This window comes from Pseudomonas sp. NPDC098740 (assembly GCF_044760065.1).
GTDB lineage: Bacteria > Pseudomonadota > Gammaproteobacteria > Pseudomonadales > Pseudomonadaceae > Aquipseudomonas > Aquipseudomonas rossensis.
This window is the reverse complement of record NZ_JBIWAM010000012.1, coordinates 121,776-176,315: the sequence shown is the minus strand read 5'-3', so window position 1 is coordinate 176,315 and position 54,540 is coordinate 121,776. Positions and strand designations below refer to the sequence as shown.

The 54,540-nt window shown below is 59.9% G+C and carries 57 protein-coding genes (2 of these 57 running past the window's edge); 21 read left to right on the top strand and 36 right to left on the bottom strand.

The window, feature by feature from the left end; all coding sequences use genetic code 11:
* The 3 genes from ACIQU2_RS17040 to ACIQU2_RS17030 all read right to left on the bottom strand — a co-directional run.
* Window positions 1-85, bottom strand: the start of a protein-coding gene (locus ACIQU2_RS17040; RefSeq protein WP_403142720.1) for a LysE family translocator. It extends 554 nt beyond the left edge of the window; 85 of the gene's 639 nt are visible here — the first part of the coding sequence; it begins with the start codon at window positions 83-85; its stop codon lies beyond the left edge, outside the window.
* Window positions 86-147: 62 nt separating this feature from the next.
* Complete coding sequence (gene fos / locus ACIQU2_RS17035) at window positions 148-564, bottom strand: fosfomycin resistance glutathione transferase (RefSeq protein WP_403142718.1); 417 nt, start codon at window positions 562-564, stop codon at window positions 148-150.
* Between the two features lie 10 nt (window positions 565-574).
* Window positions 575-1,516 carry a LysR substrate-binding domain-containing protein gene (locus tag ACIQU2_RS17030; protein WP_403142716.1) on the bottom strand — a complete coding sequence of 314 codons (942 nt, stop codon included), beginning with the start codon at window positions 1,514-1,516 and terminating at the stop codon, window positions 575-577.
* A 77-nt stretch (window positions 1,517-1,593) separates the two neighbouring features.
* On the opposite strand from ACIQU2_RS17030, the gene ACIQU2_RS17025 reads away from it, so the two are divergent.
* Window positions 1,594-2,082, top strand: coding sequence for a DMT family transporter (locus ACIQU2_RS17025; protein WP_403142714.1), 489 nt, complete (start codon window positions 1,594-1,596; stop codon window positions 2,080-2,082).
* Window positions 2,083-2,158: 76 nt separating this feature from the next.
* Here ACIQU2_RS17025 and ACIQU2_RS17020 read toward each other — a convergent pair whose 3' ends face one another.
* The 4 genes from ACIQU2_RS17020 to ACIQU2_RS17005 form a co-directional block, all read right to left on the bottom strand.
* The gene (locus ACIQU2_RS17020) at window positions 2,159-3,490 is read right to left on the bottom strand and encodes an MFS transporter (protein WP_403142712.1); all 1,332 of its coding nucleotides are present in this window, start codon (window positions 3,488-3,490) and stop codon (window positions 2,159-2,161) included.
* Window positions 3,491-3,691: 201 nt separating this feature from the next.
* A complete protein-coding gene (locus tag ACIQU2_RS17015) occupies window positions 3,692-4,618 on the bottom strand; it encodes a hydroxymethylglutaryl-CoA lyase (protein WP_347805820.1) in 927 nt (308 codons plus the stop codon).
* The gene (locus ACIQU2_RS17010) at window positions 4,615-5,808 is read right to left on the bottom strand and encodes a CaiB/BaiF CoA transferase family protein (RefSeq protein WP_403142711.1); all 1,194 of its coding nucleotides are present in this window, start codon (window positions 5,806-5,808) and stop codon (window positions 4,615-4,617) included. The genes ACIQU2_RS17015 and ACIQU2_RS17010 overlap by 4 nt, the downstream gene beginning before the upstream one ends.
* A gap of 256 nt (window positions 5,809-6,064) precedes the next feature.
* On the bottom strand, window positions 6,065-6,973 hold the full coding sequence (locus ACIQU2_RS17005) for a LysR substrate-binding domain-containing protein (RefSeq protein ID WP_403142709.1): 909 nt from the start codon (window positions 6,971-6,973) through the stop codon (window positions 6,065-6,067).
* 239 nt (window positions 6,974-7,212) lie between these two features.
* Between ACIQU2_RS17005 and ACIQU2_RS17000 the strand changes: the two genes are divergently transcribed.
* Both ACIQU2_RS17000 and ACIQU2_RS16995 read left to right on the top strand, forming a co-directional pair.
* Entirely contained in the window at window positions 7,213-8,448 is a 1,236-nt protein-coding gene (locus ACIQU2_RS17000) for an aminotransferase class I/II-fold pyridoxal phosphate-dependent enzyme (protein WP_403142706.1), read from the top strand.
* A gap of 21 nt (window positions 8,449-8,469) precedes the next feature.
* Window positions 8,470-9,636 (top strand): MFS transporter, encoded by a 1,167-nt coding sequence (locus tag ACIQU2_RS16995; protein ID WP_403142704.1) that lies wholly within the window; start codon window positions 8,470-8,472, stop codon window positions 9,634-9,636.
* Here ACIQU2_RS16995 and yiaY read toward each other — a convergent pair.
* Window positions 9,633-10,781, bottom strand: a complete 1,149-nt coding sequence (yiaY, locus tag ACIQU2_RS16990) for an L-threonine dehydrogenase (RefSeq protein WP_347806005.1) — start codon at window positions 10,779-10,781, stop codon at window positions 9,633-9,635. The genes ACIQU2_RS16995 and yiaY overlap by 4 nt on opposite strands.
* A 156-nt stretch (window positions 10,782-10,937) precedes the next feature.
* On the opposite strand from yiaY, the gene ACIQU2_RS16985 reads away from it, so the two are divergent.
* Entirely contained in the window at window positions 10,938-11,957 is a 1,020-nt protein-coding gene (locus tag ACIQU2_RS16985; protein ID WP_403142703.1) for a DUF4917 family protein, read from the top strand.
* Window positions 11,958-11,978: 21 nt separating this feature from the next.
* On the opposite strand, the gene ACIQU2_RS16980 is transcribed toward ACIQU2_RS16985, so the two are convergent.
* A complete protein-coding gene (locus ACIQU2_RS16980; protein ID WP_347806003.1) occupies window positions 11,979-12,521 on the bottom strand; it encodes an XRE family transcriptional regulator in 543 nt (180 codons plus the stop codon).
* 158 nt (window positions 12,522-12,679) lie between these two features.
* On the opposite strand from ACIQU2_RS16980, the gene ACIQU2_RS16975 reads away from it, so the two are divergent.
* Together ACIQU2_RS16975 and ACIQU2_RS16970 are read left to right on the top strand one after the other, a co-directional pair.
* Entirely contained in the window at window positions 12,680-13,462 is a 783-nt protein-coding gene (locus ACIQU2_RS16975; RefSeq protein ID WP_403142700.1) for an aldolase, read from the top strand.
* A gap of 29 nt (window positions 13,463-13,491) precedes the next feature.
* A complete protein-coding gene (locus ACIQU2_RS16970; protein ID WP_403142697.1) occupies window positions 13,492-14,379 on the top strand; it encodes a dihydrodipicolinate synthase family protein in 888 nt (295 codons plus the stop codon).
* 145 nt (window positions 14,380-14,524) lie between these two features.
* Here ACIQU2_RS16970 and ACIQU2_RS16965 read toward each other — a convergent pair whose 3' ends face one another.
* Genes ACIQU2_RS16965 through ACIQU2_RS16955 form a run of 3 tightly spaced genes read right to left on the bottom strand, consistent with a single transcriptional unit; the run spans window position 14,525 to window position 15,828 of the window.
* On the bottom strand, window positions 14,525-14,869 hold the full coding sequence (locus ACIQU2_RS16965) for a YegP family protein (RefSeq protein ID WP_347806000.1): 345 nt from the start codon (window positions 14,867-14,869) through the stop codon (window positions 14,525-14,527).
* Window positions 14,870-14,926: 57 nt separating this feature from the next.
* Window positions 14,927-15,232, bottom strand: coding sequence for a ribbon-helix-helix domain-containing protein (locus ACIQU2_RS16960; RefSeq protein WP_095127981.1), 306 nt, complete (start codon window positions 15,230-15,232; stop codon window positions 14,927-14,929).
* Window positions 15,233-15,246: 14 nt separating this feature from the next.
* Window positions 15,247-15,828, bottom strand: a complete 582-nt coding sequence (locus ACIQU2_RS16955; protein WP_403142696.1) for a DJ-1/PfpI family protein — start codon at window positions 15,826-15,828, stop codon at window positions 15,247-15,249.
* 215 nt (window positions 15,829-16,043) lie between these two features.
* Between ACIQU2_RS16955 and ACIQU2_RS16950 the strand changes: the two genes are divergently transcribed.
* Complete coding sequence (locus ACIQU2_RS16950) at window positions 16,044-16,976, top strand: DMT family transporter (RefSeq protein ID WP_403142694.1); 933 nt, start codon at window positions 16,044-16,046, stop codon at window positions 16,974-16,976.
* On the opposite strand, the gene ACIQU2_RS16945 is transcribed toward ACIQU2_RS16950, so the two are convergent.
* The 4 genes from ACIQU2_RS16945 to ACIQU2_RS16930 form a co-directional block, all read right to left on the bottom strand.
* Entirely contained in the window at window positions 16,927-18,141 is a 1,215-nt protein-coding gene (locus tag ACIQU2_RS16945) for a class I SAM-dependent methyltransferase (protein ID WP_403142692.1), read from the bottom strand. The two genes, ACIQU2_RS16950 and ACIQU2_RS16945, sit on opposite strands and share 50 nt — an antisense overlap.
* 164 nt (window positions 18,142-18,305) lie before the next feature.
* Window positions 18,306-18,923, bottom strand: coding sequence for a TPM domain-containing protein (locus ACIQU2_RS16940; protein ID WP_403142690.1), 618 nt, complete (start codon window positions 18,921-18,923; stop codon window positions 18,306-18,308).
* A gap of 33 nt (window positions 18,924-18,956) precedes the next feature.
* Entirely contained in the window at window positions 18,957-19,715 is a 759-nt protein-coding gene (locus ACIQU2_RS16935) for a TPM domain-containing protein (RefSeq protein WP_403142687.1), read from the bottom strand.
* 43 nt (window positions 19,716-19,758) lie between these two features.
* Window positions 19,759-20,370, bottom strand: a complete 612-nt coding sequence (locus ACIQU2_RS16930; RefSeq protein WP_149417837.1) for a LemA family protein — start codon at window positions 20,368-20,370, stop codon at window positions 19,759-19,761.
* Window positions 20,371-20,608: 238 nt separating this feature from the next.
* On the opposite strand from ACIQU2_RS16930, the gene bglX reads away from it, so the two are divergent.
* Window positions 20,609-22,900, top strand: coding sequence for a beta-glucosidase BglX (bglX, locus tag ACIQU2_RS16925; RefSeq protein ID WP_403142684.1), 2,292 nt, complete (start codon window positions 20,609-20,611; stop codon window positions 22,898-22,900).
* Between the two features lie 97 nt (window positions 22,901-22,997).
* On the opposite strand, the gene ACIQU2_RS16920 is transcribed toward bglX, so the two are convergent.
* The 5 genes from ACIQU2_RS16920 to ACIQU2_RS16900 form a co-directional block, all read right to left on the bottom strand.
* Window positions 22,998-24,155, bottom strand: coding sequence for a phosphatidylserine/phosphatidylglycerophosphate/cardiolipin synthase family protein (locus tag ACIQU2_RS16920; RefSeq protein ID WP_403142682.1), 1,158 nt, complete (start codon window positions 24,153-24,155; stop codon window positions 22,998-23,000).
* 1 nt (window position 24,156) lies between these two features.
* Window positions 24,157-24,747: a YceI family protein gene (locus ACIQU2_RS16915; protein WP_403142679.1), complete on the bottom strand. Its 591-nt coding sequence runs from the start codon at window positions 24,745-24,747 to the stop codon at window positions 24,157-24,159.
* A gap of 238 nt (window positions 24,748-24,985) precedes the next feature.
* Complete coding sequence (locus ACIQU2_RS16910) at window positions 24,986-25,315, bottom strand: amidase (RefSeq protein WP_403142677.1); 330 nt, start codon at window positions 25,313-25,315, stop codon at window positions 24,986-24,988.
* Window positions 25,312-26,406, bottom strand: coding sequence for a serine hydrolase domain-containing protein (locus tag ACIQU2_RS16905; protein ID WP_403142676.1), 1,095 nt, complete (start codon window positions 26,404-26,406; stop codon window positions 25,312-25,314). Before ACIQU2_RS16905 ends, ACIQU2_RS16910 begins: the two co-directional genes overlap by 4 nt.
* A 182-nt stretch (window positions 26,407-26,588) precedes the next feature.
* Entirely contained in the window at window positions 26,589-27,476 is an 888-nt protein-coding gene (locus ACIQU2_RS16900) for an acyl-CoA dehydrogenase (RefSeq protein ID WP_403142675.1), read from the bottom strand.
* 154 nt (window positions 27,477-27,630) lie between these two features.
* Here ACIQU2_RS16900 and olsB point away from each other — a divergent pair, with 154 nt between their 5' ends.
* Window positions 27,631-28,386 (top strand): L-ornithine N(alpha)-acyltransferase, encoded by a 756-nt coding sequence (olsB, locus tag ACIQU2_RS16895; protein ID WP_008152922.1) that lies wholly within the window; start codon window positions 27,631-27,633, stop codon window positions 28,384-28,386.
* Window positions 28,386-29,177 carry a lysophospholipid acyltransferase family protein gene (locus ACIQU2_RS16890; protein ID WP_403142672.1) on the top strand — a complete coding sequence of 264 codons (792 nt, stop codon included), beginning with the start codon at window positions 28,386-28,388 and terminating at the stop codon, window positions 29,175-29,177. Before olsB ends, ACIQU2_RS16890 begins: the two co-directional genes overlap by 1 nt.
* 108 nt (window positions 29,178-29,285) lie before the next feature.
* On the opposite strand, the gene ACIQU2_RS16885 is transcribed toward ACIQU2_RS16890, so the two are convergent.
* On the bottom strand, window positions 29,286-29,864 hold the full coding sequence (locus ACIQU2_RS16885; protein ID WP_403142670.1) for an ACP phosphodiesterase: 579 nt from the start codon (window positions 29,862-29,864) through the stop codon (window positions 29,286-29,288).
* A gap of 170 nt (window positions 29,865-30,034) precedes the next feature.
* On the opposite strand from ACIQU2_RS16885, the gene ACIQU2_RS16880 reads away from it, so the two are divergent.
* From ACIQU2_RS16880 to ACIQU2_RS16865, 4 genes are all read left to right on the top strand, one after another.
* Complete coding sequence (locus ACIQU2_RS16880) at window positions 30,035-30,355, top strand: helix-turn-helix transcriptional regulator (RefSeq protein WP_347802846.1); 321 nt, start codon at window positions 30,035-30,037, stop codon at window positions 30,353-30,355.
* A gap of 3 nt (window positions 30,356-30,358) precedes the next feature.
* Window positions 30,359-31,525 carry an MFS transporter gene (locus ACIQU2_RS16875; protein ID WP_403142668.1) on the top strand — a complete coding sequence of 389 codons (1,167 nt, stop codon included), beginning with the start codon at window positions 30,359-30,361 and terminating at the stop codon, window positions 31,523-31,525.
* 21 nt (window positions 31,526-31,546) lie between these two features.
* A complete protein-coding gene (locus ACIQU2_RS16870) occupies window positions 31,547-32,596 on the top strand; it encodes an alkene reductase (protein WP_403142666.1) in 1,050 nt (349 codons plus the stop codon).
* Window positions 32,597-32,852: 256 nt separating this feature from the next.
* Entirely contained in the window at window positions 32,853-33,527 is a 675-nt protein-coding gene (locus tag ACIQU2_RS16865; protein ID WP_403142664.1) for a hypothetical protein, read from the top strand.
* Between the two features lie 269 nt (window positions 33,528-33,796).
* Here ACIQU2_RS16865 and emhR read toward each other — a convergent pair whose 3' ends face one another.
* Window positions 33,797-34,432, bottom strand: a complete 636-nt coding sequence (gene emhR / locus ACIQU2_RS16860) for an efflux system transcriptional repressor EmhR (RefSeq protein WP_403142662.1) — start codon at window positions 34,430-34,432, stop codon at window positions 33,797-33,799.
* A gap of 265 nt (window positions 34,433-34,697) precedes the next feature.
* On the opposite strand from emhR, the gene emhA reads away from it, so the two are divergent.
* The 3 genes from emhA to emhC are packed head-to-tail and all read left to right on the top strand — an operon-like array spanning window position 34,698 to window position 40,480.
* On the top strand, window positions 34,698-35,855 hold the full coding sequence (gene emhA / locus ACIQU2_RS16855) for an efflux RND transporter periplasmic adaptor subunit EmhA (protein WP_347802840.1): 1,158 nt from the start codon (window positions 34,698-34,700) through the stop codon (window positions 35,853-35,855).
* A 3-nt stretch (window positions 35,856-35,858) separates the two neighbouring features.
* Window positions 35,859-39,020, top strand: a complete 3,162-nt coding sequence (gene emhB, locus ACIQU2_RS16850) for an efflux RND transporter permease subunit EmhB (protein WP_347802839.1) — start codon at window positions 35,859-35,861, stop codon at window positions 39,018-39,020.
* On the top strand, window positions 39,020-40,480 hold the full coding sequence (emhC, locus tag ACIQU2_RS16845) for an efflux RND transporter outer membrane subunit EmhC (RefSeq protein WP_403142660.1): 1,461 nt from the start codon (window positions 39,020-39,022) through the stop codon (window positions 40,478-40,480). Before emhB ends, emhC begins: the two co-directional genes overlap by 1 nt.
* A 205-nt stretch (window positions 40,481-40,685) precedes the next feature.
* On the opposite strand, the gene pcaC is transcribed toward emhC, so the two are convergent.
* The 10 genes from pcaC to pcaR form a co-directional block, all read right to left on the bottom strand.
* Window positions 40,686-41,078 (bottom strand): 4-carboxymuconolactone decarboxylase, encoded by a 393-nt coding sequence (gene pcaC / locus ACIQU2_RS16840; RefSeq protein WP_033060940.1) that lies wholly within the window; start codon window positions 41,076-41,078, stop codon window positions 40,686-40,688.
* 10 nt (window positions 41,079-41,088) lie between these two features.
* Window positions 41,089-41,895: a 3-oxoadipate enol-lactonase gene (gene pcaD, locus ACIQU2_RS16835; protein ID WP_403142656.1), complete on the bottom strand. Its 807-nt coding sequence runs from the start codon at window positions 41,893-41,895 to the stop codon at window positions 41,089-41,091.
* An 11-nt stretch (window positions 41,896-41,906) separates the two neighbouring features.
* Window positions 41,907-43,271, bottom strand: coding sequence for a 3-carboxy-cis,cis-muconate cycloisomerase (locus tag ACIQU2_RS16830; RefSeq protein ID WP_403142654.1), 1,365 nt, complete (start codon window positions 43,269-43,271; stop codon window positions 41,907-41,909).
* Window positions 43,272-43,416: 145 nt separating this feature from the next.
* Entirely contained in the window at window positions 43,417-43,983 is a 567-nt protein-coding gene (gene pcaG / locus ACIQU2_RS16825) for a protocatechuate 3,4-dioxygenase subunit alpha (RefSeq protein WP_403142652.1), read from the bottom strand.
* A 1-nt stretch (window position 43,984) separates the two neighbouring features.
* Window positions 43,985-44,689, bottom strand: a complete 705-nt coding sequence (pcaH, locus tag ACIQU2_RS16820) for a protocatechuate 3,4-dioxygenase subunit beta (protein WP_403142649.1) — start codon at window positions 44,687-44,689, stop codon at window positions 43,985-43,987.
* Between the two features lie 54 nt (window positions 44,690-44,743).
* Window positions 44,744-45,949, bottom strand: coding sequence for a 3-oxoadipyl-CoA thiolase (gene pcaF / locus ACIQU2_RS16815; protein ID WP_347802852.1), 1,206 nt, complete (start codon window positions 45,947-45,949; stop codon window positions 44,744-44,746).
* Entirely contained in the window at window positions 45,946-46,725 is a 780-nt protein-coding gene (locus ACIQU2_RS16810) for a CoA-transferase subunit beta (RefSeq protein ID WP_403142647.1), read from the bottom strand. The genes pcaF and ACIQU2_RS16810 overlap by 4 nt, the downstream gene beginning before the upstream one ends.
* Window positions 46,725-47,582 (bottom strand): CoA transferase subunit A, encoded by an 858-nt coding sequence (locus tag ACIQU2_RS16805; RefSeq protein WP_403142645.1) that lies wholly within the window; start codon window positions 47,580-47,582, stop codon window positions 46,725-46,727. The genes ACIQU2_RS16810 and ACIQU2_RS16805 overlap by 1 nt, the downstream gene beginning before the upstream one ends.
* 271 nt (window positions 47,583-47,853) lie before the next feature.
* Window positions 47,854-49,200 carry an MFS transporter gene (locus tag ACIQU2_RS16800; protein ID WP_403142644.1) on the bottom strand — a complete coding sequence of 449 codons (1,347 nt, stop codon included), beginning with the start codon at window positions 49,198-49,200 and terminating at the stop codon, window positions 47,854-47,856.
* Between the two features lie 141 nt (window positions 49,201-49,341).
* Window positions 49,342-50,184 (bottom strand): pca regulon transcriptional regulator PcaR, encoded by an 843-nt coding sequence (gene pcaR / locus ACIQU2_RS16795; RefSeq protein WP_008147316.1) that lies wholly within the window; start codon window positions 50,182-50,184, stop codon window positions 49,342-49,344.
* Between the two features lie 493 nt (window positions 50,185-50,677).
* Here pcaR and ACIQU2_RS16790 point away from each other — a divergent pair, with 493 nt between their 5' ends.
* The 3 genes from ACIQU2_RS16790 (at window position 50,678) to ACIQU2_RS16780 (ending at window position 52,899) form a co-directional block, all read left to right on the top strand.
* Complete coding sequence (locus ACIQU2_RS16790) at window positions 50,678-50,806, top strand: hypothetical protein (protein ID WP_259696353.1); 129 nt, start codon at window positions 50,678-50,680, stop codon at window positions 50,804-50,806.
* A 47-nt stretch (window positions 50,807-50,853) separates the two neighbouring features.
* Window positions 50,854-51,054 carry a hypothetical protein gene (locus ACIQU2_RS16785; protein ID WP_007935837.1) on the top strand — a complete coding sequence of 67 codons (201 nt, stop codon included), beginning with the start codon at window positions 50,854-50,856 and terminating at the stop codon, window positions 51,052-51,054.
* 369 nt (window positions 51,055-51,423) lie between these two features.
* Window positions 51,424-52,899, top strand: a complete 1,476-nt coding sequence (locus ACIQU2_RS16780) for an inorganic phosphate transporter (RefSeq protein WP_403142640.1) — start codon at window positions 51,424-51,426, stop codon at window positions 52,897-52,899.
* 174 nt (window positions 52,900-53,073) lie between these two features.
* Here ACIQU2_RS16780 and ccoM read toward each other — a convergent pair whose 3' ends face one another.
* From ccoM to ACIQU2_RS16765, 3 genes are all read right to left on the bottom strand, one after another.
* Entirely contained in the window at window positions 53,074-53,187 is a 114-nt protein-coding gene (gene ccoM, locus ACIQU2_RS16775) for a cytochrome c oxidase subunit CcoM (protein ID WP_010462558.1), read from the bottom strand.
* A gap of 144 nt (window positions 53,188-53,331) precedes the next feature.
* On the bottom strand, window positions 53,332-53,493 hold the full coding sequence (locus ACIQU2_RS16770; RefSeq protein WP_095128014.1) for a hypothetical protein: 162 nt from the start codon (window positions 53,491-53,493) through the stop codon (window positions 53,332-53,334).
* A 100-nt stretch (window positions 53,494-53,593) separates the two neighbouring features.
* On the bottom strand, window positions 53,594-53,935 hold the full coding sequence (locus ACIQU2_RS16765) for an aspartate-semialdehyde dehydrogenase (protein WP_095128015.1): 342 nt from the start codon (window positions 53,933-53,935) through the stop codon (window positions 53,594-53,596).
* 252 nt (window positions 53,936-54,187) lie between these two features.
* On the opposite strand from ACIQU2_RS16765, the gene rapA reads away from it, so the two are divergent.
* A protein-coding gene (gene rapA / locus ACIQU2_RS16760) for an RNA polymerase-associated protein RapA (RefSeq protein WP_403142638.1) crosses the window boundary here: on the top strand, window positions 54,188-54,540 show its beginning. 2,494 nt of this gene lie beyond the right edge of the window; the window shows 353 of its 2,847 coding nt (coding positions 1-353); the start codon lies at window positions 54,188-54,190; the stop codon falls past the right edge of the window.

Below are 54,540 nucleotides of genomic sequence, written 5' to 3'. Positions count from 1 at the left end.
CGAACACCGCCAACACACCCGGCCCCGGCGTGATGCCGTAGATAAAGCCCGAGGCGAGAACAGCCATTAGCAGCGATGGGGTCATTGGAAGTCCTGTTGAGCCGGGGTGAATGCACGCAAGTCTATCTCAGGTTCCCGGAACCCGACTTACAGATCGTCGAAGAACTTCATTCCCGCATAGGGCCGCTCACGACAGGCTGCCAGCCGTGATGCCAGGTCACCGACATGGGCTTCAAGCTTGTGGCCGTCCGGGTCGAGGAAATAGAAGGACGCGCCTTCACTGCGGTTGTCGCGCCATTCCTGCACGTTGGCGGATTGCAGGCGCTCGACGAACAACGGGAAATCCGATGCGCTGATGCCGAAGGCGTAATGGGTGTAGTCGGCGGCGGGTTCGGATTTGCGCAGCGGATCGAGGGAAAGGCATAGCCACAGGCCCGGTAATGAGAGATAGGCACCGGTGTCCCAGATAGCTTCGAGGCGCAGTTGCAGCAGATCTTGATAAAACGCCACGCTGCGGTTGACGTCGGTGACGGCGAGGGTCAGGTGGTTGAGGCCAGTGAGCAATTTTTTTACCTCAATCGTTAATTGATGAGCCAGTGGTTTGGTCGCCGCGCACTATCCCCTCCTCAATCCGCCCATTCAACCAGTTCAACGCCTGATCCCCGCCCCGCCGCTTGTGCCAAACCAACACAAATGTAAACGACGGAATGTGAAACGGCGGCGGGACCACGATCAACGACTGTTCATCGATATTGAGCAACCCTCGGGACGCAACGGTAAGAATCAGATCAGTGCCGCTGATGAACTCCGGAGCGACGCTCCAGTGCGGCAGGCTGATCGCCACGCGACGGCGTTCACGCAGGGAGGTCAGGGCCCGTTCGATTTCCGGGGTGCCGCTGCCGCGCATTTCCAGCAGGACGTGGGGGCGGGCGAGGTAGGTCGGCAGGTCGAGCACGCCATCGGCAGGCAGGCTGTTGCGGTCGACCAGACAGGCGTAGTGCTCTTCGAACAGCGGGCTGCTGCGCAACTCGTTCGGCAACTCTGGAAAGACGCCTGCCGCCACGTCGATGTCGCCGTTGAGCACACCCTCGAGCATGCCTTCGCGGCTGGCATGGCTGATTTGCAGATCGATGCCCGGCGCTTCCCGGCGCAAGGTCCGTATCAACCCCGGCAGGACGATTGCAGCGCCATAGTCAGACATCGCCAGTCGAAACGTGCGCTTGGCAGTGGCCGGATCGAAGGTATTCGGTGCCAGCAGCGATTGCACCTGAGCCAGGGCTTCGGCCAAAGGTGCCATCAACTCCAGGGCTCGCGGGGTTGGCACGAGGCCGGCGCCCGCCCGCACCAGCAAAGGATCGCCGAGCAGATCACGCAACCGCGCCAAGGCATGACTGACGGCCGGCTGACTCAGGTGCAAGCGCTCGGCGGCACGGGTCACGTGTCGCTCGCTGAGCAAGGCGTCGAGGATCACCAGCAAATTGAGGTCGACGCGCCGAAGATCATTCATCTGATGCATGTTCTGGATAGCGATTTGGAGTTTAAATCTGCGCGACGAATACTCTAGAGTCCAGCAAAACCTGCTGGAGAATCTTCATGAGTACGTTGCATTGGGCCGGGCTGTTGCTGCTGGCCGTGATAGCCGGGGCGGTGGTGCCTTTTCAAAGTGCGATCAACGCCAACCTCGGGCGCGGTTTGGGCCATCCGTTGTGGGCCACCCTCGCGTCGTTGCTGGTGAGTATTGTGGTGTTATTGCCGGTTATGTTGGCGCTGCGGTTGCCGTTGCCGTCGCTGGCGTTCATCAGCAAGGCGCCGCTGTGGATGTGGACCGGTGGCGCGTTTGGGGTGTGCTTTATTTCATTGGCGCTGATGTTGCTGCCCAAACTCGGGGCATCGGGGTTTATGGCGTTGGCGCTGGCCGGGCAAGTGGTTGCGTCGCTGGCGCTGGATCACTTCGGAATGTTTGGATTGGTCGAGCGGCAGATGACCGTGTCGCGGGGGGGTGGCGCTTTGATGCTAGTGGCGGGAGTGGTGTTGATTCAGTTCAGCGCTACACCGGCCAAAGCGGTGATTGCAGCCTCTTGAAAATCAAAAGATCGCAGCCTCCGGCAGCTCCAGGGATGCGTGGTCCCAGGTAGGAGCTGCCGAAGGCTGCGATCTTTTAAAACTTGTCGAGCGTGCGCAGCTTCTGCGGCAACCCCCACAGCAGCAGCGCAACGGCGATCAGCGCGCAAACTCCGATGACGTATAGCGCCGGCGTGGTGCTGCCCGTCAGGTCTTTAATCCGCCCCACCATCACCGGGCTGACGATGCCGCCGAACTGGCCGAGGGTGTTGATTACTGCGATCCCGCCCGCAGCCCCTGCGCCAGCACCGGCCAGCAGTTTTGGCGGCAGGGTCCAGAAGCTCGGGATGGAGGCGATGATCCCGGCACCGAGCAAGCCCAGCGCGGCAATCAGGAAGGTCGTGTGGTTAGCGAAGATCCCCGCACAGAAGAACCCTACCGCGCCCACCGCAACCAGACCTGCGACAAACTTGCGCCGCTCGCCAGTCGAGTCGGACAACCGCCCGATCACCACCATGCTGATCGCGCCGCAGATGTAAGGGATGGCGGTCAGCAAACCAATCATCACCGGACTCTCGGTGCCGGCGCTGCGAATCAGTTGCGGGGCCCAGAAGTTCAAGCCGTAGGACGCCACCTGAATCAGGAAGTAGATCAGCCCGAGAGTCAGGAAACCCGGAATCCGCAGTGCGGCGAGCAACGAGCCGCCACTCTTGTGCGGTTCATGGTGAGCGATGCGACTGGCCAGCAGCGTTTTCTCTGACGGCGTCAGCCAATGGGCGTCTTCGATACGGTCCTTGAGCAACGTCAGCACCAGCAAGCCGAGGCCAATGCACGGCACGCCGCCCAACAGAAACAGCCAGTGCCAGCCACGCATATCGAGGAAGCCGTCGAGGTGTTGCAACACCAGCCCGGAGAACGGTGCGCCGACCAGACCGGCAAACGCCGACGCCAGAAACAACATCGACGTGATGCGCCCGCGATAGTGCTGCGGAAACCACAGCGTCAGGTAATACAACACACCCGGCGCAAAACCCGCCTCCATCGCGCCAATCAAAAAGCGCAGGGCGTAGAACTGCCATTCGCTATTGACGAAGACCATGGCCGCGGTGGCGAGGCCCCAGGACATCATGATCCGGGCGATCCAGCGCCGGGCGCCGACCTTGTAGAGCATCATGTTGCTCGGCACTTCGAAGATCACGTAACCGACCACGAACAACCCGGCGCCGAGGCCGTAAGCGGTGTCGCTCAGGCTCAGGTCGGTCTGCAGCTGGAACTTGGCAAAGCTGATGTTAATGCGGTCGAAAAACGCGAACAGGTAGCAGACCATGATCAACGGCATCAGGCGCCAGGCGACTTTGCTGACCAGGGCTTTTTCTTCGTCGTGGCTTACGGACGGGCTCGCGCCCGCCTCCAGTACATTAAGGCTCATGATGGTTCTCCAGGCGGACTGCCCGTGGGTGTCCGATTGTTTTTGTTGTCTGGTTGAGAGGATCGGGTGTGAATGCTTTTACTGTGGGAGCGAGCTTGGTCCGGGCGGCGATCCGACGATGACTGAGTCATATCCGACAGAGCAATTGGCTGACCCACCGCTATCGCGAGCAATCTCGCTCCCACAAGGTTTTGAGTTGGGTCAGGACGGCGTCGGATGCAGATCGCAATTGCGTCCGGCCTTGACCAGCTGACCGGGCACTTCGTGGCCCAGCAGCGCGGGTAATCCTCGCGATAATTGCAGCAACAGCGGCAGATCGATGCCGGTGTGAATGCCGATCTCATCGCACAGGTTAACCAGGTCTTCGGTGCAGATATTGCCCGAGGCACCCGGCGCGAACGGGCAACCGCCGAGCCCGCCCAGTGCCGCGTCGAAGCGACGGGCACCGGCCTCGTAGGCGGCCAGCACGTTGCACAGACCGAGCCCCCGAGTGTTGTGGAAATGCAGGGTCAAATCAGCGGGCGAAACTCGCTGCAAGACCCGCCGCACCAGACGATCAACCTGCCGCGGATTGGCCATGCCGGTGGTGTCGGCCAGGGTAATGCCCTGGATCCCGAGTTCCTGATAAGCCTCGACGATTTGCAGCACACGATCCTCATCGATCTTGCCCTCAAACGGGCAGCCGAAGGTGGTGGCGATGCTGGCGTTGAGTCGCACCGTCGTCCCGCGAACGTATTGCACGATCTCGCCGAACGCGGCCAATGAGGCTTCGCAACGCATGCGCATGTTGGCCAGGTTGTGGGTCTGGCTGGCGGACATCACCAGATTCAACTCGTCAGCCCTGGTCGCCAACGCCCGCTGCGCGCCTTTCAGGTTGGGGATCAACGCGACATAAATCACCCCCGGTTGCCGGGTGATGCCCTTGAACACCAGCTCACCGTCGCGCAGGGCCGGAATCGCCTTGGGGGAAACGAACGAGCCTGCTTCGATGCGGCTGAAACCGGCCAGCGACAGCTGATCGATCAAGGCAATCTTGTCGAAGGTTTCGACCCAGGTCGGCTCGATCTGCAAGCCGTCGCGAGGGGAGACTTCCTGAACAATCAGGGTCTCGGAAAAATCAGTGATCATTGCACCACCCCTTGAGCTTTCAGCCGTTCGATGTCCGAATCTGTAAGGCCCAGTCCCGCGAGGATGCCGTCGGTGTGCTGGCCCAACGTAGGACCGGACCAGTTCACGCCACCGGGCGTCTCGGACATTTTCGGCACAATGCCGGGCATCTTCACCGTGGCACCGCCGGGCAGGTCGGCGTTGAGCAGCATGTCCCGCGCCTGATAGTGCGGATCGGCGACGATGTCGGCGACTGAATAGATACGCCCGGCCGGGACTTCGGCAGCTTCCAGTGCCGACAACACATCGTCGATCGACAGGCTGCTGGTCCAGTGAGTGATCGCCGCATCGAGCACGTTGCTCTTGGCGGCACGCCCGTCGTTATGGGCAAACTCCGGCGCATCGGCCAGATCACGGCGACCGATCACGTCCATCAAGCGCTTGTAGATCGGATCGCTGTTGCCGGCGATCACCACGTAGGCGCCATCGGCCGTCAGATAAGTGTTGGACGGCGCGATGCCCGGCAAGGCCCCGCCGCTGCGCTCACGAACATGGCCGAGCATGTCGTATTCCGGCACCAGGCTTTCCATGACGTTGAACACACTTTCAGCCAGCGACACATCGACGACTTGCCCACCGCCCTGCCCGGTCTTGACCCGCAGCAACGACATCAAGGCACCGATCACCGCGTGCAACGAAGCCAGGGAATCGCCGAGGCTGACGCCCACCCGGGCCGGTGGTGAACCGGGCGTGCCGGTGGTGTAGCGAATCCCGCCCATGGCCTCGCCGATCGCACCAAAACCCGGACGATCACGGTACGGGCCGGTCTGGCCATAACCGGAAATACGCACCAGCGTCAGGTCAGGGTTGAGGGCGTGCAACACGTCCCAGCCCAAGCCGAGTTTCTCCAGAGCGCCGGGACGCAGGTTTTCGATCAACACGTCGGCGCTAGTCGCCAGTTGCTTGACCAGTTCAATGCCTTCGGGTGATTTGAGATTCAGTGCGAGGGACTTCTTGTTTCGCGATTGCAGGTACCACCACAGCGATGTGCCTTCGTGCAGCTTGCGCCATTTGCGCAGCGGGTCACCCTGACCCATGGCTTCGATCTTGATCACGTCGGCGCCGAACTCGGCGAGCATGCGCGCGGCGAACGGCGCGGCGATCAGCGTGCCAATCTCGATCACTTTGATTGCACTCAAGGGGGCAGTCATCGCGGGGTACCTCATGTTGTTCTTGGAATATGAGCCAAGGCTAGAGGACCACGGGGCCTGGAATCCAACCTTCAGTTGGCAACGAACGTTCGCGAAACGCGAACGCCTTGAAGATTACCGCGACCTCAAGTCAGTCTTCGCGGGCAAGCCCGCTCCCACAGGGAATCGCCTGTGTACACAAAAACTTGATTCACTGGAGGTCAACTGTGGGAGCGGGCTTGCCCGCGAAGAGGCCAGCCCATTCAATAGAGATTTATCAGACCGCTCCGCGCAACTGCTCGAACAACATCCGGCTCACCGGCGACAGCGCCGCTTCATCGCGCACCACCAGTACCAACGCGCGATCCGACCAGTCATCCGTCAACGGCACCGCGTGCAAGCCCAGCGCCCGGCCAAACAGTTCATAGGCCTTTTGCGGCAGAATGCCGATGCCCATGTTGGCCTGAACCATCCGGCACATGGCGTCGAAACCCGGTACATGAATCCGTAGCCGCAGCACTTTGCCAGCCTGACGCGCCGCCGCGTGGGTTCGCATATTGATCGAACTGGCGGAGTGCAGACCGACGTAATCGCTGTCCAGCGTATCGGCGAAAGCCAGGTTGGAACGACTCGCCAACGGATGATCGGGCAGCATCAACACCACCAGTTTGTCCTGTCGATAAAGCACGCTGTGCAGGCCTTTGACGTCGCTGTCACTGGAGCAGATCCCAAGGTCGGCCACGCCATCCAGCACACCCTGAATCACCCCGCTGCTGGGGCGCTCTTCGAGGTCGGTCTTGACCTGAGGGTGACGCTCGGAAAAGTCTCGCAAGTCTTCGGGCAGAAACTGAATGATCGCCGACAGGTTGGCGAGCATCCGCACATAGCCGCGGATACCGTGGCTGTGTTCGCCCAGTTCGAGCGACATTTTCTCGACGTTGAACAGCATCTGCCGGGCATGGTGCAACAAGGTTTCACCGGCCGGCGTCAGGGTCATGCCCTTGGCCTGGCGCACGAACAGACTAATGCCCAGCGCTTCTTCCAACTCCATCAGCCGCTTGCTGGCCGCCGACACGGCGATGGCTTCACGCGCGGCGGCACGGGTCAGCGTGCCCTCCTCATGAACGGCGACAAACAGCTGGAGAGTGATCAGGTCGAGGCGGCGGATCAGGCTTTTTTGCAGCATGGAGGGCTCGATGACTTCTGTTCGACTGAGTCGGCAGGATAGCCCGGTTTCTACGCGACTCGGCAAAGCAAATTGCCCACAACATCACGAGGTATCGCCCTACACATAAATCTCTTGTAACACTCAGCCGTACCGGAAACAGCCGATTCAAAGCCTCCGCCGCGCTCTGTAAAGTCTGGAAACACACACGAACTGCAACACACCCATGGATCGTTTCACTCAAGGAAAGTCATTTTCATATGGACCAGACAGCACGGGCGGCAAACCGCTACACCAACTACCGCAAAGTCATCGCGTTGGCCGATCACGATTGGGAGAGCGCTGAAGCCGGGAAAATTTCGGGGCTTAACGTCGAAATCAAAAGTGCCAACCGGATGCTCGATCAGCACGGGCGCGCGTTTCATCATTTCTGCACGACGTCGTACCTGGGCCTGGATCACCATCCCGACATTCTCGACGGCGCCATGAATACACTGTGGGAAACCGGCACCCTGCGCGTCGCCAACTCAAAGAACCGCTGCAAGCTGGCAATTCTGGAACAGTACGAAACCGAACTGTCCGAGTTGTTCGGCGCCAGTTGCCTGAGCACCTTGTCGTGCAGTGCGGCGAGTGCCGGAATCCTGCCGTTGCTGGCCAGCGGCGTGTTCACGGAAAACCGCCCTCCCGTGATGGTCTTCGACCGGTTGGCGCACTACTCGATGAATCACCTCAAAGCCGCCTGCGCCGATGAAACCACGGTCGTGACCTGCCCTCATAACGACATGGATTTTCTCGAGAAGCAGTGTCAGCAACACCGCACCGTCGCGTATGTCGCCGACGGCGCCTACAGCATGGGCGGGGTCGCGGACATGGACAGTCTTTTGTATCTCAAGGACCGCTATGGGTTGTTTCTCTATCTGGACGATTCCCACGCGCTGTCCGCCGTCGGAACATTCGGCGCAGGCCTCGTGCGCCCCAGGTTGCATGCCCTGGAGGATGACTGCCTGATCGTCGCCTCGCTGGCCAAGTCGTTTGGCGCCAGCGGTGGTTTGGTGATGCTGGGCAATGAACGGCAGAAGAAGCTCATTGCGCGTTACGGCGGCCCCAGCAATTGGTCGCAAAGCCTGAACAGTGCAGCCATTGGCGCGGGCAGAGCGTCCATCCTGCTTCATCGCACGCCGGAATTTGCCGCGTTACAGGAAAAACTTCAGGTTAATATCCGGCTGTTCGACAGCCTAATACGTACCGATCAACACAACAGCAACATGGCCATTCGACTGGTCAACTGCGGCGAAGCAGCGTTGGCCAACAGCATCGCCATGGAACTGGCCAATCACGGTTTCTTCACCTCGGCAGTATTTTTTCCGGTGGTCGCACAAGGCAAGGCGGCCATCAGAATCACCCTGCGCGCCGACATGGAGCCGACGCTGATCCGCCACTTTTGTGAACTCATCACCGAGCTTTTACGCACGCGTGGCCGGGACATCGGCTGTTGAACTGAAACCAGGGAAGATTCAATGAAGAGCAGCACCACCCTCCTTGTCACCTGCTGCACGGTTTTCCTCGCCCAATTGGGTATGAGCATTTACCTGCCGGCGTTGCCGGAGATTGCCCGGGATCTGTCCGCCGACGCCTCGCAGGTTTCCTGGGGGCTGGCGGTGTATCTGATCGGCATGGCGCTGCCGATGTTGTTCTGGGGCAGCCTGGGTCAGCGCATCGGTCGCAAACCGGTGCTGCTCGCCGCGCTGGGCATCTACGGGTTGGGCAATCTGGCGCTGCCCCTGGGCCAGACGCTTGAATCGTTCCTGGCGTTTCGACTGGTTCAGGGCATTGGCGCCAGCGGCATTTCGGTCATGGCCCGGGTGCTGATCCGCGACAGTTTCCGCGGCGACCTGCTGGCCAAGGCGTTGTCCTGGATTTCGATTTCCTTTGTGGTGGCGCTGGGGATTGGCCAATACCTGGGGTCGATCATCCAGGTGGCGCTGGGCTGGCCAGCGATTTTCTACCTGTTGGGTGCTGTGAGTCTGATGATGGGGCTGGTCGTGGCTCGGGTTACGTTCCCGGTGCTGGCCGAGGAGAATGCCCCGTCATCCGCCTGGCCGAGTTACTGGCGCATTTTGCGTCATCGAGCCTTTCTGTTGCCGGCCCTCACCGGCGGCCTTGGGTACGGGGTGATTGTGGCGTTCAACACCGCAGCGCCGCTGATTCTGCAAGGACCGTTCAACTGGTCGGCCGTGGAATACGGGTTGTTGGGCTGGCCGATCAGCACGGCCTATTTTCTGGGGGCTTTGGCGGTGAATGGCTTTGTACTTCGCACCGGTCAACGCGGGTTGATGACGGCGGGCGTAGGGCTGGTGCTGGCTGGCAGCGCGGTGATGTTGCTGGGGAGTTTGGCGGGTACTTCAGTGGCGCTGCTGTTCTGGTTGCCCTATTGCGTTGCGGTGTTGGGCCAGTCTTTGACTTATCCGATCAGCCTGTCCCTGGCCAATGACGGTTCGCCGGTCGGCGGTGCGTATGCGATGGCGTTGAGCGGCTTCATTCATCAACTGATGGCCGCGGTTATCGGCGGGATCGCCAGTTTGATCGCGAGCCCGCAAGCATGGCCGTTGTCGCTGTTGTGTACCTTGCTGGCGTTGGGCGCGATGCTTTGCGTAATGCTCGCGCCCGGCCGTAAAACCTCCTAAAAGGCGCTGCGAAAAATTTCCTCGATCTGGCGCTGATCCGCCACGCGAGGATTGGTCAGGCCACACGCATCTTTCAAGGCATTGCTGGCGAGGATCGGGATGTCGTTGAGCTTGGCGCCGAGCTCACGCAAACCGGCGGGAATCTCCACGTCTTTGGACAGGCTGCGGATCGCCACGATGGCCGCCTGGGCACCCGCTTCCGGGGTGAGACCGTGAACATCGACGCCCATCGCAAGGGCGACATCGGTAAGGCGATCGGCGCAAACCAGCGCGTTAAAGCTTTGTACGTGGGGCAGCAGTACCGCGTTGCACACACCATGAGGCAAGTCGTAGAACCCGCCCAACTGGTGAGCCATGGCGTGGACATAACCCAGGGATGCGTTATTGAACGCCATGCCGGCGAGGAACTGTGCGTAGGCCATGTTTTCCCGCGCGGCCATGTCACTGCCGTCGCGGACGGCCAGGCGCAGGTTGTTGCTGATCAACGTGATCGCCTTCAGTGCGCAGGCATCGGTGATCGGATTGGCCGCCGTGGAAACGTAGGCTTCGATGGCGTGGGTCAGTGCGTCCATGCCAGTGGCAGCCGTCAGACCCTTGGGCATGGCGACCATCAACGCCGGGTCGTTGACCGACAGCAGCGGCGTGACGTTGCGATCGACAATGGCCATTTTTACGTGACGGGAGTCGTCGGTGATGATGCAGAAACGCGTCATCTCGCTGGCGGTACCGGCGGTGGTGTTGATGGCGATCAACGGCAGTTGCGGCTGGGTGGATTGATCGACGCCTTCGTAATCGCGAATCTGCCCACCGTTGGTCGCGCATAACGCGATGCCTTTGGCGCAGTCATGGGGCGAACCGCCGCCAAGGGACACCACGAAGTCACAGCGGGTTTCTTTCAGCAGCCCCAGACCGCTCTCGACGTTGGCGATGCTCGGGTTAGGCTTGGCGCCATCGAAAATCACCGAATCGATGTCCTGCATCGCCAGTTTCTCGGCAATCATCTTCGCTACGCCCGCCTTGGCCAGCCCGGCGTCGGTAACGATCAGCGCCTTGCGAAAACCATACTTGCGAATGGCGTTCATGGCTTCGTCGAGGCAACCGATGCCCATGATGTTCACGGAGGGGATGAAAAACGTGCTGCTCATGAGCGAGTCTCCTGGCTGAGGCCGAACCGGCAGCGCCGATCCAGCGGGTACCCACAGGATCGACCTATCGGTCACGCAGTAACTTGATCTGGCTCAAGTCTTGGTCGTGATAAAGTCGCCGCCCATCAGACCTTTTGCTTTGAGACTTTGACCGCAATGACCGATTTCCAGGATGTTGATGCCCAACTTGAAGACTGGAACGCCTTGCGCGCCACCGCCTCGTTCAGTGGCCTGCTGGTGGGCAACGGCGCCAGTCGCGCCGTGTGGGACGACTTCGGCTACGACTCGCTGTTCGAAAACGCCCGTACCGTAGAAGAAAAACCCCTGAGCCAGTCCGAGCTGAGCGTGTTTGACGCCCTGCAGACGCGCAGCTTCGAGCAGGTGCTCAGCGCACTGAAAACCACCAGCCGGGTCAACAAGGCCCTCGCCGTGAGCTCCGCCGCACCACGCAATCGTTACTACGCGATCAAGGAAGCGCTGATCAACACCGTGCACGCGGTGCACATCCCGTGGCGGCTGGTGGTGCCTTCGACGCTGGCGACGATCAATCAGGAACTGGGCCGCTACCGGACCGTGTTCACCACCAACTACGACCTGCTCAATTCCTGGGCGATCCAGCACCAGCCTGATGCGATCAGCGACCTGTTTCAGGGGGCAGAGCCGAGCTTCGATCTGAGCGCCACGGCGACCGATAAAACCCGCCTGCTTTACCTGCATGGCGGGTTGCATCTGGTGCGGAATCAGGACGGCACGGCGCGCAAACTGATGTCGACCGAGGGCACGCTGCTCGGCAGTTTCGCGATCAACAACACGATCAAGACCCTCGACGACGTGCCGCTGTTCGTCAATGAAGGTCCGGCGCAGGACAAGCTCAAAACCATTCGCAGCTCAGACTATCTGTCGTTCTGCTACGACCAGCTACTCGGTCATGGCGACGGGTTGTGCCTGTTCGGTCATGCCCTGGGTGAGCAGGACAGCCACATCATCCACGCCTTGCGCCAGGCGAAACCGCAAAGGGTGGCGATCTCGATTTATCCGCGCAGCAAGGCGTTCATTCAGCACCAGAAGCGGCATTACGCGAAGGTGTTTGACGGGACCGGGAGTGAGTTGCGGTTTTTTGATTCGAAGACGCATGCGTTGGGCAGCCCGAAGCTGACCGTGCCGGTCGAGCTTTAAATCAAGATCAAAACTGGCGGCTCATTCCTCGGCGCTATGCACCACCACCAACAACTGCGCCTGAACCTCGCCCACTGACCGTATTCGGTGAGGTTTCTGCGCATTGAAATGCAACGCATCCCCACGATCGAGCAGCACCCGCTCGTTCATGAAGTCCACTTCCACCTGCCCCTCATGCACGAACAGAAACTCCTCGCCCAAATGTTCCTTGAAGGTCTTGTCGGCAAACTCGGTCGGCGGGTAAATCATGAACGGCAGCAGGCTGCGCTCACTGACCTGATGAGCCAGCACCGCGTAACCCGGGCTTTCATCGTTGGCCGCCAGAGACTGGCGTTCGTCGCTGCGCACCAGGCTGTAACTGTCGAGGCTGACGTTGTCTTCGGAGAACAACTCCTCGACCTTCACGTTCAGTGCCTTGGCCAGTTTCAGCGCGGCAGCAATCGACGGGGTGTTGAGCCCGCGTTCGACTTTCGACAGATAGCTCTTGGTCATGCCGGATTTTTCGGCCAAGGCCTCCAGCGTCACGCCGAGTTTTTTTCTCAGTAATTTCAAACGGATAGACATGTAGAGCGATTAATCCATCAAGGGGGCAACGATTTTTCCTTGTTTATGACACAAAGTGTCATATAGCATCACTTGTGTCATTGCATTCACCCACGACCTTGCGAGCAACGAGTGAACGGCAAATCCGACGTCCATTGAACCACCCAAAGGACACCGATATGGCCAAGACCTTAGCACTACCCAAAGAGCAACTGGTCAAGCAAGCGCTGACCCAGATGCAAAATACCCTGGCGGATAATACGTGGACCGACCGGCAAAAGCTGGCCCTGACCTGCCGAATTCTGTTCGAGAACGGCCACGACTCCGGCCTGGCCGGGCAGATCACCGCCCGCGGCCCGCAACCGGGCACCTACTACACTCAACAACTGGGACTGGGTTTCGACGAAATTACCGCCAGCAATCTGCTGCTGGTCAACGAAGACCTGGACGTGCTTGAAGGCCACGGCATGCCCAACCCGGCCAACCGTTTCCACAGCTGGGTGTACCGCGCGCGGCCGGACGTGAACTGCATCATTCACACTCACCCGACCCACGTTGCCGCACTATCGATGCTCGAAGTGCCGCTGCAGATTTCCCACATGGACCTCTGCCCGCTCTACGACGATTGCGCGTTTCTCGAAGGCTGGCCGGGCGTGCCGGTGGGCAACGAGGAAGGTGAACTGATTGCCGGAGCTCTGGGCGACAAACGGGCGATCCTGCTTTCGCACCACGGCCAATTGTCCACAGGCGCGACCATCGAAGAAGCCTGTGTCATTGCGCAACTGATTGAACGAGCGGCCAAGCTGCAATTGCTGGCCATGAGCGCCGGGACCATCAAGCCGATCCTGCCAGAGCTGGGCCGCGAAGCCCATGACTGGATCGCCAGGCCGAAACGTCACGCCGCCGCTTTCAACTACTACGCTCGGCAGAACCTGCGTCAACACGCCGATTGCCTGAACTGAAACCACTCATTTTCAAGAGGAGAGTCGCCATGTCGACCCCAAACATTCACGGCATCATCGGCTACACCATCACTCCGTTCACCGCCAACGGTGAGGGCGTTGATCTTGAAGCGCTCGGGCGTTCCATCGATCGCCTGATCGACGACGGCGTCCACGCCATCGCACCGCTGGGCAGCACCGGCGAAGGCGCTTACCTGAGCGACGCGGAATGGGATCAGGTCAGCGAATTCAGCATCAAACACGTGGCCAAACGCGTGCCGACCATCGTCAGCGTGTCTGACCTGACCACCGCCAAAGCGGTGCGCCGCGCACGTTTCGCCGAAGCCCACGGCGCCGATGTGGTGATGGTGCTGCCGACGTCCTACTGGAAACTCAGCGAAGCGGAAATCCTCGCCCACTACCGCGCCATCGGCGAGAACATCGGCGTACCGATCATGCTCTACAACAACCCGGAGACCAGCGGCACCGACATGTCGGTGGACCTGGTCCTGCGGATTTTCAATGCCGTGGACAATGTGACGATGGTCAAGGAAAGCACCGGCGACATCCAGCGCATGCACCAGCTGCAACGGCTCGGCGAAGGTCGGGTGCCGTTCTACAACGGCTGCAATCCATTGGCGCTGGAAGCCTTTGCGGCAGGCGCGAAAGGCTGGTGCACGGCGGCACCGAACCTGATTCCGCAGCTCAATCTTGATTTGTATGAAGCGGTATTGGCCAACGACCTGGGCAAGGCACGCGAACTGTTCTACCGCCAGTTGCCGCTGTTGGATTTCATTCTGAAAGGTGGTTTGCCAGCGACGATCAAGGCCGGCTTGCGCGCCACCGGGCTGGAAGCGGGCGATCCACGGTTGCCGGTGTTTCCACTCGGCGAGGCGGGTTGCAGCCAGCTGCAGGAATTGTTGAAAGCATTGCGCTGATCTACCGGCACATACAAAACCAATGTGGGAGCGAGCTTGCTCGCGATGAGGCCATAACATTCAACAGAGATGTTGATCGTCAGTCCGCCATCGCGAGCAAGCTCGCTCCCACAGGGGATTTGCATTCATGCTTCAAACGGTGTGTTTAGAGCACCGGCAAGGTCTTGTCCTTGATCACCGTGGTCGGCCCGTTGGCCTTTACGCTGGCGATGCCTTTCTCCAGCGCGGCAGCGGAGGCGTACGCCTCGCTGCTACCGATGATCTCGTGGTTACCAGCCTTGAGGTTGAAGTAAGGATGGCCATCCTTGGTGGTTTTCTTCTCATAGCGTTCATCCTTCGGGCTGCTGCTCTGAACCGACACGATGCCTTTGTCAGCGGCAGCGCGGGTGGTGTACAGCTCGCTGGTCAGAATGGTTTCCGCGTTAGCGGCCTTCAGTACAAACTTGAACTGACCATTGCTGCTTTTGCTCACTTCATACCATCCAGACATGCTCTTTCTCCTTGGCAATTGAGAGGTTTCGCGCTTCAGAGTAAAGACCAACCTGCCCTACTTCACCACCGCGCGCACTACCGATAATTCCGGTGACTGCACCCGTCGCTGACTAAGGTACCGCGTACAGCTGACCCGTAAAAACGAGGCAAAATTCACCACCTCGCCGCGGTAGTCCATCACCTCTTCATACAGCTTGGCGATCAACTGGTTGGTGGTCATGCCGTCGACCTCGGCGATTTCGCTGAGGATGTCCCAGAACTGATTCTCCAGCCGCAGGGTGGTGACCACCCCGCAGATGCGCAGCGAGCGGGAGCGCGATTCATAGAGAATCGGATCGGCTTTGACATAGAGCTCGCACATGGAAAGGTCCCTCGTTACAGCGTGATTTTGGTGCCCAGCAACCCGAGGAAACCGGCGAGCCAGCTCGGGTGCGCCGGCCAGGCCGGAGCAGTGGCCAGATTGCCCTGAACGTGACCTTCCGTCACCGGGATATCGATGAACGTACCGCCCGCCAGGCGCACTTCCGGAGCACAGGCCGGGTAGGCGCTGCACTCGCGACCTTCGAGAATCCCCGCTGCCGCCAGCAATTGTGCGCCGTGACACACAGCGGCGATCGGTTTGCCGGCATTGTCGAACGCGCGCACCAGTTCCAGGACTTTTTCGTTCAGGCGCAGGTACTCCGGCGCACGACCGCCCGGCACCAGCAGGGCGTCGTAGTCCTCGGACTTGACCTTGGCGAAGTCGAAGTTCAGGGCAAACAGGTGACCGGGTTTTTCGCTGTAGGTCTGCTCGCCTTCGAAGTCATGGATCGCCGTGCGCACGGTCTGACCGGCGGTTTTGTCCGGGCAAACGGCGTGCACCGTGTGACCGACCATCAGCAGCGCCTGAAACGGCACCATCACTTCGTAGTCTTCGACGTAATCGCCGACCAGCATCAGAATTTTTTTAGCCGCCATGGGGAGGACTCCTCTGGGAAATACGTGGGCCTGCAGGAGTATTCAAGGTAGTCCTTAATCAGCATGGCAGGTAATACCCGACTACTACGCAGCTCCTACGTTGCGAGCATTACTCGCAACTGTACGGATAACTCTGCGCCTAGCTGTAACAGCGCCCCCCCGCGGTTTATGGCTAGATGAAGGTCTTCCCGCCACCCTCGATTCTGGTTGCCATCATGTCCTCGCGCGAAAACACCGGCATGGCCCTCGGCCTGCTCGGCGTTGTGATCTTCAGCCTCACCCTGCCCTTCACACGGATCGTCGTGCAGGAACTCCATCCGCTGCTCAACGGCCTGGGCCGTGCGCTGTTCGCGGCGGTTCCGGCGGCGTTGCTGTTGCTGTGGCGCCGGGAAAAATGGCCGACCTGGAAACAGGTCAAAGGCCTGACCCTGGTGATTGCCGGGGTGATCCTAGGCTTCCCGGTGTTGTCGGCCTGGGCCATGCAAACCTTGCCGGCGTCTCACGGTGCGCTGGTCAACGGCTTACAGCCGTTGTGCGTGGCGCTGTACGCCGCGTGGTTGTCCCACGAACGACCGTCGAAAGCCTTCTGGGCCTGCGCTGCGCTGGGCAGCGCGCTGGTGCTGGGTTATGCGCTGATCAGTGGGGCGGGCAGCATTCAGGCCGGTGATTTGCTGATGCTCGGGGCGATTGCCGTGGGCGGTTTGGGGTACGCCGAGGGCGGCCGATTGGCCAAGGAGATGGGCGGTTGGCAGGTGATCTGCTGGGCGCTGGTGCTGTCGACGCCGTTGCTGATCGGGCCGGTGGTGTACCTGGCGCTGCAACATCAAGGCGAGATCTCGGTCAAGACCTGGTGGGCCTTCGGTTACGTCTCGCTGTTCTCGCAGTTCATCGGTTTCTTTGCCTGGTACGCCGGGCTGGCGATGGGGGGGATTGCCCGGGTCAGTCAGATCCAACTGTTGCAGATCTTCTTCACCATCGCTTTTTCGGCGCTGTTCTTCGGCGAACACATCGAGCCGATCACCTGGCTGTTTGCCGCCGGGGTGATCGTGACCGTGATGTTGGGACGCAAGACCGCCGTGAAGCCCGCTCCCACAGGGGTCAGAGGTAGCCGTCAGCCCGCAGCAGGGTTTCGAGGCAATGCTCGCTGATGCGGTAGAAATCCTTCAGTTCCTGAATCTTCACCAACAACTGGGCCGGATCAACCGGCTCGGCACGTTTGACCGCCAGGATCATCTTGTTCTTGTTGGTGTGGTCCAGTGAAATGAACTCGAACACCTTGGTCTCGTAACCACAGGCTTCCAGGAACAACGCACGCAAACTGTCGGTGACCATTTCCGCTTGCTGGCCCAAATGCAGACCGTATTGCAGCATCGGCTTGAGCAGCGCCGGGCTCTGGATTTGCAGGCGGATCTGCTTGTGGCAGCACGGCGAGCACATGATGATCGAGGCGCCGGAGCGAATGCCGGTGTGAATCGCATAGTCAGTGGCGATGTCACAGGCATGCAGCGCGATCATCACGTCCAGCTCGCTCGGCGCCACACTGCGCACATCACCGCACTTGAACACCAGCCCCGGATGCTCGAGCTTTGCGGCCGCGGCATTGCACAAATCCACCATCTCTTCGCGCAACTCGACGCCGGTCACCACGCCTTCGGCCTTCAAGGTGTTGCGCAGGTAGTCATGGATCGCGAACGTCAGGTAACCCTTGCCCGAGCCGAAGTCCGCCACCTGAACCGGTTTGTCCAGCGCCAGTGGTGAGGTGGTCAGCGCATGGCTGAAGACTTCGATGAACTTGTTGATCTGCTTCCACTTGCGCGACATCGCCGGGATCAGCTCGTGCTTGCTGTTCGTCACACCAAGGTCGGCCAGGAACGGCCGGCTCAGGTCGAGAAAGCGGTTCTTCTCGCGGTTATGCTCAGCGGATGGCACTTCACGCAATTGCTGAGGTTTGCTCTTGAACAGCGAAGACTTGCCCTTTTTGCTGTATTCCAGCTGAGCTTCATCAGTCAGCGACAGCAAATGCGCATTTTTGAACGATGCTGGCAAGAGTGCGGCGATGGTCGCTACGCCCTCGGCAATCGGCAAATTCTTGGTGATGTCGCGGGTTTTGTAGCGATAGACGAAGGACAGGCAGGGCTGATCCTTGACCGTCAGTTGCTTGATGATCAGCCGCTGCAAGTCCACTTCAGTGCCGACGTACTTGGCCAGCACCAGTTTGATGAAGGCGTTCTGATCAAGGCTGGATTGCAGCAGATCGATGAACTGGGCGTGATGATCCGGCACGAGGCTGGCGGGAGTGGCGGTGACAGACATGGGAAAAGCGGCCTCGGGCGGTGCGGATCGGGGAATGGCGGGTATTTTAGGGGGGATGGGGATTGAGGGCACGGGTAATTTCCCGAACGGTGCGATCTGTAGCAGCTGGCGCAGCCGAACGCAGGCTTCGCCAGCTGCTACAAGGAATGTGTCGCTGCCTAGACTCAGCCCAACACCACCAACCGATTCGGCAACTCATTCCTCACATGCGTCACCGGCACATGCACCTTGAGCAACTCGCCACACGCCTCGACGCAGGTGACAAACCCCTGCAACGTCTGCCCCTGCTTCACCTGCTGAGTGAACGCCGCAACAATTCCATCCCAGTTCTTGTTGTCCAGCCGTTTCGAAATCCCCTCATCCACCAGAATCTCCACATAGCGCTCAGCCTCGGAGACGAAAATCAGCATGCCAGTGCTGCCCACCGTGTGGTGCAGGTTTTGCTCCAGAAACTGCCGGCGCGCCAGGTTCGAGGCGCGCCAGTGACGCACCGAGCGCGGGATCAGGTGCGTGGTTATTTTCGGAATCCGGAACACCAGGCACAGCACGATGAACGTGATCCATTGCACCAGCAGCAAGCTGTGCATGGTCAGCCAGCCCGACAGGTAATGCACGATACCCGGTACCACTAGCGCCACCAGGCTGGCCCAGAGCAGCGGGATGTACGCGTAGTCGTCGGCGCGGGCCGCGAGCACGGTCACCAGTTCGGCGTCCGTATCGCGCTCGACCCGGGCAATCGCCTCGGCAACTTTGCGTTGTTCGTGTTCAGTCAGTAATGCCATGTTTAAGAATGCCCACTCGCTATTGTTGTGTGATCACCAGCCGCCCGACGAACCGCCGCCCCCGAAACTGCCCCCACCGCCGCTGAAGCCCCCGCCTCCACCGCCGCCAAAACCTCCACCGCCGAACCCGCCGCTCGAACCGCCTCGACCACCGCCACCGCCACCGCTGGGCAGGATCCCGAGCATCTGGCAGACAAACATCGTCAGGATGAACAGCATCACCAGAAACACGAAGATCCCCGGATGCCGTGAGACAAAGTCGCTTTCCTGATTGCCGCCGGAGTCAAACACCGTGGACGGCTCATCCAGCGGATTGCCGCCCAGCACCACGAGCATTGCCGCGACCCCGTCGCTGATGCCCTTGCTGAAGTTGCCGGTCTTGAACGCAGGGGTGATCACCTGATTGATGATCACCGAACTCTGCGCATCGGTCAGCCGATCTTCCAGGCCATAACCGACTTCAATCCGCAGCTTGCGATCGTCACGCGCAACGATCAACAACGCGCCAGTGTTCTTGTCCTTCTGGCCGATGCCCCAGTAGCGCCCCAGTTGATAACCGAAGTCCGCAATGTCGGTGCCCTGCAAATCCGGCAACGTGACCACCACCAGCTGCTCGCCGGTGGCTTTTTCATGGGCCTGAAGCTGTTGCGTCAGCTGCTCACGCACCGCAGGCTCGATCATCTGGGCGTTATCGACCACCCGCCCGGTCAGTTCCGGAAACTTCAACTCGGCCTGGGCCGTCAGGGCAAACACCCACAGCAACAGCACCAGGCCAACTTTCAACACGCGCATTGGCAACCTCATCCGTGGTGACGCTACAAACCCATCTCGATACTTACTTGAACTTCACTTCTGGCGCTTTTTGCGCATCGGGGCTGGTGGCCTCGAAGGTTTCGCGGATCGGCAAATCGCTGTACATCACGGTGTGCCACAGGCGACCGGGGAAGGTACGCAGTTCCGTGTTGTATTTCTGCACGGCGAGGATGAAGTCCCGACGCGCCACGGCGATGCGGTTCTCGGTGCCTTCAAGTTGCGATTGCAACGCCAGGAAGTTCTGGTTGGCCTTGAGGTCCGGGTAACGCTCGGACACCACCATCAAACGGCTCAAGGCACCGGTCAGCTGATCCTGGGCCTGCTGGAACTGCTTGAGCTTTTCTGGATTGTCCAGCGTGCTGGCGTCCACCTGAATGGACGTGGCCTTGGCCCGGGCTTCGATCACCGCAGTCAGGGTTTCCTGCTCATGCTGGGCGTAGCCCTTGACGGTTTCCACCAGGTTGGGGATCAGGTCGGCGCGGCGCTGGTACTGGTTCTGCACCTGGCCCCAGGCGGCCTTGGCCTGTTCGTCGAGGGTCGGGATCGTGTTGATGCCGCAGCCGGCCAGCAGTGTAGTCAGCAACATCAAGGCTGCAACCTGCAGGCTCGACCGATAGTGGTGTCGTACATTCATCTGGTTGATGCTCCCTTGCACATTCCGTTGAAAAACAACCTTCGAACTTTGAACCCGGCTCTTCGGGCATAATCTGCCGCCGCCACTGGATTGCATCGCGCCAATGGGCTAAAAGATGCCCCAGCGCAAAAAACACTGCCGAAGTGTGCTGCATTTACCTGAACAACAATAGTCGCTCCCTAAATTTTGGCTGACCGGCGCGTATTCACTGCCGTTTAGGCTTTTGAGAAAACTATTCATGAAGAAGCTGTGTTTGCTGGGCCTGTTCGTCAGCCTGGCCAGTCATAACGTATTGGCCGCCACGACCCCCGCACCTCTGGAAAACAAGGACGCTTTCATCAGCAATCTGATGAAGCAGATGACCCTCGATGAAAAGATCGGCCAGTTGCGCCTGATCAGCATCGGCCCGGAAATGCCTCGGGAGACGATCCGCCAGGAAATCGCAGCCGGCAACATCGGTGGCACGTTCAACTCGATCACCCGCCCGGAAAACCGTCCAATGCAGGACGCGGCCATGCGCAGCCGGTTGAAGATCCCGATGTTCTTCGCCTATGACGTGATCCACGGCCACCGCACCATTTTCCCGATCCCGATAGCCTTGGCCTCAAGCTGGGACATGGACGCCATCGGCCTGTCCGGGCGCATCGCTGCCAAGGAAGCCGCGGCGGACAGCCTCGACATCACCTTCGCACCGATGGTCGACATCTCCCGCGACCCGCGCTGGGGCCGGACTTCCGAAGGATTCGGCGAAGACACGTATCTGGTGTCGCGCATCGCCGGCGTGATGGTCAAAGCCTTCCAGGGCACGGGCGCGAACGCGGCCGACAGCATCATGGCCAGCGTCAAGCACTTTGCCCTGTACGGCGCGGTCGAGGGCGGTCGCGACTACAACGTCGTCGACATGAGCCCGGTCAAGATGTTCCAGGACTACCTGCCACCGTACCGTGCGGCTATCGACGCCGGTGCTGGCGGGGTGATGGTCGCGCTGAACTCGATCAACGGCGTGCCGGCTACCGCCAACACCTGGCTGATGAACGATCTGTTGCGCAAGCAATGGGGCTTCAAAGGCCTGGCCGTCAGCGACCACGGGGCGATTTTCGAGCTGATCAAACACGGCGTTGCCCGTGACGGTCGCGAAGCCGCGAAGCTGGCGATCAAGGCTGGCATCGACATGAGCATGAACGACACCCTTTACGGCAAAGAGCTGCCGGGGCTGTTGAAGGCGGGTGAGATCCAGCAAAGCGACATCGACAACGCCGTGCGTGAAGTGCTCGCCGCCAAGTACGACATGGGCCTGTTCAAGGACCCGTACCTGCGCATCGGCAAGGCTGAGGATGATCCGGCCGACACTTACGCCGAAAGCCGTCTGCACCGCACCGAGGCCCGTGACGTCGCGCGCCGCAGCATGGTGTTGCTGAAGAACCAGGGCGAAACCCTGCCGCTGAAGAAAACCGCGAAAATCGCCCTGGTCGGCCCGCTGGCCAAGGCACCGATCGACATGATGGGCAGCTGGGCCGCCGCTGGTAAACCCGAGCAATCGGTGACTCTGTTTGATGGCATGACCAACGCACTGGGCGCGCAATCGACGCTGATCTACGCCCGTGGCGCCAACATCACCAGTGACAAGAAGGTGCTGGATTACCTGAACTTCCTCAACTTCGACGCGCCGGAAGTGGTGGACGATCCGCGCTCGGCCCAAGTGCTGATCGACGAAGCTGTGAAAGCCGCCAAGGATGCCGATGTGGTGGTGGCAGCAGTGGGCGAGTCCCGTGGCATGTCCCACGAATCGTCGAGCCGCACCGACCTGAACATTCCGGCCAACCAGCGCGATTTGATCAAGGCCCTAAAGGCCACCGGCAAACCGCTGGTGCTGGTGTTGATGAACGGCCGTCCGCTGTCGATTCTCGAAGAGAAGGAGCAGGCGGACGCGATTCTGGAAACCTGGTTCAGCGGCACCGAAGGCGGCAATGCCATCGCCGACGTACTGTTCGGCGACTACAACCCGTCGGGCAAATTGCCGATCACCTTCCCGCGTTCGGTAGGCCAGATTCCGACCTACTACAACCATCTGAGCATTGGCCGGCCGTTCACGCCGGGCAAACCGGGCAACTACACCTCGCAGTATTTCGATGACACCACAGGTCCCCTGTTCCCGTTTGGTTTCGGCCTGAGCTACACCGATTTCAGCCTGAGCGACATGGCGCTATCGTCGACCACGCTGAACAAAACCGGCAAGCTCGACGCCAGCGTCATGGTGAAAAACACCGGCAAGCGTGACGGCGAAACCGTGGTGCAGTTGTACATCCAGGACGTGACCGGCTCGATGATCCGCCCGATCAAGGAACTGAAGAACTTCCAGAAAGTCATGCTCAAGGCCGGCGAACAGAAAGTCGTGCGCTTTACCATCACCGAGGATGACTTGAAGTTCTTCAACGCCCAGCTCAAGTACGCGGCAGAACCGGGCAAGTTCAACGTGGAGATCGGCCTGGATTCCCAGGACGTGACGCAGCAGAGCTTTGAACTGCTGTAACCCTTAAAGCAAAAGATCGCAGCCTGCGGCAGCTCCTACAAGATGTACATCATCCCAATGTAGGAGCTGCCGCAGGCTGCGATCTTTTGATCTTGCCCTACCCGCGTCGATCCAGCAGATTCACCACCAGCCGATCCACCCATCCCCAAATCCTTTGCTTCACTCGCCGCCACAGCGGCCGGCGTTGCCATGCTTCCAGGCTGACTTCCTGGCTCTGCGCAAAGTCCTTCTCGAAACTTGCCGCCACCGCACGCGTCAGCTCCGGGTCCAGCGCCTCAAGGTTGGCTTCCAGGTTGAAGCGCAAATTCCAGTGATCGAAATTGCACGAGCCGATGCTCACCCAGTCGTCGATCAAGACCATTTTCAAATGCAGGAAACACGGCTGGTATTCGAAGATCTTCACCCCGGTCTTGAGCAATCGCGGGTAGTAGCGATGCCCGGCGTAGCGCACCGACGGGTGATCGGTGCGTGGCCCGGTCAGCAGCAGACGCACGTCAACACCGCGGCCCGCTGCCCGACGCAGTGAGCGGCGGACTTTCCAGGTCGGCAGGAAATACGGCGTCGCCAGCCAGATCCGCTGCTGGCCGCTGTTCAACGCGCGAGTCAACGACTGCAGGATGTCCCGGTGCTGGCGGGCGTCGGCATAGGCGACCCGGCCCATGCCCTCGCCCATGGACGGCACGCGTGGCAGACGCGGCAAGCCGAAATGCGAAGCCGGTTTCCAGGCGCGCCGATGCCGGTTGGCGATCCATTGGCGGTCGAACAGCAACTGCCAGTCGGTGACCAAGGGACCGCTGATTTCCACCATCACTTCGTGCCATTCGCTGGTGTCTTCGCCCGGCGTCCAGAATTCATCGGTCACCCCGGTGCCGCCCACCACGGCCATGCTCTGATCGACCAGCAACAGCTTGCGGTGATCGCGGTAGAAGTTGCCCACCCAACGCCGCCAGCTCAGGCGATTGTAAAAACGCAGCTCCACGCCCGCCGCCATCAATCGCTGGCGCAAGGTCAGGGTGAACGCGAGGCTGCCGTAATCATCGAACAGGCAGCGCACGCGCACCCCACGTTCGGCAGCCTGGACCAACGCCTGAACCATCGCTTCGGCACAGGCACCCGCCTCCACCAGGTACAACTCCAGCTCGACCTGCTCTTCGGCGCGGGCAATCGCGACCAACATCCGTGGAAAAAACTGCGGACCGTCAATCAGCAGTTCAAAACGGTTGCCTTCACGCCAGGGGAATATCGCGCCGGCCATGTCAGCGCGCCGTGAAAATCAGTACCGCACCCACCGGCACCGACAGACTGATGGCCGACAAACCGGCGACCTTGCGCAAACTTTCCAGGCCGGGGGCCAGGTCGAAATCCGCGGCATTGATGATCAGCGGTTCGAGGGTCACCACCTGGAAGCGTCGGTCATCGAGACGAGTCGCCAGCAGTTCGGCATTGTATTCATGTTGTTTGCCATGGAGGTTGACCGTCAGCGGCAAACGCAATTCAAGTTGCGCGCCGGGCGCCAGATCGTTGATCGGGCGTAGATCAATCTGCGCGGTGATCAGTGCTTCGGGGAAAGTCTGGATTTCAAACAGGTCCTTGCGCATGCGTTCATCGCGCAGCGGGATGCCACTGTTGACCGAGTCCATCTCGACTTCCACCTCGGCCAGGCCTTTGGGATCGACCTTGCCGTGCAGCACCAGAAAGCGTTGCACTTCGGAAATGTTGGCGTTTTTGGTGCTGATGAATGACAGCCGCGAGGACTCGCCATCCAGATACCAATCGGCATGCGCCGACAGGGTGGCACCGGCCAGCAGCAGGAAAGCGAGGGTTTTGCAGAGGAAGCGGTTGAACATAGAGACTCGTGGGGCAGATAAACCTGCACGAACCTTAACCGCCCGTGAGCCAATTGCAAACTTGTGTAGCAGCTGCCGAAGGCTGCGTTCGGTTCGGGCCGCGTTCGGACGAAGCAGTCGCCAATCCAGCCACCTCGGTCTCCCTGTAAAACCGCAGCGCCTGATTTCACGACTGCTTCGTCCGAACGCGGCCCGAACCGAACGCAGGCTTCGCCAGCTGCTACAAGAACAGTGGTGTTCAGGGTGATAGGCGGCAGCCTTGCCGTTCTCCGACCCACACGGCGCTGTTGCTGCGACCCATGCCGCTGACAGTGACGCGCTTGCTGGCGGGGTCATCGGTAAAGCCACTGGTCGGCAGCCACTGTGTCACATAGCTGTGGCAGTACTCGGCCGGGTTGTTCATCACGTAACGGCACGAACAATATTCCTTGGCGGTATAGCTGCTGATGATGTCCGGGAATGCCCACAGCGCCACCCGTTCCTTCCAGATCCAGCCGAGCAAGGCGATCAGCAGGACCGACAACAGCGTGCTGAACGGTCGGCGACGAACAAAATTGCGACGCTTCATGGCTGCCCCTTCGCGGCAAATGCCTTGAGTGCGAGTTTGAGCAAATCGTTGTGCTGGTAGCGGCCGTCGCGGTCATCGCCGTAGCGCACGATCACCAGGTTTTCGCTGGGAATCACGTACATCGCCTGACCCCAATGACCCAGCGCGGCGAAGGTATCGTCGGGTGCATCGGGCCAGGGTTTTGCCGCGCCTTCCACCGCGCGGTTAAGCCACCAATGGCCGCCGGGTACAGCATCGTCCTGATGGGCTTGATAGCGGGCGAACGGTTCGCGGTTGAAAATAACCCAGTCCTTGGGCAGCAATTGCCGCTCGCCCCAACGACCATCGCGAGCCATCAACAGACCGACGCGGGCCAGATCCCTGGCGGTGAGGTAGGCATAGGATGAAGCGACGAATGTCCCCGTGGCGTCGGCCTCCCAAACGGCGTGGCGAATCCCCAAGGGTTCGAACAGAGCAGTCCATGGATAGTCCGGATAGCGGGTCGGGCCGACGATGGTTTTCAGCGCGGCGGACAACAGATTGCTGTCACCGCTGGAGTAACGGAATGCCTGACCGGGTTTGGCGTATTCACCGTGATCGGCGGTGAACGCGGCCATGTCCGGGTGGCCGCGGGTGTAGAGCATCGCGACCACCGAGGATTTCAACGGCGCGTATTCATAGTCTTCCTGCCAGTCCAGACCCGAGGCCCAATGCAGGAGGTCGGCCATGGTCATCGTCGGGTGTTTTTCCAGTGGTGGATAAAATTTCTGCACCGGGTCCTGAAGCTTGAACAGACCTTCGCCATAGGCCACGCCGAGAACCGCGGCCATCAGGCTTTTGCTGATGGACCAGGTCAGGTGCGGGGTGTCGGCGGTGGTCGGGGTGGCGTAGCGTTCGTAGATCAACTGGCCGTCGCGGATCACCAGCAAGGCGTCGGTGCGGAGGCCTTTTCGGGTGGCCTCATCACGGGGTGGGAAGGCGTAAGTTTCCAGCGCTTGAAGCGCCGGCCCGGTGACTGTCGGGCCGGTCGACCATTGCTCGGCAGGCCAGTATTCGGCGTGGGCCGTGAGGCTGAGCAGGAGCAGGAAAATCAGGGACAAGCCTTTGAACATGGTGGGGGCTCGGAGGGATGGACCTGCTGAGCCTAGTCGCGGTTGATGACAGTTCGAAAATTTGTGTTGCCCATCAGACCGCCATCGCGGGCAAGCCCGCTCCCACAGGGATTGTGTGTTGCTCACCATCTGTGTCACACCACCGCCCCCTGTGGGAGCGGGCTTGCCCGCGATGAGGCCAGTCAATTCAATGAAGATCCCGCGAGTGCCTTGGCCAAACGCTTCCCCCGCGCACCCGCCGCCAAATCCATCACACCCTGATCGCGCTGCCACATCGCGACCCAATGCTGCGGGCCATCGGCCAGTGCCTGAGCCACCTCAGCCTTGAGCCCATCGAACTGCGCAAACAAGCCACCGAGCAACACATGCCCGGACGGATTATTCGGCGCCTGCCGGCTGACTTCCGCACACCCGGCCAGCAGCGCCAGCAAACGCAGTTGCAGGGCTTGCGGCCAGTCGCTGTCCTGACCGATGCCGTACAGCCAGGCGGTCATGGCGCTCAGAACGTAAATGTCTTCAAGGGTGCGAAACGGTTTGACGTAAGCATCCCAGCCATCCCCCGCCAACAGTTCGCACTGAGCGTTATCGAGAAACAGCCGGCCATGGCTGATGTCTGGCATCAACGGGATCGCCGGTAGCTTCTCCAGACGCACGCCCGGCTCATCGGGATAGACCACCGCCAGACTCAGGCGCGGTTTTTCATCGGGGGCTTCACTGCGAGCAGCGATCAGCAGCCAATCGGCGGCATCGCCTGCGGTGACAAAATCCTTGCGCCCGCTCAGACGCAAATCGTGCAGGCGGGTCTGCATGTCCGCCACCCGCAGGCTGCGCTGTTCGGTCGCGCACAAGGCGCCGAGGCTCAGCGGCGCGCTCGGCCAGAGCATGCGCAACGCCGCCTGATAGCCCACCAGAAACGCCAGCCCCGGCGTCGACATCAAACCCCCGCCGGCCACCGCCAGTTCAAACGGCGTGACGTTGCCCAACTGGTGCAACAAGGTCGCGAAACCCTCGCCCAGGTCCGGGTTGGCGGGCAAACGATCGCGGCGGCTCAGCAGGTTTTGCCAGGGCATAAGAGGCTCCTCGTGGGCTGTCATATAAGCATCACCAAAGCTTCATGGCGATGACACCGGGGCTACATAGCCTGACTTTGCACAACACGGCTGCATAAAGAAAGTCGATCGGCTGCAACCCAAGACGGGTGACCGGCCCGTATGGAGATTCGCAATGACTCAGATCGCCCGCATCAGCGACACCGGCAATGAACGCCGCCTGCAAGCCGAACGCCTGGTGGGCGCCGAGGCCTTGCAGGAAGCCCAGGCCCTGCGCTTCAACGTGTTCAGCGGCGAATTCAACGCCAAGCTGAAAGGCGCGGAGCTGGGTCTGGACATGGATGACTATGATGTTCACTGCGCCCACATCGGCGTGCGTGACTTGAACACCGGGCGCCTGGTGGCGACCACCCGTTTGCTCGACCACACGGCCGCCAGCAGCCTGGGCAAGTTCTACAGCGAAGAAGAATTCAGCCTGCATGGCCTGGTCCATCTGAAAGGCCCGATCCTGGAAATCGGCCGCACTTGCGTCGACCCGGCGTACCGCAATGGCGGCACCATCGCCGTACTCTGGGGCGAACTGGCCGAAGTGCTGAACCAGGGCGGCTACAGCTACTTGATGGGATGCGCGAGCATTCCAATGCAGGACGGCGGCATCCAGGCCCACGCGATCATGCAGCGCCTGCGCGAACGTTATCTGTGTACGGAACACCTGCGGGCCGAACCGAAAAAACCGCTGCCGAGCCTCGACATCCCGTCCAACGTCATCGCCGAAATGCCACCGCTGCTCAAGGCCTACATGCGTCTTGGCGCGAAGATCTGCGGCGAGCCGTGCTGGGACGAAGATTTCCAGGTCGCCGACGTATTCATCCTGCTCAAGCGCGACGAACTCTGCCCGCGTTATGCCAAGCACTTCAAGGCGGCCGTGTGATGAGCCGGCTACGGGTGTACGCGCGGATTGCGCGAGTGTTGGTGGTGGTGGCGCTGGGTTTGAGCATGGCCAGTGTGTTTGGGCTATTCGAGCGTTTGGGGATTGCTCATTCGATGGTCCGTCGCCAGCGCTGGTCGCGATTTTTCATGGCACGCCTGAGCAATGCCCTGCCCTTTCGCGTGACCCTGCACGGTGAATTGCCGAAGGCGCCGATGCTCTGGGTCAGCAACCATGTGTCCTGGACCGACATTCCGCTGCTGGGCATGCTCACGCCGCTGTCGTTCCTGTCCAAGGCCGAAGTGCGCACCTGGCCGGTGGCGGGCTGGTTGGCGGCCAAGGCCGGCAGCTTGTTCATTCGCCGAGGGTCGGGTGACAGTCAGTTGATTCGCAAACAGATGACCCGTCATCTGGAGCAGGAACATCCGCTGCTGATGTTCCCGGAAGGCACCACCACCGATGGCCGTTCGTTGCGTACTTTCCACGGTCGGTTGCTGTCTGCGGCGATCGACTCAGAAGTGAAGTTGCAGCCGGTGGCGATTCGTTATCTGCGCGACGGGGAGCTCGATTCGCTGGCGCCGTTCATTGGCGATGATGATTTGCTCTCGCACTTGATGCGCTTGTTTGCCCATGATCGGGGTGAGGTGGAGATTCATCTGCTCAAGCCGATCGCGTGTGAAGGTCGCGAGCGTGCGGCACTGGCGTTCGAGGCGCAGCAAGCGGTGCAGAAGGCGTTGTTTGGGGCGATCCCGCAGGCACAACCGGAACCGCTGCGCCCCGCAATCGCGGCTTAAACACACATCCCCTGTGGGAGCGAGCTTGCTCGCGATTGCGGTGTGTCATTCAACATCTTTGTTGAATGTGAAGCCGCCATCGCGAGCAAGCTCGCTCCCACATTGGTTTTATGTCGTTGAATGGTTCTGCGCGAAGTCCTGAAGCTGCGGATAGAACAACCGAAAGTCATCGCTCAACGGTTCATACAACACCCGCAATTCCTGCATCGCTGCGGCCAGCTCCTCCGGTCGCGTCAGCCGCCGTGAAATCCCCCGCAGCACCTGCTCCAACACCGCAAACTCCCGGTAAGAACCCAACCAGTCATTGGCGACCATGTGCGGCGCGATCTGCGCCAGCCGTTCCGGCAATTGCGCCTCGGCGGACAACACCCGATACACCCCCGAAGTGAATTGTTCCAGTGGCTGATCGGCGTACAGCGTCCAGTCCCGGGCCAGGCAATGGTCGAAAAACACGTCGAGCACGATCCCGGCGTAACGCCTGCGGGTCAGGGAAAAACGCGACAACGAGATATCCACCAACGGATGGCGGTCGGTAAAGACATCGATGCTGCGATGCAGCTGGATGGCCGCTTCGATCTCCGGATCGAACTGCCCTTGCAGCCGCCCTTTGACGAAATCGCCATACAGACTGCCGAGCAATTGACCGGGGCGCTGGCCACCGAGGTGCAGATGTGCGAGATAGTTCATGCGCGCAGCTTAGCACTGCGCCTTTGTATCGTTACACCCAACATATCGTTATAACTCGATATACCGAATTACTCGGTCGTCAGACCAAAATCATATTGGTATATCGCGAAGTACCGATTTAAAGTTCGCCTCATCGCGATATAGCGTTTTACTCATCACGAGCCCAAACCATGACCATCGACCTCGACGAAATAATAAAAGCCCTGGCACACCCAGTACGCCGAGACATCCTCATCTGGCTGAAAGACCCCAAAGTCCAGTTCCCGGAACAGATCCACAACCACGAGTACGGCATTTGCGCCGGACAGATCGATCAACGCTGCGGCCTGTCGCAGTCGACCGTGTCCGCCCATTTGGCGAACTTGCAACGTGCGGGACTGATCAGCAGCCAGAAAGCCGGTCAATGGCACTTTTTCAAACGCAACGAGGACGTGATTCAGGCGTTCCTCGACGCCATCGTCAAGGAGCTCAGCGCTCCGACAAGGAACTGAACAATGCCCCTCTCGCTACTCATTCTGGCCTTGAGTGCCTTCGCCATCGGCACCACCGAGTTCGTCATCATGGGCTTGCTGCCCGATGTGGCGGCCGACCTCGGTGTGTCGATTCCCGGCGCCGGCTGGCTGGTGACCGGTTACGCCCTGGGCGTGGCCATCGGTGCACCGTTCATGGCGCTGGCGACCTCTCGATTGCCGCGCAAGGCCGCGCTGGTAGCGTTGATGGGCATCTTCATCGTAGGCAACCTGCTCTGTGCAATGGCTACCGACTACAACGTGCTGATGTTTGCCCGTGTGGTGACCGCCCTCTGCCACGGTGCGTTCTTCGGCATTGGCTCAGTGGTGGCAGCGGGTCTGGTGCCAGCGAACAAGCGCGCTTCGGCCGTGGCATTGATGTTCACCGGCCTGACCCTGGCCAACGTGCTCGGCGTTCCGCTGGGCACCGCGCTCGGTCAGGAAGCCGGCTGGCGTTCGACCTTCTGGGCGGTGACCGTGATTGGTGTGATCGCATTGATCGGCCTGATCCGTTTCCTGCCGGCCAAGCGCGATGAAGATAAACTCGACATGCGCGCCGAACTGCGCGCCCTCAAAGGCGCCGGGATCTGGCTGTCGTTGAGCATGACCGCGTTGTTCGCGGCTTCCGTATTCACTCTGTTCACCTACGTCGCCCCGCTGCTCGGCGATGTCACTGGCGTCTCGCCCAAAGGCGTGACCTGGACCCTGATGCTCATCGGCCTGGGCCTGACGGTCGGCAACATCATCGGCGGCAAGCTGGCTGACAAAGGCATGGCCGCAACGTTGATCGGCGTCTTTATCTCGATGGCCGTGATCTCGACCGTGCTGACCTGGACCAGCGTTGCGCTGATTCCGACCGAAATCACCCTGTTCCTCTGGGCCACCGCGTGCTTTGCCGCCGTGCCCGCCCTGCAAGTGAACGTGGTGACCTACGGCAAAGCCGCACCGAACCTGGTGTCGACCCTGAACATCGGCGCTTTCAATATCGGCAACGCACTGGGTGCCTGGGTCGGTGGCAGCGTCATCGCCCACGGTTTCGGCTTGACCAGCGTTCCTCTCGCGGCAGCAGCACTGGCGGTACTCGCCCTGCTGGTGACCCTGATTACCTTCCGTCAGAGCGGCAATCCCGAACTGGCCCCTGCTACCAACTGATCTCTACAAGAGAGCTATTTCATGACGACTATTTTCGATCCGATCAAACTGGGCGACCTCGAGTTGGCCAACCGCATCATCATGGCGCCGCTGACCCGCTGCCGCGCCGACGAAGGCCGCGTGCCAAACGCGCTGATGGCCGAGTACTACGTGCAACGCGCCTCGGCCGGTCTGATCCTCAGCGAGGCCACTTCGGTCACGCCGATGGGCGTCGGCTACCCGGACACCCCAGGTATCTGGTCCAACGATCAAGTGCGTGGCTGGGCCAATGTGACCAAAGCGATCCACGGCGCGGGCGGCAAGATTTTCCTGCAACTGTGGCACGTCGGCCGTATTTCCCACGGGTCGTACCTGGACGGTGAAGCGCCGGTCGCACCAAGCGCCATTCAGCCAAAAGGCCATGTCAGCCTGGTTCGACCACTGGCCGACTTCCCAACCCCACGCGCCCTGGAAATCGCTGAAATCGCCGACATCGTCGACGCCTACCGCGTCGGTGCCGAGAACGCCAAGGCGGCCGGTTTCGACGGTGTGGAAATCCATGGCGCCAACGGTTACCTGCTCGACCAGTTCCTGCAAACCAGCACCAACCAGCGCACCGACAACTACGGCGGTTCCGTGGAAAATCGTGCGCGCCTGTTGTTGGAAGTGACCGATGCCGCGATCGAAGTCTGGGGCGCGGGCCGCGTGGGTGTGCACCTGTCACCCCGTGCCGATCTCCATGACATGGGCGACGACAACCTGTCCGAGACCTTCACTTACGTCGCTCGCGAACTGGGCAAACGTGGCATCGCCTTCATCTGCTCCCGCGAGAAAGAAGATGGCGACAGCCTGGGTCCACAATTGAAAGAAGCGTTCGGCGGCCCGTACATCGTCAACGAACGCTTCACCAAAGACAGCGCCAACGCCTGGCTCGCCAGCGGCAAGGCCGATGCGGTGGCCTTCGGCGTGCCGTTTATTGCCAACCCGGACCTGCCGGCACGTTTGAAGGCCGATGCGCCGCTGAACGAAGCGCGTCCGGAACTGTTCTATGGCAAGGGGCCGGTCGGTTATATAGACTACCCGGCGATGTAAGCTTCAACATTGAAATGAAAAAGCCCCGACTCGAAAGAGCCGGGGCTTTTTTGTTGCTCGCGACTATCAAAGAAAACTCGATAACAACTCACATGTCGCTCGACTTAAAAATATTCAGAAAACAATATTAAACATTGAAAGCTTGTTGGATCATCCACAGCAAATCATTATTCACACCGCTAGCACACCGTATCTTTCTAACATGACAAAACCATATAAACTCTTATTATCAACCCACTTTCAATAGAGTAAAAACATGAGCAATGAAGAAATCGACAACACCAATCCCAAGCCCTATATTCCAGGTTTAACAAACAGCTTCAGCTGGTCCCTGCTTGGGCACTTAGCTACCGGACTGGTCAACGCAACGAAGGACCCGTCGTTACTCCAGCAAATATCAGAAGCCCAGACAGCGATTAAAAAAGAATCACAACGCATTGAAGAAGAAGAAAAACTTCAAGCCGAATATGAAGCGCACAAAAATACGCTATGGGGGAAATTCAACCAAGGCAAAAACGAAATAAAACTATTGACCTTCGTCCATAACAATACTGATGAAACGATCCAGCTGATTGATACAGACTTCGAAGTCGAGGATATGTCCGAATGTGACATTCCGCCTTACTCAATCGCCACGATGGATGCAAAAAAGTACTTTAACTCCAACAAACTTTCAGCTGTTACTGGCCGGGACCAAACGTTTATCAAGAAGTTTTTCACTTATGGCGCAGGCGACATGAAATGTCGTTTTGATACAAGCATGGTAGTGAAGGTTTCGTTCGGTATTATTGCGACCACATTGACGCCGACCTGGAACCATCAGGCACGCTCCATAGGCCGCAAGAAACTGGTATGCACATCACGATTGAGAGCGAACGCACCCGAAACGCCATACAGCTACTGCCTGGATATCCATATCGGAGAAGAGTAGTCGCCCATCCAGTAACGCTGCCTACCTCGTACATCGAGTAGAACCTGAACAACCTTCAAAAAACAGGATGCCGTTGGTTGGCCGCACGGCGCCCTCTAAAACGGGATCGCTCACACTCGTTCACAGACTCGCAACAAATCACCTACAAAATACGTAGCTCACTACCTATCAACCCGACCAGCATCCATATATAACAGCAGCCTATGGCGAGAAGGCGAGCGAAGGCATGAACCTTCGCTCGCCTAAAGTGTTGACACAACCGGACTCAATTACGCATTTTGTCGAAGGCTTGGACTCAAGCGCAGCATGTCCAACCCTGTATCGGCCCAACGCTCGGCGTCGATGTGCAGTTCAAAGCTGTCGGGCGCCAACAGCCACTGATACAGGATGCCGTCGATGTACGCATGCAGGCTGATGGCTGCGCGCGCAGTGTCGAGGTTCTCCGGTAACTGCCCCCGATTCACCGCATTACTCAGGGCCAGGGCGATCCGCTCATTGCAATCAAGGCTGACCTCTCGACGCTGCTGGCGCAGGTCGCACATTTCATCGGTGAATTCGCACTTATGAAACAGAATCTCATTGATGCGTCGGGTTTTCGGGTCCAGGGCAACTTGATGAAACAAATGAATCAGCAGCTTGCGCATGCAGCCGAGGGGGTCGAGTTCATCTTCGCTTTCACTGGCCTTGGCCATTTCATCCAGCGGCTCTTGCAAGGTATCAAGCATGGCCTGCACCAAATCCGCCTTGTTGCTGAAATGCCAGTAGATGGCCCCGCGGACCCCGGCCAAGGTAGCGATATCCGCCAGTGTCGTGCGCGCCACGCCCCTTTCGTAAAAGGCTTTTTCTGCCGCTTCCAGTATCTGGCTGCGGGTTTCTTGAGCTTCCTCTTTGGTACGACGGACCATGGCAGTACAACCTCAATCAGGATGCTTCAGCGATGCCTGAACATCAGCTGAATAAAAGTGGGGCGCGCGTTCTTGGGCGTCGTCCCCGGCCTACAATTCGAACCCTTGAACGGCTTTTGTAACGGTGTGGATACGCGGCCAAGGTATTTACAAACAACCATGAACGTAAGTATATTCCTTAGCAAGCTACTTATCCACTCAGCGCACATTTTTTACCTTTCCACATTTCGAGTGCGCAATTTGCGCGCCTGACCCGAGGATTTTCATGCAATTCAAGCCAGCTGTTACCGCTCTGGTCACCGCCCTCGCCTTGGCATCGCTGCTCAGCGGATGCAAAAAGGAAGAGGCGGCACCTGCCGCACCACCCCCTCAGGTCGGCGTCGTTACTCTGCAACCTCAAGCTTTCACCCTGACCTCCGAGCTTCCGGGCCGTACCAGCGCGTACCGCATCGCCGAAGTTCGCCCTCAGGTTAACGGCATCATTCTCAAGCGCCTGTTCAAGGAAGGCGGCGACGTCAAGGCCGGCCAGCAGCTGTATCAGATCGATCCGGCGGTTTATGAAGCCACCCTGAAAAGCGCCGAAGCCAACCTGCAACAGACCAAATCGATCTCCGACCGCTACAAGCAGTTGGTCAGCGAACAGGCTGTGAGCCGTCAGGAATACGACACGGCCCTGGCCAACCGGTTGCAATCGGAAGCCTCCCTGCAAAGCGCCCAGATCAATGTGCGTTACACCAAGGTTTACGCGCCACTCTCCGGCCGCATCGGCCGCTCGACCGTGACCGAAGGCGCGCTGGTCACAAGCGGCCAGGTCGACGCGATGGCGGTGATTCAGCAACTCGACCCCATCTACGTCGACGTCACCCAGTCTTCGGTAGAGCTGCTGGAACTGCGCCGCGAACTGGAAAGCGGTCGTCTGCAAAAATCTGGCGACAACGCGGCCAAGGTCAAGCTGACCCTCGAAGACGGCAGCCAGTACAAACAGGAAGGCAAGCTCGAGTTCTCGGAAGTCTCGGTAGACCAGACCACCGGTTCCGTGACCTTGCGTGCGGTATTCCCGAACCCTGACCACACCCTGCTGCCAGGCATGTTTGTACACGCCCAATTGCAGGCCGGTGTGAACAGCGCGGCGATCCTAGCTCCGCAACAAGGCGTGACCCGTGATCTCAAAGGCACCCCGACCGCGCTGGTCGTCGGTCCGGACAACAAGGTCGAACTGCGTCAGCTCAAGGCCAGCCGCACTATCGGCAGCCAGTGGCTGATCGAAGACGGTCTGAAGGCCGGCGATCGACTGATCACCGAAGGGCTGCAATACGTCAAACCTGGCATTGAAGTAAAAGCCAGTGAAGCGACTAACGTTGGCGCAAAGAACCCGGCCCCCGCACAGGCAGCTAACAAGGCTTCCAGCGGCAAAGGGGAGTAAATCATGTCGAAATTTTTTATCGACCGTCCGATTTTTGCCTGGGTAATTGCCCTGGTCATCATGCTGGTCGGGGCACTATCGATCCTCAAACTCCCGATCAACCAATACCCGAGCATTGCGCCTCCGGCCATTGCGATCCAGGTGACCTACCCGGGCGCGTCCGCACAAACCGTGCAGGACACTGTGGTGCAGGTGATCGAGCAACAGCTCAACGGTATCGATAACCTGCGTTATGTCTCATCGGAAAGTAACTCCGACGGCAGCATGACCATTACCGCGACCTTCGAGCAGGGCACCAACTCCGATACCGCGCAGGTTCAGGTCCAGAACAAGCTGAACCTGGCCACCCCGCTGCTGCCGCAAGAAGTGCAGCAACAGGGTATCCGCGTCACCAAGGCAGTGAAAAACTTCCTGATGGTGATCGGCGTGGTGTCGCGCGACGGCAGCATGACCAAGGACGACCTGTCCAACTACATCGTGTCGAACATGCAGGATCCGATCTCGCGGACCGCCGGTGTCGGTGACTTCCAGGTCTTCGGTGCGCAGTACGCAATGCGGATCTGGCTCGACCCGGCCAAGTTGAATAACTTCAACCTGACCCCGGTGGACGTGAAAACCGCCATCGCCGCGCAGAACGTCCAGGTGTCGTCCGGTCAACTCGGTGGCTTGCCTGCCGTGGCCGGTCAGCAACTGAACGCGACGATCATCGGCAAGACCCGCCTGCAGACCGCCGAGCAGTTCAAGGCGATCCTGCTCAAGGTCAACAAGGACGGTTCGCAAGTGCGTGTCGGCGACGTGGCGGATGTCGGTCTGGGCGGTGAAAACTACTCGATCAGCGCCCAGTTCAACGGCAGCCCGGCCTCCGGTCTGGCGGTGAAACTGGCCAACGGTGCCAACGCCCTCGACACTGCAAAAGCCCTGCGCAAAACCATCGAAACCCTCAAGCCGTTCTTCCCGCAAGGGATGGAAGTGGTGTTCCCGTACGACACCACGCCGGTGGTGACCGAGTCGATCAAGGGTGTGGTTGAAACCCTGGTCGAAGCGATCGTGCTGGTGTTCCTGGTGATGTTCCTGTTCCTGCAAAACTTCCGCGCCACCGTCATCACCACGATGACCGTGCCAGTCGTATTGCTGGGTACCTTCGGGATCCTCGCGGCGTTCGGCTTCAGCATCAACACCCTGACCATGTTCGGCATGGTGCTGGCCATCGGCTTGCTGGTGGACGACGCCATCGTCGTGGTGGAAAACGTCGAACGGGTCATGAGCGAAGAAGGCCTGTCACCCAAGGAGGCCACCAAGAAATCCATGGGGCAGATCCAGGGTGCACTGGTCGGTATCGCCCTGGTGCTGTCGGCCGTATTGCTGCCGATGGCGTTCTTCAGCGGTTCCACCGGTGTGATCTACAAGCAGTTCTCGATCACCATCGTCTCGGCCATGGCCCTGTCGGTACTGGTCGCGCTGATCTTCACCCCGGCGCTCTGCGCAACCATGCTCAAGGCGATTCCGAAAGGCGAGCACGGCGTGCCGAAACGCGGCTTCTTCGGCTGGTTCAACCGCAATTTCGACCGTGGCGTCAAAAGCTACGAGCGTGGCGTGGGCAACATGCTCGCGAACAAGGCCCCGTACCTGCTGGCGTACCTCATCATCCTGGTCGGCATGATCTGGCTGTTCACCCGCATCCCAACGGCGTTCCTGCCGGAAGAAGACCAGGGCGTATTGTTTGCCCAGGTGCAAACCCCGGCCGGTTCCAGTGCCCAGCGCACGCAAGTGGTCGTGGATGAAATGCGTGAATTCCTGCTGCGTCCGAGCAAGGACGGCGGTGAAGGCGATGCGGTGGCCTCGGTGTTTACCGTGACCGGCTTCAACTTCGCCGGCCGTGGCCAAAGCTCGGGTATGGCGTTCATCATGCTCAAACCGTGGGACGAACGTAACGCCGAAAACAGCGTGTTCAAACTCGCAGCCCGTGCCCAACAGCACTTCTTCACCTTCCGTGACGCCATGGTGTTTGCTTTCGCACCGCCGGCGGTACTGGAACTGGGTAACGCCACCGGTTTCGACGTGTTCCTGCAAGACCGCGCCGGTATCGGTCACGACAAGCTGATGGAAGCGCGTAACCAGTTCCTCGGCATGGCGGCGCAAAGCAAGATTCTGTCGCAAGTGCGTCCCAACGGCCTGAACGACGAACCGCAATACCAGCTGGAAATAGATGACGAGAAGGCCAGTGCCCTGGGCATCACCCTCACCGACATCAACAACACCCTGTCGATTGCCTTGGGCAGTAGCTACGTCAACGACTTCATCGACCGCGGTCGGGTGAAGAAGGTTTACGTGCAAGGCCAGCCGGGTGCGCGCATGAGTCCTGAAGACGTCAAGAAATGGTATGTGCGCAACAGCGCCGGCACCATGGTTCCGTTCTCGGCGTTCGCCAAGGGTGAGTGGATCTACGGTGCACCGAAGCTGTCGCGTTACAACGGCGTAGAAGCGATGGAAATACTCGGTGCCCCGGCGCCCGGTTATTCCACCGGTGAAGCCATGGCCGAAGTCGAAGCCCTGGCCAAGAAACTGCCGGCCGGTGTGGGTATTTCCTGGACCGGTCTGTCATACGAGGAACGGTTGTCCGGTTCGCAAGCGCCAGCGTTGTACGCCCTGTCGCTGCTGATGGTGTTCCTGTGTCTGGCGGCGCTGTACGAAAGCTGGTCGATCCCGATCGCGGTGATGTTGGTGGTACCGCTGGGGATCATCGGTGCGCTGATGGCGACCAGCCTGCGCGGCCTGTCCAACGACGTGTATTTCCAGGTGGGCCTGTTGACGACCATTGGTCTGGCGGCGAAAAACGCCATTTTGATTGTCGAATTTGCCAAGGAACTGCATGAACAAGGGCGTAGCCTGCGCGATGCCGCGGTCGAAGCCTGCCGGATGCGTTTGCGACCGATCATCATGACGTCGCTCGCTTTCGTCCTCGGTGTGGTACCACTGGCAATTTCCACGGGTGCAGGTTCGGGTAGCCAACATGCGATCGGTACCGGGGTGATTGGCGGTATGCTCACGGCCACGATCCTGGCGATCTTCTGGGTCCCACTGTTTTTCGTCACCGTATCGGCCATGGGGCAGCGCAAAACCGCTGACCAGGACGACGCTATTGAACCTTCTAAAGAGGCTGGCTAATGAGCAAGTCGCTACTCTCCCTGGCTGTCGCCGCCTTCGTGCTCGGCGGCTGCTCGCTGATTCCCGATTATCAGCAGCCTGAAGCACCGGTGGCGGGCCAGTACCCGCAAGGTCCGGCGTATTCGCCGGCCCAGGCGCCTGCCCAGGCTGCCGCCGAACAGGGCTGGAAGCAGTTTTTCCATGACCCTGCGCTGCAACAGCTGATCCAGGTCGCCCTGGAAAACAACCGTGACCTGCGTGTCGCGGCGCTGAACATCGACGCGTTCGCGGCTCAATACCGCATCCAGCGTGCCGATCTGTTCCCGGCGGTGTCGGCCAACGGCACCGGCAGCCGTCAGCGGGTCCCGGCACGTGCCTCGCAAACCGGCGAAGCGGGTATCACCAGTTCCTACTCGGCCACGGTCGGCATCAGCGCCTATGAACTCGACCTGTTCGGTCGGGTTCGCAGCCTGAGCGAAGAAGCCCTGCAGAAGTACTTCGCCACCGAAGAAGCACGCCGCACCACCCAGATAAGCCTGGTGGCCAGCGTGGCCAATGCCTACCTGACCTGGCAAGCCGACAAGGAGCTGCTGAAACTGACGCAGGACACCCTTGGTGCATTCGACGAGAGCTACAAGCTCACCGCCCGCAGCAACGAAGTGGGTGTCGCCTCGGCGCTGGACCTGGCCCAGTCGCGTACCTCGGTGGAAAACGCCCGCGCGCAAATGGCCAAGTACACCCGTCAAGTCGCCCAGGATGAAAACAGCCTGGTGTTGCTGCTCGGCACTGGCGTCCCGGCCAATCTGCAAGCGGCCAAGCCATTGGCTGACGACCTGCTGAGCAAAGTGCCGGCCGGCCTGCCATCGGACTTGCTGCAACGACGCCCGGACATCCTCCAGGCCGAATACAACCTGAAAGCCGCCAACGCCAACATCGGCGCGGCACGGGCGGCGTTCTTCCCAAGCATCAGCCTGACGGCCAATGCCGGCAGCCTGAGCCCGGACCTGTCCGGTCTGTTCAAGGGCGGTTCGGGCACCTGGCTGTTCCAGCCGCAGATCAACCTGCCGATCTTCAACGCCGGCAGCCTGCGCGCCAGCCTGGATTATTCAAAAATCCAGAAAGACATCGGCGTGGCGAACTACGAGAAGTCCATTCAAACGGCCTTCCAGGAAGTCGCCGACGGCCTGGCTGCCCGCCAGACCTACACCGATCAGTTGCAGGCCCAGCGTGATTTCGTCACCGCGAACCAGGACTACTACCGTCTGGCCGAGCGTCGCTATCGCATTGGTGTCGACAGCAACCTGACCTTCCTCGATGCCCAGCGCCAGCTGTTCAGTGCTGAACAGGTACTGATCACCGACCGTCTGGCGCAACTGGTCAGTGCCGTCAATCTGTACAAGGCACTGGGCGGTGGCTGGAACGAGCAGACCGCGAAGAACGAGCCGTTGAAAGAAGAAGCGCCGAAGCTGAAGTTGTTCTGATAGCGCTGTAAAACAAGAAGCCCACCGATCGGTGGGCTTTTTGTTGTCTGCAGGAAAAGGGGGGTTGTCTGGTCTGGCGCCTTCGCGAGCAAGCTCGCTCCCACAGGGGATTTTGGGTGAACACATCATTTGAATTCACACCGGAAAACTGTGGGAGCGAGCTTGCTCGCGATGGCGTCAGCTCAGATACCGCAAATCGCCAGGATCACTCCCGCGATTCAACCCCCAACTCATCCCACACCGACTCCGCCAGATGGAACGTCGCATTCGCTGCCGGAATGCCGCAGTAGATCGCGCTCTGCATGATCACTTCCTTGATCTCGCCGCGGGTCACGCCGTTGTTGGCGGCGGCGCGCAGGTGCAGTTTGAGTTCTTCGTTGCGGTTCATGCCGATCAGCATGGCCATGGTGATCAGGCTGCGGGTATGACGCGGCAGTCCCGGACGGGTCCAGATGTCGCCCCAGGCGTGACGGGTGATCATCTCCTGAAACTCCGAGTTGAACTCGGTCAGCGCGTTCAGGCTGCGGTCGACATGGGCGTCGCCGAGTACGGCACGGCGGACTTTCAGGCCTTCGTCGTAACGTTGTTTCTCGTCCACAAAATAACCCTCAATGGCCTGACAAAAATGCCAGAACCCGTTCGCTGAACGCAGCGCCGGCCTGGACGTTGGACAGGTGCGCCGCATAGAACTCGGCGTACTCGGCGCCCTGCACGTGTTGCTGAATGAAGCGCCCGCCGGACGGCGGCGTGACCGCGTCTTCGGTGCCGGCGATGACCAGCAGCGGCACTTTGATCGAGGACAACTGATCGCGGAAATCGGCATCGCGCACGGCGGCACAGTTCGCGGCATACCCTTCAGGCGAGGTGGCTGCGAGCATGTCAGTAATCTTCTTCGCGGCAGCAGGATTGGCTTCAGCAAAATCCGCGGTGAACCAGCGCGCAATTGACGCATCACGAAGGGCGACCATGGCGGCCGGACCGTCACGCAGCACGGTTTCAATGCGTGGGTTCCATACCGACGGATCACCGATTTTCGCCGCGGTGTTGCACACCACCAGTGTGTTCAGGCGATCACCAGCGTTGATCCCCAACCACTGGCCAATCAGCCCGCCCATGGACAGACCGCAGAAATGCGCGCGTTCGATGTGCAACGCATCCAGCAGCGCCAGCACGTCATGGCCCAGTTGCTCGATGCTGTACGGCCCCGGCGTGACCAGCGATTGGCCATGACCACGGGTGTCGAAACGCAGCACGCGCAAATGCTCGGTGAACGCCGCAACTTGCGCGTCCCACATGTGCAGGTCGGTGCCCAGCGAGTTGGACAGCACCAGCACCGGCGCATCCGCCGGGCCATCGAGTTGCGGCCCTTGAATTTGGTAGTGCAGTTCGCCCTCGGCGAGTTGTACGAAAGCCACAGCAATCTCCTTCAGGCAGTCAACGCAGAATGTTCAGCCACCGCTCGCTCGACCCAGGTATGGGCCTGACCGAGGTAATGGGCGGGGTCCAGCAGATGATCGAGTTCAGCATCCGACAGTTCGGCGGTTACTTGCGGCTCGTCGCCGAGCACCGCTCGCAGATGACGTTGTTCAGCCACTGCGCGCTTGCAGCATTGCTCCAGCAAATGGTGCGCCGTGTCGCGCCCCACTCGTTGAGCGAGGACGATGCTCACCGCTTCGGCGAGCACCAGCCCTTGAGTCAGATCGAGGTTGCGGGCCATGCGCTCGGCGTCCACTTCCAGTCCATCCGCCACCAGCATCGCTTGTTTCAGGCTGCCGGACACCAGGCAGCAAATCTCCGGCAGGGTTTCCCACTCAGCATGCCACAGACCCAGGCTACGCTCGTGTTCTTGAGGCATAGCGCTGAACAGGGTCGAGAGCAAACCCGGAACGCGCGTCGCAGCACCGATCAACACCGCCGCGCCCACCGGGTTGCGTTTGTGCGGCATGGTCGAAGAACCGCCCTTGCCCGGCGCGGAAGGTTCGAACACTTCAGCGGCTTCGGTCTGCATCAACAGGCTGATGTCGCGGCCAAGTTTGCCGAGGCTGCCGGCGATCAAACCGAGTACCGATCCGAACTCCACCAAGCGGTCTCGCTGGGTGTGCCAAGGCTGCTCCGGCAACGTCAGTTGCAACTCTTCGGCCAGTGCCTGGGCAATTGGCATCGCCTGCTCGCCGAGGGCCGCGAGGGTTCCGGAGGCGCCGCCAAATTGCAGCACCAACAATCGTGGTTTGAGCTCCAGCAGACGTTGGCGGCTGCGGGTGACAGCGCCCAGCCAACCGGCGATCTTCATGCCGAGGGTGACGGGCGTCGCGTGCTGCAACCAGGTGCGCCCGGCCAATGGTGTGGCGACGTAACGCTGGGCTTGGGCCGAGAGGATTTCGCCCAGTTGCGCCAGATCGCTTTCGATCAGCTCCAGCGCGCCACGCAGTTGCAACACCAGACCGGTGTCCATCACGTCCTGACTGGTCGCGCCCAGATGCACATAGCGCTCGGCTTCGGCGTTGCTGGCCGCGATCTGTTTACCCAACGCCTTGACCAACGGAATCGCCGAATTGCCCGCCGTGGCAATCGCCTCGCCGAGAGCAGCGAAGTCGTAATGCCCGGCCTGACATGCCGCTTCAATATTCGCGACAGCCGTTTGCGGAATCAGCCCGACCCGCGCCTCGGCCCGGGCCAGTGCCGCTTCGAAATCAAGCATCGCTTGAATCCGACCCTGATCGCAGAACACCTCACGCATACCGCGTGCAGTGAAATAGGCATCGAACAATTGATTGCCCGGTCGCTCTTTCATAAACAGTCCCTGCAGGCGTGGGCCAGTCAGGCCTACGCGTAGAAATCAAAGTCGTTGTGCAATACTTCGACTGGCAATGCAATCTCTGTGGCGAGGGGTAAGCCCCTCGCCACAAAATCTCCCTGACCAGCAGGGCCTTCATCACTCAATAATCGAAGAACACCGTCTCGGCATCCGTCCCTTGCAGAATCACATTCCACTGATAAACACCCGAAGCATCAGCCTTGGCCAGCAACGTGCTGCGGCGTTCAGCCGGCACACATTCCAGCAGCGGATCCGCCACATTGGCCGGTTCGCCATCAAAGTAAATCCGCGTCAGCAAGTGCTTCACCAACCCGCGAGCAAACACCAGCACCACCAGATGCGGCGCCTGAGTCGTGCCTTTCAAGCCTTCCACCGTGCCCGGTTTGATCGTGGTGAATCGAAAGCGCCCTTCGGCATCCACCGGCACCCGGCCAAACCCTTCGAAGTTCGGGTCCAGGGGTTTGTCCTGATCGTCTTCGGGGTGGTCATACTTGCCGGCGGCGTTGGCTTGCCAGACTTCCAGCATCGCGTCGTTGACGACGTCGCCGTTGCCATCGATGACTTGCCCGGTGATCGCCACGCGCTCGCCCAGTGTTTGTTCGACCGTCAGGCCTTCGCGGTTCAGCCAGGTCAGGCCGATGTGGTAATACGGCCCGACGGTGTGGGATGTGGTCGCGTTCAGCGTCATCTTATTTCTCCATCGGCGTGGCTTCGCGGCCGCGCAAGACGATGTCCCAGCGATAACCGAGGGCATAGGAAGGGATGGTTTTTTCCAGGTCGAAACTGGCGATCAAACGCTCTTTGGCGCTGGTATCCGGTACGCAGTTGTAGATCGGGTCATACGCCAGCAACGGATCGCCCGGGAAATACATCTGCGTGACCAGGCGCGTCAGAATGCTCGGCCCGAACAGTGAGAAATGGATGTGCGCCGGGCGCCAGGCGTTGTGGTGGTTGCCCCACGGATAGGCGCCGGGCTTGATGGTCTGGAACTGGTACCCGCCATCGGCGTCGGTCACGGTGCGGCCGGTACCGGTGAAGTTCGGGTCCAGCGGCGCATCGTGCAGGTCGCGATCATGGTTGTAGCGACCGGCGGCATTGGCCTGCCAGATCTCCACCAGAATCCCTGGCACCGGCAAGCCATCTTCATCCAGCACGCGGCCGTGAATGATGATGCGCTCGCCCAGTGGCTCGCCCTTGTGCTGGGCGGTCAGGTCGTTGTCCTTCTCCTGCACACGCTCGGCGCCGATGGTCGGACCGGTAATTTCCGACAGTGAATGGGGCAAAAACACCAACGGCTTGGACGGCGAGCGACGGTTGGTGGATTGATAGGCCGGGTGCAGGTATTCCGGCTGGGTGCCCTCTTGCGGGCGGCGGTAACCAGGCTTGTCAGTCATTACGCTTTCCTCTGTTCTTATTAGCCGACGCTTTCTATTTATTGAAGCTAAGCGTCAGACCCGTTCGATCGCCAAGGCCAGACCCTGGCCGACGCCGACGCACATGGTCGCCAGACCTTTCTTGCCACCCGTTTTTTCCAGCTGATGCAGCGCGGTCAGCACCAGGCGGGCGCCGCTCATGCCCAACGGATGGCCCAAGGCAATGGCGCCACCGTTCGGGTTGACCTGGGCCGCGTCGTCCGCCAGCCCCAGTTCCCGCAACACCGCCAAACCCTGGCTGGCGAACGCTTCGTTGAGTTCGATCACATCGAAATCGCTGACGGCCAGGCCGAGACGTTCGGTCAGTTTGCGCACCGCAGGCACCGGACCAATGCCCATTACCCGGGGTGCGACACCGGCACTGGACATGCCCAGCACTTTGGCGCGAGCCGTCAGGCCGTGTTTTTTTATGGCTTCGGCCGAGGCCAGAATCAACGCCGCTGCACCGTCGTTCACCCCGGAAGCATTGCCGGCGGTGACGGTTTTGTCGGGACCGTTGACCGGTTTGAGTTTGGCCAGGGTTTCCAGCGTGGTGTCGGCGCGAGGATGCTCATCCTGGCTGACGACGGTTTCACCTTTCTTGTGGGCAATGCGCACTTCAACGATTTCTTCGGCGAAAAATCCTGCGGCTTGCGCGGCGGCTGTCCGCTGCTGACTGCGCAGTGCGAAAGCGTCCTGATCCTCGCGGGAAACTTCGTAATCGTCAGCCACGTTGTCGGCGGTTTGCGGCATCGCATCCACGCCGTATTGGGCTTTCATCAACGGGTTGATGAAGCGCCAGCCGATGGTGGTGTCTTCCAGCTTCATGTTGCGCGAGAACGCCGCGTCAGCCTTGCCCATCACAAACGGGGCGCGGGACATCGACTCAACGCCGCCGGCAATTGCCAATTCCATCTCGCCACTGGCGATCGCCCGAAATGCAGTGCCGATGGCATCCATACCCGAGGCGCAGAGGCGATTGAGGGTCACGCCCGGAATGGTTTCCGGCAGGCCCGCCAGCAACAATGCCATGCGCGCCACGTTGCGGTTGTCTTCGCCGGCCTGGTTGGCGCAACCGAGGAACACCTCGTCCACTGCGTTCCAGTCCACCGACGGGTTGCGCTCCATCAATGCCTTGATCGGCACGGCGGCAAGGTCGTCGGCGCGAACCGCCGACAGGCCACCGCCGAAACGGCCGATGGGGGTGCGAATTGCGTCGCAGATATAAACGTCACGCATCAGGCTTCTCCGGGTGTTTGGCCGTGGGCCGCGGCAGTGCGGGCTTCCAGATCCCTGAGCGCCTTCAGTTCGACCTCGGTCGGCTCAGCAGTGTTTTCAACATGCTCGGCGAAGCGAATCGCCCAACCGGTTGCGGCGACCACTTGTTCACGGGTCACCCCTGGGTGCAGCGCGGTGACCACGAATTCATGGGTGCCGGCTTCCGGTTCCATGATGCACAAGTCAGTGATGATGCCGACCGGACCGACGCCCGGCAGACCAAGACGCTTGCGCGAATCACCACCCTCGCCATGGCCGACCGAGGTAATGAAGTCGAGTTTGTCGACAAAAGAACGCGCCGATTGCTTGAGGATGATCAGCACGCTTTTGGCCGAACCGGCGATCTCCGGCGCACCGCCGGCACCCGGCAGGCGGACTTTCGGCTGATGGTAGTCGCCCACCACCGTGGTGTTAATGTTGCCGAAGCGGTCGACTTGCGCGGCGCCGAGGAAACCGACGTCGATGCGCCCGCCCTGCAACCAGTAGCGAAAAATCTCACCGGTCGGGACGACGGTGTCAGCGGTTTCCGCCAGTTCACCGTCACCGATCGACAGCGGCAGCACGCTCGGTTTGGCACCGATCGGACCCGATTCGTAGATCAGGACTACATCTGGCGAGGAAGTCAGACGCGCCAGGTTGGCGGCTTTCGACGGCAGGCCGATGCCGACGAAACACACCGAACCGTTTTTCAGACGGCGGGCAGCGGCGACGGTCATCATTTCATTGGTGGTGTAAGTCATTACTTGGCCTCCGAAGCAGCGGCCAGTTTGGCCTGGAACTCGCTGAAGTCAGCGCAGCCGTGGATGTACTTGTTGATCCACGCGGTGAAGGTTTCACGGTCGCGGGCAATCGGGTCCCAAGCCTGGTAGAAACGGTTATCACGCTCGTTGTAGCCGTGAGCGTAGGACGGATGCGCGCCGCCGGGAACGTGGCAGACCGCGCTCAACGCCCAAGTCGGCAGAACGCAGGAGTTCATCGGTGCATTGAGGTCGTCGACGATTTCCTCGACGGTAACGATGCAACGCTTGGCGGCCAGTGCCGCTTCTTTCTGCACGCCGAGAATGCCCCACAGCAACACGTTGCCTTTGCGGTCGGCTTTCTGTGCGTGAATCACGGTGATGTCCGGGCGCACCGAAGGCACGGCCGCCAATACTTCACCGGTGAATGGGCAGGTGACGGTTTTGATCAGCGGGTTGACCTTCGGCAGGTCGGAGCCGGCGTAGGCACGCAGCACCGCGAACGGTAGGCCGGAAGCGCCAGCGACGTAGGCATTGGCCAGGTCGGCGTGACTGTGCTCTTCGATTTCCAGCGCGTGCGGCCACTGCTTCTCGACGGCATCACGCAGGCGATGCAGCGAACCGACACCCGGGTTACCGCCCCAGGAGAAAATCAGCTTGCGAGCACAACCGGCGCCGATCAACTGGTCGTAGATCAGGTCAGGCGTCATCCGCACCAGGGTCAGGTCTTTCTTGCCCTGGCGAATGATTTCGTGACCCGCCGCCGTAGGGATCAGGTGAGTGAAGCCTTCGAGCGCGACCGTATCGCCGTCGTTTACGAATTGCTTCACCGCGTCGTGCAGCGAAAGGATTTCAGCCATGGGGCAGGCTCCCGTTTTGTTATGAACCGCAGTGTAAGAAAAAGGCGCGATGCGCAGCGCCGGAATGACTGAAGAGTAAGCCCCTGAAAAACGCCAAACAATCCGATAATCGACTGAGTGTTCGTTTATCGAACAGATTGTTGCCTGACTATCGTTCTCTGTCGCCTGCAAAAGATCGCAGCCTTCGGCAGCTCCTACGGGTGTTCGCTTTCCTCTGTAGGAGCTGCCGCAGGCTGCGATCTTTTCCGCTACACCGCTATCTCAAGCCGGATCAGGTCGCATCCGCATGACTGACCATGCCCTTGATCACCACCGCCGTGGCCGCCAGGGCTGCCGGAATCACCAGCGCCGTCAGCACCTGCTCGAAGTTCCAACCCAGGCCCAATAGCGTTGCGCCCATCCACGCACCGAGAATCGCGCCAAAGCGGCCAATCCCGAGCATCCACGACACCCCGGTCGCCCGCCCCTGCGTCGGATAAAACCGCGCCGCCAGGGAAGGCATCGCCGATTGCGCGCCGTTGACGCACATCCCGGCCACGAGCACCAACGTCGCCAATAGCGTGATGTTGCCCAGGCTCTGCCCTACCGCGTAGGCAAACACCCCGGCGAATAGATAGAAAATGCCGATAACCTTGTGCGGATTGAACCGGTCCATCGCCCAGCCCACGCCCACCGCGCTCAATACCCCGCCAAACTGGAACAACGCGCCAATGAATGCCGACTGCTCCATGCTCGCGCCACTGTCACGCATCAGCGTTGGCAACCAACTGGTCAGCAGATAAACGATCACCAGCCCCATGAAGTAGGTCAGCCACAGCAACAAGGTGCCGGTGCTGTAGGTGCCGGAGAAGATCACCGCGAATACGTTGCGGGCCTTCACGGTTTTCTGTTCGGGCACGCTGAAGCTGGAAGCCTGAGCGACGACGGTTGGATCGATGGGCGCCAGGGTCTTGCGCACTTTGTCAGTGCCGCGATTGCGGACGACGAGGTAGCGCGCCGATTCCGGCAGCCAGAACAGCAATACGACGGCGAGGATCAGCGGCAAAATCCCGCCGATCATCAGCAGACTGTGCCAACCAAAGGCCGGAATCAGTTTGGCGGAAATGAAACCGCCGCCCGCCATGCCGAGGTTGAAGCCGCAGAACATGCTGGTCACCAGCAGGGATTTCTTGCGCTCCGGGGTGTATTCGGACAGTAGCGTCGTGGCGTTCGGCATACCCGCGCCAAGGCCCAGGCCGGTGAGGAAACGCAGTACCAGCAACTGATCGACGTTGGTGCTGTAAGCCGAAGCCAGGCTGAACGCGCCGAACAACAGCACCGCGCCCACCAGTACGATTTTTCGCCCGAAGCGATCAGCCAATGGGCCAGAACCCAGTGCGCCGAAGACCATGCCGATCAACGCCGCGCTCATCACCGGGCCGAGACTGGCGCGGTCGATGCCCCAATCCTGAGACAGGGCGGGCGCGATGAAACCCATGGCCGCCGTGTCGAGGCCATCGAGGAAAACAATCAGGAAACACAGGATCACCACTCGCCATTGGTAGCGCGAAATGGGTTGAGCATTGATGAAGGACTGCACGTCGAGGCAGTTTCCTACAACAGACTGAGGCTGGTTCATTATTTTTATTCCACGCGAAGAACGCAGTCGGATAGGAGCCAGCCAAGGCTGGCGCTGCCGCGACATTAGTGATCTTGGGGAAAGAGCGTCAATTCGATAAACGCGAGTCTGTGCGTTTATCGAACAGCTTAGGCAAATGGCTTACGCAAAGAGTTGCGCGCTGAGGTCGCGACTCGCGCTCAGAAGGCCAGGCAGGAAACGTTGTTCCAGCTCGTTGCGGCTGACTCGGCCGGCGTGGGTACTGACATTGAGCGCCGCGACCACTTGGCCGGAAGCGTCGTACACCGGAACGGCAATCGAGCGCAGGCCCTGCTCCAGTTCCTGATCGACGATGCACCAGCCTTGCTGCCGCACCTCTTGCAGGCATTCGAGCAACGCCTCGGGGGTATGCAGGGTTCGGCTGGTCTTGGCTTGCAGCTCTGCATGGTCGAGGTACTCGCGCAGTGACGTGTCGTCCAGCGCCGCGAGAAGAATCCGGCCCATCGAGGTGCAATAGGCGGGCAGGCGACCACCCACCGACAGGTCAACGGAAATCAGTCTCTGGGTGGTGGCCGAACGAGCGATGTACAAGATGTCATCGCCTTCCAGAGTGGCCATGTTGCAGGCTTCATGAAGTTGCTCGCTCATGCGGTCCAGGTAGGGCTGAGCGGAAACCGCCAGCGGCGTCGAGGACACATAGGCATGACCAAGCGTCAGTACTTTAGGCAGCAGCGAATAGGTGCGGCCGTCGGTAGTGGCGTAGCCAAGTTTGATCAGCGTGTGCAGGCAACGTCGCACAGCGGCGCGGGGAATTTCCGTGCGGTGACTGATCTGGGCGATGGTGAGGTGACGTTTGCGCTCCTGGAACGCTTGCACCACGGCCAAGCCACGGGCCAGGGATGTCATGAAATCCGGGTCGCCGGTCAGTGCCTGGATCCGCTTGGCGGGCGAGGCAACGATCGGCGGCGCCACTGAAGCGAAGGAATTGCGCATTTGATCGTTCATATAAGGTCCTTTTCCCACACGGTTCAGCGGCTATTACAAGCGGCAGCCGGTCCCTCACACAACCCCGGCCAGCCAAGACCGTTCGATTATCGAACCGTCGACCGATAATCGCAATCGGACCAGCCGATTATTGAACGAGCTCGCACCTGTTTTTACACTGGCTCTGACGCAGACTAGAAGGGTCGATGTAATTGTCCTAACTTGTTCGACTTAATGGCGTCAGAAAGACATCACTGTAAAGTCGTGCCGCTGAACGACCTAGTTAGCCGTATAAAGTTGCGAGTAACAAAACAATCACACATCAAGACCCACTTTTAACTCTTTGGCGATAGTGTTCTTCGAATCGACCGCTATAATGCAATTAAGTGGTGACCGGGTTTTAATTGCCGATTCCGCCACCCGGTAGCGCGATGTTCCATCGCCGTTACCCGCAGCAAGCGCCTGACACTCATTTCATATGCTTAGCCAAGGCGTTCGCTGAAACAGGAAACTGATGCTACGACAGCTGTTTATCTCTGGTGCCGTGGCCGCCTGCAACATGGAAGTAATTGATCGCAATGCCGTAAAAAATGATGCCTTTGCGGGCCTTGTGCTTTCGGCGAGCGTGGTCAAATACATTTGATGCAGCGCGTTTCACCAGAATTTATCTCAACTCAATCAGGTAGCACTGTGACGAAAGACGAACTGCGCGCGGAACTTGAGCGCCAGGAACAACGTTACAAGGAAGTTTACGGCGGGGAAGTCACCACCTACGCCGCTCAGCCCGAACCGGAACGCAAACCCTGGCGTAAACGCGCCACCGTTCAGGATCAGGCTTTCACTCAAGAATTGCAGAAAATGGAAAAGGAACTCAAAGCCGAAGAACCATAAGCCCTCGGCCTTTCAAGGGTCTGCGTCTGCACCCGTTAAAAACGGGATGTATCGATGATGCCTTTCGCGCCCGCTACGAGCGGGCAGCGGCCACCTCAGCCACCGGATGAGGCAAATGGCGCATGTCTGGCCCTCTTTTCAGATATTTCACACAGGCGTTAAAACCTCTTGCTCCTACGAGAGGACGCCTTGTGGCTGCGGCCTTTTCAAAGAAATTCAATGACTTGCAAAACCCAGTAAAAACCTGGGGCTTGGGCTGCTGCCACAAATTAATTCGTTGAAGAATGTTACCGATGAGCACCTAGTGCATCGATTAGCAGTCTTTTCTGGCATAATCGCGCCCCCTTACGACCGGGTCAGAAAACCTTCATGATCGATTTATTCAGCGGACTAGATGCTTGGGTGCTTGTGAGCCTCTTGCTCGCCCTGGCCTTTGTCCTCGCCTTCGAGTTCATCAACGGCTTTCATGACACCGCTAACGCGGTGGCCACTGTTATCTACACCAAAGCCATGCCGCCCCATCTGGCGGTGTTTTTTTCCGGTGTGTTCAACTTTCTCGGCGTGCTGCTGGGCGGTGTCGGCGTGGCGTATGCCATCGTCCACCTGCTGCCGGTAGAGCTGCTGATCAATGTGAACACCGGTCACGGGCTGGCCATGGTGTTCTCGCTGCTCGCCGCCGCTATCACCTGGAACCTGGGCACCTGGTACTTCGGTATCCCGGCTTCCAGCTCCCATACGCTGATCGGGTCGATCCTCGGTGTCGGCCTTGCCAACGCCTTGATCAACGACATTCCGTTGGCTGATGGCGTGAACTGGCAGAAGGCAATTGATATCGGTGCGTCCCTGGTGTTCTCGCCAATGGCGGGCTTCCTGGTCGCCGCTCTGATATTGATCGGCCTTAAATGGTGGCGTCCACTGTCGAAGATGCACAAGACACCGGAACAGCGCCGCAAGATCGACGACAAGAAACACCCGCCGTTCTGGAACCGCCTGGTGCTGGTCATTTCAGCCATGGCCGTGAGCTTCGTGCACGGCTCCAACGATGGCCAGAAAGGTATCGGCCTGATCATGCTGGTGCTGATCGGTATCGTACCGGCGCAGTTCGTTCTCGACCTGGGCAGCACGACTTACCAGATCGAACGGACTCGCGACGCGACCCTGCACCTGAGCCAGTTCTACAAGCGCAATGCCGATACGCTGGGTGAATACCTGGCCCTGGGCAAAAGCGTGGAAGGTGATCTGCCGGAGAAATTCCGTTGCAACCCGCAACAGACCGAACCGACCATTACCGCCCTGCTCGGCACCCTTAAAGGTGTAGCCGACTACCACTCGCTGCCGTCGGAAAGCCGCATCGAAGTGCGTCGCTACCTGCTCTGCCTGGACGACACGGCGAAGAAAGTCGGCAAGCTGCCAGGCCTCGCGCCCCGTGAAAAGGCTGACCTGAACAAGCTGCGCAAAGACTTGACCACCACCACCGAATACGCCCCGTTCTGGGTGATCCTGGCGGTCGCCCTGGCCCTCGGCCTGGGTACCATGGTCGGCTGGAAACGCGTGGTACTGACCATCGGCGAGAAGATCGGCAAGCAGGGCATGACTTACTCCCAAGGCATGTCGGCTCAGATCACTACCGCAAGCCTGATCGGCATGGCCAACATCTTCAGCCTGCCGGTGTCCACCACCCACGTCCTGTCCTCGGGTGTGGCCGGCACCATGGTCGCCAACAAAAGCGGCCTGCAAGGCGGCACCGTCAGAACCATCCTGCTGGCCTGGGTCCTGACCCTGCCAGCCACAGTGAGCCTGTCGGCCGGCCTGTTCTGGCTGGCGTCGAAGGCACTGGGCAGCTGATACATCGCTGCTAAAAAAGGCGCGTCCCGTGAGGTTCGCGCCTTTTTATTGCCCGCATTTCGGTATAGATCGTTCCCACGCGTGGGAACGATCATGCAAAGATTTTCAGACACAAAAAAAAGGGCAACCGAAGTTGCCCAAAATGCCTTGCGTGCTCATTGCTTCCAGAAAGACCTACGGTTTGCGCTTATGCGAATCCTTCCAGATAAAAAATCCAAACCCTGCAAAAAACAGAACCATGAGGCCGACTGTCAGCACTCCGGCGATCACCACGTTGTCGAAAAACATGACTGGCCTCCTGCACTTGCCTTGTTGCGATGGGGCTAAGTTAACCAATCAGGCAGGAGAAAAAATTGACCGGGATCAATGTCGCCCGAGACTGGGCGTAAAGGAGGGGAAATAACTGACCTGCATCAACCGATGCAGGGTGTTTCAACGCTTTTTCGGTTTGTTCTTCGGCTTTTTCTTCGCTTTACCCAACGGCATGGCGTGCTCGAACGCCTGGCGCACTTCGTTCAGGCGCTTTTCATTAAGGTCATGAACCCGCTTGGCGCGTTCGGCGTTGAGGTCGATCAGCTTGTCGTCTTGGCTCATGGTGCTCAGTGCATCGCCTGGAATGAAATTCAGTTGCCGCATCTGCAGGCAAGGATGTGCCAATAATGCGGTCTGATGGCAGCGCTGACCAGCCGTGAGCTCAAATCTGGATATCGACCCACAAACCCTGCCGTGGCTGATCTTCCATCAATGGCGCCACCGGCACGGTATTGTCGGCATTGAGCTCGTCACCGGGAATCGCCAGGTGCTCTTCGGGATCTTCATCGGCTTCGCGGCGGCGCCTTTGCTGTTCCTGCTTGCGGCGCTGTTCCTCGCGCAGCTGAAACGCCGCCTCTTCCGGATCGCGCTGTTGCAGGTCGATGGTGCTTTCGTTGGAGCTTTCCTGCACCGGCACCACGGGGGGAATATCCGGCCGCTGGCGAATCGGATCCTGCTGTGAGGTGATTGGCACGGCACTCAAGGGGAGCATCGGTGGCAGCATAATTATTAGTCTCCTGTCAGCAGGCTGTCGGCTGCGGGGATGGCGACTTGAGCCATCGGTCGCAAACTGTGACCCGTTTGGCACTTGTAGGAGCTGCCGCAGGCTGCGATCTTTATCGGACAACATAGAACTCAAGCGTTCCCCAAGATCAAAAGATCGCAGCCTTCGGCAGTTCCTACGCCGTAAACCTTTTGGTCTGGAGGGCCGATTCCGTTAAGATAGCCCGCTTTTTCAAGGTGGGAGTCAGGCAGCATGGCGCAGCAGTATCAACCGGGGCAACGCTGGATCAGTGACAGCGAAGCCGAGCTGGGTTTAGGCACCGTTCTGGCACAGGACGGCCGCTTGTTGACCGTGCTCTACCCGGCCACTGGCGAGACTCGCCAGTACGCGCTACGGAATGCGCCCCTCACCCGCGTGCGGTTTTCGCCGGGTGACTCGATCACTCACTTCGAAGGCTGGAAACTGACCGTACAAGAAGTCGACGACGTCGACGGCCTGCTGGTTTACCACGGCCTCAACGGGCAGAACGAAGTGGTTACCCTGCCGGAAACCCAACTGTCGAACTTCATTCAGTTCCGTCTGGCCAGCGATCGTTTGTTCGCCGG

What these genes read in the sequence shown, in the direction of transcription:
- ACIQU2_RS17030 (WP_403142716.1), bottom strand. Translation starts at nt 1,516, where the DNA reads ATGCATCAGATGAATGATCTTCGGCGCGTCGACCTCAATTTGCTGGTG.
- ACIQU2_RS17025 (WP_403142714.1), top strand. Translation starts at nt 1,594, where the DNA reads ATGAGTACGTTGCATTGGGCCGGGCTGTTGCTGCTGGCCGTGATAGCC.
- ACIQU2_RS17020 (WP_403142712.1), bottom strand. Translation starts at nt 3,490, where the DNA reads ATGAGCCTTAATGTACTGGAGGCGGGCGCGAGCCCGTCCGTAAGCCAC.
- ACIQU2_RS17015 (WP_347805820.1), bottom strand. Translation starts at nt 4,618, where the DNA reads ATGATCACTGATTTTTCCGAGACCCTGATTGTTCAGGAAGTCTCCCCT.
- ACIQU2_RS17010 (WP_403142711.1), bottom strand. Translation starts at nt 5,808, where the DNA reads ATGACTGCCCCCTTGAGTGCAATCAAAGTGATCGAGATTGGCACGCTG.
- ACIQU2_RS17005 (WP_403142709.1), bottom strand. Translation starts at nt 6,973, where the DNA reads ATGCTGCAAAAAAGCCTGATCCGCCGCCTCGACCTGATCACTCTCCAG.
- ACIQU2_RS17000 (WP_403142706.1), top strand. Translation starts at nt 7,213, where the DNA reads ATGGACCAGACAGCACGGGCGGCAAACCGCTACACCAACTACCGCAAA.
- ACIQU2_RS16995 (WP_403142704.1), top strand. Translation starts at nt 8,470, where the DNA reads ATGAAGAGCAGCACCACCCTCCTTGTCACCTGCTGCACGGTTTTCCTC.
- yiaY (WP_347806005.1), bottom strand. Translation starts at nt 10,781, where the DNA reads ATGAGCAGCACGTTTTTCATCCCCTCCGTGAACATCATGGGCATCGGT.
- ACIQU2_RS16985 (WP_403142703.1), top strand. Translation starts at nt 10,938, where the DNA reads ATGACCGATTTCCAGGATGTTGATGCCCAACTTGAAGACTGGAACGCC.
- ACIQU2_RS16980 (WP_347806003.1), bottom strand. Translation starts at nt 12,521, where the DNA reads ATGTCTATCCGTTTGAAATTACTGAGAAAAAAACTCGGCGTGACGCTG.
- ACIQU2_RS16975 (WP_403142700.1), top strand. Translation starts at nt 12,680, where the DNA reads ATGGCCAAGACCTTAGCACTACCCAAAGAGCAACTGGTCAAGCAAGCG.
- ACIQU2_RS16970 (WP_403142697.1), top strand. Translation starts at nt 13,492, where the DNA reads ATGTCGACCCCAAACATTCACGGCATCATCGGCTACACCATCACTCCG.
- ACIQU2_RS16965 (WP_347806000.1), bottom strand. Translation starts at nt 14,869, where the DNA reads ATGTCTGGATGGTATGAAGTGAGCAAAAGCAGCAATGGTCAGTTCAAG.
- ACIQU2_RS16960 (WP_095127981.1), bottom strand. Translation starts at nt 15,232, where the DNA reads ATGTGCGAGCTCTATGTCAAAGCCGATCCGATTCTCTATGAATCGCGC.
- ACIQU2_RS16955 (WP_403142696.1), bottom strand. Translation starts at nt 15,828, where the DNA reads ATGGCGGCTAAAAAAATTCTGATGCTGGTCGGCGATTACGTCGAAGAC.
- ACIQU2_RS16950 (WP_403142694.1), top strand. Translation starts at nt 16,044, where the DNA reads ATGTCCTCGCGCGAAAACACCGGCATGGCCCTCGGCCTGCTCGGCGTT.
- ACIQU2_RS16945 (WP_403142692.1), bottom strand. Translation starts at nt 18,141, where the DNA reads ATGTCTGTCACCGCCACTCCCGCCAGCCTCGTGCCGGATCATCACGCC.
- ACIQU2_RS16940 (WP_403142690.1), bottom strand. Translation starts at nt 18,923, where the DNA reads ATGGCATTACTGACTGAACACGAACAACGCAAAGTTGCCGAGGCGATT.
- ACIQU2_RS16935 (WP_403142687.1), bottom strand. Translation starts at nt 19,715, where the DNA reads ATGCGCGTGTTGAAAGTTGGCCTGGTGCTGTTGCTGTGGGTGTTTGCC.
- ACIQU2_RS16930 (WP_149417837.1), bottom strand. Translation starts at nt 20,370, where the DNA reads ATGAATGTACGACACCACTATCGGTCGAGCCTGCAGGTTGCAGCCTTG.
- bglX (WP_403142684.1), top strand. Translation starts at nt 20,609, where the DNA reads ATGAAGAAGCTGTGTTTGCTGGGCCTGTTCGTCAGCCTGGCCAGTCAT.
- ACIQU2_RS16920 (WP_403142682.1), bottom strand. Translation starts at nt 24,155, where the DNA reads ATGGCCGGCGCGATATTCCCCTGGCGTGAAGGCAACCGTTTTGAACTG.
- ACIQU2_RS16915 (WP_403142679.1), bottom strand. Translation starts at nt 24,747, where the DNA reads ATGTTCAACCGCTTCCTCTGCAAAACCCTCGCTTTCCTGCTGCTGGCC.
- ACIQU2_RS16910 (WP_403142677.1), bottom strand. Translation starts at nt 25,315, where the DNA reads ATGAAGCGTCGCAATTTTGTTCGTCGCCGACCGTTCAGCACGCTGTTG.
- ACIQU2_RS16905 (WP_403142676.1), bottom strand. Translation starts at nt 26,406, where the DNA reads ATGTTCAAAGGCTTGTCCCTGATTTTCCTGCTCCTGCTCAGCCTCACG.
- ACIQU2_RS16900 (WP_403142675.1), bottom strand. Translation starts at nt 27,476, where the DNA reads ATGCCCTGGCAAAACCTGCTGAGCCGCCGCGATCGTTTGCCCGCCAAC.
- olsB (WP_008152922.1), top strand. Translation starts at nt 27,631, where the DNA reads ATGACTCAGATCGCCCGCATCAGCGACACCGGCAATGAACGCCGCCTG.
- ACIQU2_RS16890 (WP_403142672.1), top strand. Translation starts at nt 28,386, where the DNA reads ATGAGCCGGCTACGGGTGTACGCGCGGATTGCGCGAGTGTTGGTGGTG.
- ACIQU2_RS16885 (WP_403142670.1), bottom strand. Translation starts at nt 29,864, where the DNA reads ATGAACTATCTCGCACATCTGCACCTCGGTGGCCAGCGCCCCGGTCAA.
- ACIQU2_RS16880 (WP_347802846.1), top strand. Translation starts at nt 30,035, where the DNA reads ATGACCATCGACCTCGACGAAATAATAAAAGCCCTGGCACACCCAGTA.
- ACIQU2_RS16875 (WP_403142668.1), top strand. Translation starts at nt 30,359, where the DNA reads ATGCCCCTCTCGCTACTCATTCTGGCCTTGAGTGCCTTCGCCATCGGC.
- ACIQU2_RS16870 (WP_403142666.1), top strand. Translation starts at nt 31,547, where the DNA reads ATGACGACTATTTTCGATCCGATCAAACTGGGCGACCTCGAGTTGGCC.
- ACIQU2_RS16865 (WP_403142664.1), top strand. Translation starts at nt 32,853, where the DNA reads ATGAGCAATGAAGAAATCGACAACACCAATCCCAAGCCCTATATTCCA.
- emhR (WP_403142662.1), bottom strand. Translation starts at nt 34,432, where the DNA reads ATGGTCCGTCGTACCAAAGAGGAAGCTCAAGAAACCCGCAGCCAGATA.
- emhA (WP_347802840.1), top strand. Translation starts at nt 34,698, where the DNA reads ATGCAATTCAAGCCAGCTGTTACCGCTCTGGTCACCGCCCTCGCCTTG.
- emhB (WP_347802839.1), top strand. Translation starts at nt 35,859, where the DNA reads ATGTCGAAATTTTTTATCGACCGTCCGATTTTTGCCTGGGTAATTGCC.
- emhC (WP_403142660.1), top strand. Translation starts at nt 39,020, where the DNA reads ATGAGCAAGTCGCTACTCTCCCTGGCTGTCGCCGCCTTCGTGCTCGGC.
- ACIQU2_RS16830 (WP_403142654.1), bottom strand. Translation starts at nt 43,271, where the DNA reads ATGAAAGAGCGACCGGGCAATCAATTGTTCGATGCCTATTTCACTGCA.
- pcaG (WP_403142652.1), bottom strand. Translation starts at nt 43,983, where the DNA reads ATGACGCTGAACGCGACCACATCCCACACCGTCGGGCCGTATTACCAC.
- pcaH (WP_403142649.1), bottom strand. Translation starts at nt 44,689, where the DNA reads ATGACTGACAAGCCTGGTTACCGCCGCCCGCAAGAGGGCACCCAGCCG.
- ACIQU2_RS16810 (WP_403142647.1), bottom strand. Translation starts at nt 46,725, where the DNA reads ATGACTTACACCACCAATGAAATGATGACCGTCGCCGCTGCCCGCCGT.
- ACIQU2_RS16805 (WP_403142645.1), bottom strand. Translation starts at nt 47,582, where the DNA reads ATGGCTGAAATCCTTTCGCTGCACGACGCGGTGAAGCAATTCGTAAAC.
- ACIQU2_RS16800 (WP_403142644.1), bottom strand. Translation starts at nt 49,200, where the DNA reads ATGAACCAGCCTCAGTCTGTTGTAGGAAACTGCCTCGACGTGCAGTCC.
- pcaR (WP_008147316.1), bottom strand. Translation starts at nt 50,184, where the DNA reads ATGAACGATCAAATGCGCAATTCCTTCGCTTCAGTGGCGCCGCCGATC.
- ACIQU2_RS16790 (WP_259696353.1), top strand. Translation starts at nt 50,678, where the DNA reads ATGCTACGACAGCTGTTTATCTCTGGTGCCGTGGCCGCCTGCAACATG.
- ACIQU2_RS16780 (WP_403142640.1), top strand. Translation starts at nt 51,424, where the DNA reads ATGATCGATTTATTCAGCGGACTAGATGCTTGGGTGCTTGTGAGCCTC.
- ccoM (WP_010462558.1), bottom strand. Translation starts at nt 53,187, where the DNA reads ATGTTTTTCGACAACGTGGTGATCGCCGGAGTGCTGACAGTCGGCCTC.
- ACIQU2_RS16770 (WP_095128014.1), bottom strand. Translation starts at nt 53,493, where the DNA reads ATGAGCCAAGACGACAAGCTGATCGACCTCAACGCCGAACGCGCCAAG.
- ACIQU2_RS16765 (WP_095128015.1), bottom strand. Translation starts at nt 53,935, where the DNA reads ATGCTGCCACCGATGCTCCCCTTGAGTGCCGTGCCAATCACCTCACAG.